At 53.8% G+C, this 57,671-nt stretch carries 46 protein-coding genes, 1 tRNA gene, 1 other RNA gene and 1 pseudogene (2 of these 49 running past the window's edge); 22 read left to right on the top strand and 27 right to left on the bottom strand.

From position 1 onward, the window contains the following. Positions 1–577 carry the 3' end of a 6-phosphofructokinase gene (locus ALIPUT_RS01545; RefSeq protein WP_040293329.1) on the top strand. It extends 680 nt beyond the left edge of the window, so only the last 577 of its 1,257 coding nucleotides appear in the window; the start codon falls outside the window, past its left edge; its stop codon occupies positions 575–577. 110 nt (positions 578–687) lie between these two features. Here ALIPUT_RS01545 and ALIPUT_RS01540 read toward each other — a convergent pair whose 3' ends face one another. Together ALIPUT_RS01540 and ALIPUT_RS01535 are read right to left on the bottom strand one after the other, a co-directional pair. Beyond that, on the bottom strand, positions 688–1,311 hold the full coding sequence (locus ALIPUT_RS01540; protein ID WP_004327846.1) for a hypothetical protein: 624 nt from the start codon (positions 1,309–1,311) through the stop codon (positions 688–690). A gap of 156 nt (positions 1,312–1,467) precedes the next feature. Next, on the bottom strand, positions 1,468–2,229 hold the full coding sequence (locus ALIPUT_RS01535; protein WP_004327845.1) for an amidohydrolase: 762 nt from the start codon (positions 2,227–2,229) through the stop codon (positions 1,468–1,470). Between the two features lie 579 nt (positions 2,230–2,808). Here ALIPUT_RS01535 and ALIPUT_RS01530 point away from each other — a divergent pair. After that, positions 2,809–3,654, top strand: coding sequence for a CvfB family protein (locus ALIPUT_RS01530; protein ID WP_004327843.1), 846 nt, complete (start codon positions 2,809–2,811; stop codon positions 3,652–3,654). Further along, the gene (locus ALIPUT_RS01525; protein ID WP_004327842.1) at positions 3,647–4,420 is read left to right on the top strand and encodes a class I SAM-dependent methyltransferase; all 774 of its coding nucleotides are present in this window, start codon (positions 3,647–3,649) and stop codon (positions 4,418–4,420) included. Before ALIPUT_RS01530 ends, ALIPUT_RS01525 begins: the two co-directional genes overlap by 8 nt. An 83-nt stretch (positions 4,421–4,503) precedes the next feature. On the opposite strand, the gene ALIPUT_RS01520 is transcribed toward ALIPUT_RS01525, so the two are convergent. From ALIPUT_RS01520 to ALIPUT_RS01490, 5 genes are all read right to left on the bottom strand, one after another. Further along, on the bottom strand, positions 4,504–6,318 hold the full coding sequence (locus ALIPUT_RS01520) for a DUF262 domain-containing protein (protein WP_004327841.1): 1,815 nt from the start codon (positions 6,316–6,318) through the stop codon (positions 4,504–4,506). A gap of 270 nt (positions 6,319–6,588) precedes the next feature. Further along, positions 6,589–6,810: a DUF2795 domain-containing protein gene (locus ALIPUT_RS01515; RefSeq protein WP_004327839.1), complete on the bottom strand. Its 222-nt coding sequence runs from the start codon at positions 6,808–6,810 to the stop codon at positions 6,589–6,591. 481 nt (positions 6,811–7,291) lie between these two features. Then, on the bottom strand, positions 7,292–7,843 hold the full coding sequence (locus tag ALIPUT_RS01505; RefSeq protein WP_004327837.1) for a cob(I)yrinic acid a,c-diamide adenosyltransferase: 552 nt from the start codon (positions 7,841–7,843) through the stop codon (positions 7,292–7,294). Continuing rightward, positions 7,840–8,499 (bottom strand): hypothetical protein, encoded by a 660-nt coding sequence (locus ALIPUT_RS11985; RefSeq protein ID WP_050751441.1) that lies wholly within the window; start codon positions 8,497–8,499, stop codon positions 7,840–7,842. Before ALIPUT_RS11985 ends, ALIPUT_RS01505 begins: the two co-directional genes overlap by 4 nt. Continuing rightward, complete coding sequence (locus ALIPUT_RS01490; RefSeq protein ID WP_004327835.1) at positions 8,496–9,785, bottom strand: BaiN/RdsA family NAD(P)/FAD-dependent oxidoreductase; 1,290 nt, start codon at positions 9,783–9,785, stop codon at positions 8,496–8,498. The genes ALIPUT_RS11985 and ALIPUT_RS01490 overlap by 4 nt, the downstream gene beginning before the upstream one ends. A 596-nt stretch (positions 9,786–10,381) precedes the next feature. On the opposite strand from ALIPUT_RS01490, the gene ALIPUT_RS01485 reads away from it, so the two are divergent. The 5 genes and pseudogenes from ALIPUT_RS01485 to ALIPUT_RS01465 all read left to right on the top strand — a co-directional run bounded on the left by ALIPUT_RS01485 (position 10,382) and on the right by ALIPUT_RS01465 (position 13,472). After that, positions 10,382–11,320, top strand: a complete 939-nt coding sequence (locus tag ALIPUT_RS01485; RefSeq protein WP_004327833.1) for a transcription antitermination protein NusB — start codon at positions 10,382–10,384, stop codon at positions 11,318–11,320. After that, complete coding sequence (locus ALIPUT_RS01480; protein ID WP_004327830.1) at positions 11,317–11,730, top strand: DUF1573 domain-containing protein; 414 nt, start codon at positions 11,317–11,319, stop codon at positions 11,728–11,730. The genes ALIPUT_RS01485 and ALIPUT_RS01480 overlap by 4 nt, the downstream gene beginning before the upstream one ends. Positions 11,731–12,229: 499 nt before the next feature. Next, positions 12,230–12,553, top strand: a complete 324-nt coding sequence (yajC, locus tag ALIPUT_RS01475; RefSeq protein WP_004327827.1) for a preprotein translocase subunit YajC — start codon at positions 12,230–12,232, stop codon at positions 12,551–12,553. Between the two features lie 268 nt (positions 12,554–12,821). Next, a pseudogene (locus ALIPUT_RS13115) lies at positions 12,822–13,055 on the top strand (TIGR03905 family TSCPD domain-containing protein); the annotation flags it as partial. A gap of 177 nt (positions 13,056–13,232) precedes the next feature. Beyond that, a complete protein-coding gene (locus ALIPUT_RS01465) occupies positions 13,233–13,472 on the top strand; it encodes a hypothetical protein (RefSeq protein ID WP_004327825.1) in 240 nt (79 codons plus the stop codon). 46 nt (positions 13,473–13,518) lie between these two features. Here ALIPUT_RS01465 and ALIPUT_RS01460 read toward each other — a convergent pair. Beyond that, positions 13,519–13,589, bottom strand: a tRNA-Gln gene (locus ALIPUT_RS01460). 202 nt (positions 13,590–13,791) lie between these two features. Here ALIPUT_RS01460 and nhaD point away from each other — a divergent pair. Further along, positions 13,792–15,123 carry a sodium:proton antiporter NhaD gene (gene nhaD / locus ALIPUT_RS01455; RefSeq protein WP_004327823.1) on the top strand — a complete coding sequence of 444 codons (1,332 nt, stop codon included), beginning with the start codon at positions 13,792–13,794 and terminating at the stop codon, positions 15,121–15,123. A gap of 170 nt (positions 15,124–15,293) precedes the next feature. On the opposite strand, the gene ALIPUT_RS01450 is transcribed toward nhaD, so the two are convergent. Continuing rightward, entirely contained in the window at positions 15,294–15,668 is a 375-nt protein-coding gene (locus tag ALIPUT_RS01450; RefSeq protein WP_004327821.1) for a thioesterase family protein, read from the bottom strand. A 294-nt stretch (positions 15,669–15,962) separates the two neighbouring features. Here ALIPUT_RS01450 and ALIPUT_RS13345 point away from each other — a divergent pair, with 294 nt between their 5' ends. The 6 genes from ALIPUT_RS13345 to ALIPUT_RS01415 all read left to right on the top strand — a co-directional run bounded on the left by ALIPUT_RS13345 (position 15,963) and on the right by ALIPUT_RS01415 (position 25,583). After that, a complete protein-coding gene (locus tag ALIPUT_RS13345; RefSeq protein ID WP_004327819.1) occupies positions 15,963–16,742 on the top strand; it encodes a DUF4294 domain-containing protein in 780 nt (259 codons plus the stop codon). Positions 16,743–17,032: 290 nt separating this feature from the next. Beyond that, a complete protein-coding gene (locus ALIPUT_RS01440; protein WP_004327818.1) occupies positions 17,033–18,901 on the top strand; it encodes a BACON domain-containing protein in 1,869 nt (622 codons plus the stop codon). Between the two features lie 300 nt (positions 18,902–19,201). Continuing rightward, complete coding sequence (gene ffh, locus ALIPUT_RS01435) at positions 19,202–20,533, top strand: signal recognition particle protein (protein WP_004327815.1); 1,332 nt, start codon at positions 19,202–19,204, stop codon at positions 20,531–20,533. Positions 20,534–21,238: 705 nt separating this feature from the next. After that, positions 21,239–22,120: a GTPase Era gene (gene era / locus ALIPUT_RS01425; RefSeq protein WP_004327813.1), complete on the top strand. Its 882-nt coding sequence runs from the start codon at positions 21,239–21,241 to the stop codon at positions 22,118–22,120. Between the two features lie 27 nt (positions 22,121–22,147). Then, a complete protein-coding gene (locus tag ALIPUT_RS01420) occupies positions 22,148–24,157 on the top strand; it encodes a tetratricopeptide repeat protein (RefSeq protein WP_040293061.1) in 2,010 nt (669 codons plus the stop codon). A 25-nt stretch (positions 24,158–24,182) separates the two neighbouring features. Next, complete coding sequence (locus tag ALIPUT_RS01415; RefSeq protein ID WP_004327811.1) at positions 24,183–25,583, top strand: MFS transporter; 1,401 nt, start codon at positions 24,183–24,185, stop codon at positions 25,581–25,583. 172 nt (positions 25,584–25,755) lie between these two features. Here ALIPUT_RS01415 and ALIPUT_RS01410 read toward each other — a convergent pair whose 3' ends face one another. The 4 genes from ALIPUT_RS01410 to ALIPUT_RS01395 all read right to left on the bottom strand — a co-directional run bounded on the left by ALIPUT_RS01410 (position 25,756) and on the right by ALIPUT_RS01395 (position 30,561). After that, entirely contained in the window at positions 25,756–26,892 is a 1,137-nt protein-coding gene (locus ALIPUT_RS01410) for a glycosyltransferase (protein ID WP_004327810.1), read from the bottom strand. Positions 26,893–27,085: 193 nt separating this feature from the next. Further along, a complete protein-coding gene (locus ALIPUT_RS01405) occupies positions 27,086–29,071 on the bottom strand; it encodes a protein-disulfide reductase DsbD family protein (RefSeq protein WP_004327809.1) in 1,986 nt (661 codons plus the stop codon). Between the two features lie 106 nt (positions 29,072–29,177). Continuing rightward, a complete protein-coding gene (locus ALIPUT_RS01400) occupies positions 29,178–29,702 on the bottom strand; it encodes a bacterioferritin (RefSeq protein ID WP_004327808.1) in 525 nt (174 codons plus the stop codon). Positions 29,703–29,835: 133 nt separating this feature from the next. Next, the gene (locus tag ALIPUT_RS01395; RefSeq protein WP_004327807.1) at positions 29,836–30,561 is read right to left on the bottom strand and encodes an acyl-[acyl-carrier-protein] thioesterase; all 726 of its coding nucleotides are present in this window, start codon (positions 30,559–30,561) and stop codon (positions 29,836–29,838) included. 644 nt (positions 30,562–31,205) lie between these two features. Between ALIPUT_RS01395 and ALIPUT_RS01385 the strand changes: the two genes are divergently transcribed. Genes ALIPUT_RS01385 through ALIPUT_RS01375 form a run of 3 tightly spaced genes read left to right on the top strand, consistent with a single transcriptional unit; the run spans position 31,206 to position 35,082 of the window. Then, a complete protein-coding gene (locus ALIPUT_RS01385) occupies positions 31,206–31,925 on the top strand; it encodes a DUF2975 domain-containing protein (RefSeq protein ID WP_004327804.1) in 720 nt (239 codons plus the stop codon). 53 nt (positions 31,926–31,978) lie between these two features. Then, a complete protein-coding gene (locus ALIPUT_RS01380; protein ID WP_022460848.1) occupies positions 31,979–32,197 on the top strand; it encodes a helix-turn-helix domain-containing protein in 219 nt (72 codons plus the stop codon). A gap of 47 nt (positions 32,198–32,244) precedes the next feature. After that, positions 32,245–35,082: a M16 family metallopeptidase gene (locus ALIPUT_RS01375; RefSeq protein ID WP_004327802.1), complete on the top strand. Its 2,838-nt coding sequence runs from the start codon at positions 32,245–32,247 to the stop codon at positions 35,080–35,082. Positions 35,083–35,702: 620 nt separating this feature from the next. On the opposite strand, the gene ALIPUT_RS01365 is transcribed toward ALIPUT_RS01375, so the two are convergent. The 10 genes from ALIPUT_RS01365 to mltG form a co-directional block, all read right to left on the bottom strand. Then, positions 35,703–36,698 carry a DUF5689 domain-containing protein gene (locus ALIPUT_RS01365; protein WP_004327800.1) on the bottom strand — a complete coding sequence of 332 codons (996 nt, stop codon included), beginning with the start codon at positions 36,696–36,698 and terminating at the stop codon, positions 35,703–35,705. A gap of 29 nt (positions 36,699–36,727) precedes the next feature. Beyond that, complete coding sequence (locus ALIPUT_RS01360) at positions 36,728–39,502, bottom strand: TonB-dependent receptor (protein ID WP_004327799.1); 2,775 nt, start codon at positions 39,500–39,502, stop codon at positions 36,728–36,730. Positions 39,503–39,522: 20 nt separating this feature from the next. Next, on the bottom strand, positions 39,523–40,560 hold the full coding sequence (locus ALIPUT_RS01355) for an endonuclease/exonuclease/phosphatase family protein (protein WP_004327798.1): 1,038 nt from the start codon (positions 40,558–40,560) through the stop codon (positions 39,523–39,525). A gap of 8 nt (positions 40,561–40,568) precedes the next feature. Then, the gene (locus tag ALIPUT_RS01350; RefSeq protein WP_227088531.1) at positions 40,569–41,777 is read right to left on the bottom strand and encodes a DNA/RNA non-specific endonuclease; all 1,209 of its coding nucleotides are present in this window, start codon (positions 41,775–41,777) and stop codon (positions 40,569–40,571) included. Positions 41,778–41,869: 92 nt separating this feature from the next. Then, positions 41,870–44,950, bottom strand: a complete 3,081-nt coding sequence (locus ALIPUT_RS11980) for a DUF5689 domain-containing protein (RefSeq protein ID WP_004327796.1) — start codon at positions 44,948–44,950, stop codon at positions 41,870–41,872. 292 nt (positions 44,951–45,242) lie between these two features. Continuing rightward, on the bottom strand, positions 45,243–45,707 hold the full coding sequence (locus tag ALIPUT_RS01335; RefSeq protein WP_004327795.1) for a DUF4293 domain-containing protein: 465 nt from the start codon (positions 45,705–45,707) through the stop codon (positions 45,243–45,245). Positions 45,708–45,772: 65 nt separating this feature from the next. Continuing rightward, positions 45,773–46,741: a glycosyltransferase family 2 protein gene (locus ALIPUT_RS01330; RefSeq protein WP_004327794.1), complete on the bottom strand. Its 969-nt coding sequence runs from the start codon at positions 46,739–46,741 to the stop codon at positions 45,773–45,775. 7 nt (positions 46,742–46,748) lie between these two features. Continuing rightward, a complete protein-coding gene (locus tag ALIPUT_RS01325; RefSeq protein ID WP_004327793.1) occupies positions 46,749–47,315 on the bottom strand; it encodes a DUF4199 domain-containing protein in 567 nt (188 codons plus the stop codon). A 24-nt stretch (positions 47,316–47,339) separates the two neighbouring features. Continuing rightward, positions 47,340–47,942: an L-threonylcarbamoyladenylate synthase gene (locus ALIPUT_RS01320; protein ID WP_004327792.1), complete on the bottom strand. Its 603-nt coding sequence runs from the start codon at positions 47,940–47,942 to the stop codon at positions 47,340–47,342. A gap of 22 nt (positions 47,943–47,964) precedes the next feature. Continuing rightward, positions 47,965–48,990, bottom strand: a complete 1,026-nt coding sequence (mltG, locus tag ALIPUT_RS01315) for an endolytic transglycosylase MltG (RefSeq protein WP_004327791.1) — start codon at positions 48,988–48,990, stop codon at positions 47,965–47,967. A 139-nt stretch (positions 48,991–49,129) separates the two neighbouring features. Between mltG and ffs the strand changes: the two genes are divergently transcribed. Further along, positions 49,130–49,228, top strand: an RNA gene (ffs, locus tag ALIPUT_RS12280) — signal recognition particle sRNA small type. 232 nt (positions 49,229–49,460) lie between these two features. On the opposite strand, the gene aroC is transcribed toward ffs, so the two are convergent. The 3 genes from aroC to ALIPUT_RS01300 all read right to left on the bottom strand — a co-directional run bounded on the left by aroC (position 49,461) and on the right by ALIPUT_RS01300 (position 53,654). Beyond that, entirely contained in the window at positions 49,461–50,474 is a 1,014-nt protein-coding gene (gene aroC, locus ALIPUT_RS01310) for a chorismate synthase (protein WP_004327790.1), read from the bottom strand. Positions 50,475–50,587: 113 nt separating this feature from the next. Beyond that, positions 50,588–52,564 (bottom strand): 3-phosphoshikimate 1-carboxyvinyltransferase, encoded by a 1,977-nt coding sequence (aroA, locus tag ALIPUT_RS01305; protein ID WP_004327789.1) that lies wholly within the window; start codon positions 52,562–52,564, stop codon positions 50,588–50,590. A 52-nt stretch (positions 52,565–52,616) separates the two neighbouring features. Next, on the bottom strand, positions 52,617–53,654 hold the full coding sequence (locus ALIPUT_RS01300) for a 3-dehydroquinate synthase (RefSeq protein WP_187117656.1): 1,038 nt from the start codon (positions 53,652–53,654) through the stop codon (positions 52,617–52,619). A gap of 293 nt (positions 53,655–53,947) precedes the next feature. On the opposite strand from ALIPUT_RS01300, the gene ALIPUT_RS01295 reads away from it, so the two are divergent. The 3 genes from ALIPUT_RS01295 to ALIPUT_RS01285 all read left to right on the top strand — a co-directional run bounded on the left by ALIPUT_RS01295 (position 53,948) and on the right by ALIPUT_RS01285 (position 57,323). Then, positions 53,948–55,216, top strand: a complete 1,269-nt coding sequence (locus tag ALIPUT_RS01295) for a pyridoxal phosphate-dependent aminotransferase (protein ID WP_004327786.1) — start codon at positions 53,948–53,950, stop codon at positions 55,214–55,216. Between the two features lie 62 nt (positions 55,217–55,278). Continuing rightward, positions 55,279–56,343, top strand: a complete 1,065-nt coding sequence (locus ALIPUT_RS01290; protein WP_004327785.1) for a bifunctional 3-deoxy-7-phosphoheptulonate synthase/chorismate mutase type II — start codon at positions 55,279–55,281, stop codon at positions 56,341–56,343. 206 nt (positions 56,344–56,549) lie between these two features. Further along, positions 56,550–57,323 carry a prephenate dehydrogenase/arogenate dehydrogenase family protein gene (locus tag ALIPUT_RS01285; protein WP_004327784.1) on the top strand — a complete coding sequence of 258 codons (774 nt, stop codon included), beginning with the start codon at positions 56,550–56,552 and terminating at the stop codon, positions 57,321–57,323. 63 nt (positions 57,324–57,386) lie between these two features. On the opposite strand, the gene ALIPUT_RS01280 is transcribed toward ALIPUT_RS01285, so the two are convergent. Continuing rightward, a protein-coding gene (locus ALIPUT_RS01280; RefSeq protein WP_004327783.1) for a TonB-dependent receptor crosses the window boundary here: on the bottom strand, positions 57,387–57,671 show its 3' end. Its footprint extends 1,470 nt past the window's final position; 285 of the gene's 1,755 nt are visible here — the last part of the coding sequence; its start codon lies beyond the right edge, outside the window — the gene reads right to left on this strand; it ends in the stop codon at positions 57,387–57,389.

Raw genomic sequence — 57,671 nt, 5'->3', positions numbered from 1 at the left:
CGTCAAGCGCCGGATCGTCGGCATGGACTACGGCGCGGCGGTCATCTCCGAAGGCGTGTTCCACGAATTGAGCGAGGCAGAACTCTCCTCGTGCGGCATTCACTTCACCTACGACGCGCACGGCCATCCCGAACTGGGCAAAGTGTCGAAAGCCTGTTTCTTCAGCATGCTGCTCGACCAACGGCTCGCGGAACTGAAACTCAACGTACAGACCCGCCCCGTGGAGTTGGGTTACGAAATCCGGGGGCAGACGCCGGTGGCATACGACCTGACGTACTGCTCGGAGCTGGGTATCGGCGTTTACAAGCTCTTCAGCGAAGGCAAGACGGGCTGCATGGTCTATGTGGACGGCTGCGGCAACGTCGAACCCCTCTACCTGAAAGACCTGCAAGACCCCGCGACGGGCAAGATCCTGCCCCGCATGGTGGACATCTCGTCCGACCGCTTCAAAGCCGTAGTAGATAATATCCTGATGGCTATTACCCCGCCCGACTACGAAGCGGCACGCCAATACCTGTCCAACCCCGAGGAGTACGACTTCTGCAAGATCCTCGGCTGGGACGAAACGGATCTTTAGCTCCCTTTTGTAACGGCGGAAAAACGGAAATCATACACTTCGGCGCCCGGAATATCAATATTCCGGGCGCCAGTCTTTCAGGTCCTGCGGACCGCCGCAAGACATCTTTATCATTCCTCATCCCGGTCTGCCCAGCGTTCAAGCGTCTGACGCACGGCCTCCTTATAGTCCTTGTCGGTAATCCGGTAAGTCCAGCGCACGGCGTTCGGGCGGTCGGGGAACTCTTCGAGCACCCATGCCGACTGATCGCGCGGTGTGCCGCGTTGCGATTCGGTCATAGGGTCGAAGAAAGAGTATTGAGCGCACGTATCTACATCTGGGGTAATGGCATGGTAATTATCTTCCGTTATTGGGGGCACATTGAAATATAACTGAACAAAACCCAACGCATCCAGATTTTTCACCAACACATCGTTATCGTCTATCCACAACATTTTCTCCATCATCTGTCCCCATGTCCCCTGTTCTCCCGGGGCGATTCTAATCATATCACCGCTCGCACTCATTTTAGTTGAAATGAAGAAAATCGCATTCTCCTGACTGGCGTTCTGCATTCGAAAATAAGTGTAATAACAGTCTGGATATTCTTCGCCGATATTCTCTTCCATCGTTGTGTTCTTATCCACGAACTCCGGTTTTTCGGGCTTCGGTGTGGGCTGTTCTTCCGACGGAGCTTCCGGTGAGGTGTTTTCCGCTTTGTCGGAACAGCCCAGCGAAGCCAAGAACAGGAGCAAGGCTCCTAACGATAAATAGACACGTACTTTCTAGGTTAATTATTAAGGGATAAAATTCGTCCTGCAAAAAATATTGAGATCGAACGCCCCCTGAAACGAATTTAACAAAAGCGCTGAAACAACCGATTGTTCTGCCGATCATCGAGGAACATCCGATCACTTCAGATCGAAATCGTCGGCATCGCGCCAAGCGGGAAATTTCTCGCGGAAACGACGCAGCTCGTCCATATCGAGCCGTGCGGTCAAAAGCGTCTCCCCTTCCCCCGCTTCGGCAAGGGTTTCTCCCTTACAGCCGATCACGGCCGAATCGCCCGAATAATGCAGCCGGGGGTCGTCCCCCGTACGGTTCACCCCCAATACGTAAGCCTGGTTCTCGATCGCCCGGGCCCGGAGCAACGTCCGCCACACGTCACGGCGGCCCGCAGGCCACGAAGCAACGTAAATAATAGCGTCGTAATCGTTCCGGCAGCGGCTCCATACGGGAAAGCGCAGGTCGTAGCAAACCTGAAGCAGGAAACGAATGCCGCCGTATTCGACGACGCCCCGCTCCCGTCCCGGACAAAAATTAGCTCCTTCGCCGCCGATGGAGAAGAGATGCCGCTTGTCGCTCTGCACCCGCTCGCCCGAAGGTTTTATGAAAAGCAGGCGGTTGTAATAGCGCCCCTCCTCTTCGACGATCAGACTGCCAGCGACGGCCTTGCCCGTCGTCCGGACCCAGCGGGTCATCTCCTGCACGATTTCACCCGACATCGGTTGCGCGACCCGACCGGGATCGGTCACGAATCCCGTAGCGAACATCTCGGGCAAAATCACCAGATCGGCATCCGCTTCGGCAACCATTCTCCCGGCCGTCCGCAGATTGGCCGCCGTATCTTCCCACACCATGTCGAATTGACACAAAGCCACTTTCAGTTCCATATCGCCATTCGTTTTTTTACTAAAATAAAATTTCCCGCTACTCGCTTCTTTTCGTTCGATTATCCTAAATATTTGTCAAGAAGAAGAGCAACAGCTATTGCAAATGTAACACAAGCTGCTGTTAAATTTCTAAATGTTCCACCGTATGTATTAGAATGATCGTTCCACTCTCCGTGTTCTTTGTAATATTTATAATCCACATTATAGAATGTTATAAGATTAACTATACAAATAATAAACAAGAGTAATATCATAGTTTGTTTAATTATTGAATAATCTGTAATATATTCAAGGAGGGGAGCAGGCTTGAAATATTAATTGTTGTGAAGCAGTCATTATGATTAACGAAATAACCACAACCCCAATATATACTTGAAAACATCACACCATATACAGCTCCCCATTTATATTTCAAATATACAAAAAGTCTGGTACAAATGAAAATTCAATTCCGAACCACATCGCATCTCACGACAAGACGAAATATTCCGGAACCGACCCCTCCGCCCCCAGGAACTTCGCTCAAAAATTGCTTTCGGCAAAAATAAAACGTACTTTTGTCAAGATAAAACACCCATTATGCTCAAAGCAGGACGCACACAAACCCTCACCGTAAACCGCATCTCGGACTACGGACTCTATCTGATCGACGACGAACAGAACGAAGTATTGCTGCCCAACCGTTATGTTTCTCTGGCCAACAAGGTCGGCGATACGCTCGAAGTATTCGTCTATCACGATTCGGAAGACCGATTGGTCGCCACGACCGAAACGCCGAAGCTGCGCGAAGGAGAAGCGGGATTCCTGCGCGTAGTGGACAAGAACCTGCACGGCGCATTCCTCGACTGGGGACTCGCGGGCAAAGACCTGTTCCTGCCCAACCGCAACCAGCAGGGAGGCGTGTTGGCCGGACGGAACTGCCTGGTTTACCTGTATGTAGATTCGGTAACGGGGCGCTGCGTGGCGACCATGAAATTCAAAAGCTACGTCAATAACGACGTTATCACGGTAAAGCCCCGCGAAGAGGTTTCGCTGCTCGTGGCTTCGGAATCCCCGATCGGCTATCGGGTGATCGTGAACAACCGTCACTGGGGCATGATCTACCGCAACCAGCTCTTCCGCCGCATCGACGTAGGCGACCGTCTGAAGGGATACGTGACACGCATCACGGAAGACAACCGCATCGACGTCAGCCTGCAACAGCAGGGAGTCGCCGAAGTGCGCCATTCGGCGGAAACGCTGCTTTCGATGATCCGCGAAAACGGCGGTTCGCTTCCCCTGAACGACGACAGCGACCCGGCGGAAATCGCTACACGGACGCAGATGAGCAAGAAAGTGTTCAAACGCTCGCTGGGCATGCTCCTCAAGCGGGGCGCAGTGGAAATCACGCAGAACGGTGTAAAACTGACCGGGCACAATGGCTAAAATACTCACGGCGGAGCGCGTATCGCGCGACATATCGGACAACTACGTATTCCAGCGTTCGCAATTGGCCTATCACGAGGCGGCGCGGCGAATCAGCGGCGACGTACTCGAAATAGGTACGGGCACGGGTTACGGCGTCGAAATAGTCGCCCCCCACGCCTCCAGCTTTCTCACGCTCGACAAAATCGAACCTGCGGGCGAACGGCCTCCGTTTCCGCACGTGGAGATGCGGCAAGCCGTAGTTCCCCCTCTCGACCTGCCGTCGGGCAGTTTCGATTTCGTCATTTCGTTCCAGGTGATCGAACACATCAAACACGACATGGAACTGGTACGGGAAGTGCACCGCGTGCTGCGTCCGGGCGGCAAGTTCATCCTGACCACCCCCAATATCCGTATGTCGCTGACACGCAACCCCTGGCACGTCAGGGAATACAATCCCGACCAACTCCGCAACCTGCTCGGCAGCGCCTTTGCGTCGGTGGAAGCCCTCGGTGTTTTCGGCAACGAACGAATCATGGAATACTACGAAAAAAACCGCCGGGGCGTTCGGCGCATCACCCGTTTCGACGTGCTCGACCTGCAACACCGGCTGCCCCGGTGGATGCTGCAACTCCCCTACGACCTGCTCAACCGCCTCAACCGCCGACGCCTGCTCCGGGACAACGACTCCCTGACCCGTTCGATCACCATGGAAGACTACCGCATCGGACCGGTAGCGGACGACTGCTTCGACCTGTTCTATATCGCGGAAAAGCAACACAAATAAATGATTCCGGCCGGATCGACATCCGCCGGCAATCCGGAAAAAACCATTATAAGCAGCAGCCGGAATCCTCATCCATTTTAAGTTCATTTTACCCGATCCAATCTTAAATCGTTAATTCTCCACGTATCGAACACCAACTCCAATAATATTTTTTGCCTCGCCTCAACAGACGACTTGTTCCAACCGGTAAAATTGTATTGGAAATCATTTTTGAATCGATTCAAGGCTGTATTTACTCCGATATAAAATTTACTATCGAGTAATTTCGTCAGACAAACAGACGATTTGCCATACTCCGACTGCTTGTCATAAAACCATTGATCTGTCGATAAATCATTATAATTATTCACGGCCTGATTAATCATGCTTTCGATCAACGTGACATTACCCAATCGATACACATAGGAGTAATACTCCTCCTCGGACAAAAACTCCAGTGGAATACTTCCATTTTTCGGTGATTGAGGTAAAATATGTTCTATTTGCAAATCATTATAAAATTGATGTCCACAGACCGGGCTGTGCAATTTTTCCAACACCGTATTTTCTATCTTCCCCAATACATAGCGCAACCGATACAAGGGATTATAAACCCCATGACTCAAAGTTATGAATTCGGCTTTAAATACCCCTACCTTATCCAGCAAATAAGGTAACATCGTTTTCTCTATCACGCAGGCAATTTCATCTATCGTCGTAAGATTACGTAATTTCTCCGCCCATTGGACAAACAAGGATTCATTCGTCTTGGCTTGGATCCTGAGGGTCGAGCTGAAAAAGAAAAAACTCTCTATTTGTTTGGCCAAATATTCGATTGCCGGCACATCCGCATTGCTTCCCAAAGACAATAACAGGATCAAATGCTGTCTGGATTTGTATTTATTAATAAAGCCTATATTTGTCACGTGAGGATACAAGCACCCATCCCGCTGTAATTCAGTGGCATTTACAAGTTCTGAATACCGTTTGGACATACAGCGTATCTCCTTTGCAAAGTCTACCGGATGCTTTTCATATTGCGTAGCCTGTTTCCCTTCAGAAGATATAATCCATTTATAAATATCATCTTCTCGCAAGATACCATTATAATATCGGGCACTCAGAAAATATCGCAAAAATCGTAGGGGTTTTTGATCTTCAGAACATTCCTGAAGATTTTGAATAATCTCCCTCCATATATCTTTTATCTTGGCAAAATCCGACTCTTTGGTATTACTAAACAGCAAATTTTTGACCAAATCCATAGCATTCAATCCCGCCCCTCGCTGATTGATCGTCTCGAAAATTTTCAATGCACTACTCAAATCTTGAGATTCGATTACAACGAGTTCTATCTTTGTCAAGCAATATTTCGCAAAATCTATCAACTCATCAATCCCGGCATATAATTGAAAGTGTCGAAGTATTTTCGTATAGGCATCCTGCATTCGCTCTATAGATGGGGATCGCACTCCATTGTAAGGTTGCTCCTGTATCAAGGCTGTCAAATAATCATGACTCTCTTCATACTGCAATTCTAAGCGTACACGGGTCTCTCCCGATTCAATATCAAAGTTATAAAGTAGATTTTCTATAATCTGTAAATAATTTTTCTGAGCGCTGTTCAATGTCTCCTTTTTTAATAAATCTCGGAAAACACACAAAGACAACATAATAGTTGTCAAACGCTGTTGTCCGTCCACGACATCGAAACATCTATCATTATTGACAATGATGATAGATCCTAAAAAATAATTACGCTGCTCTTTTGCATCGGGACTATATTCATTTTCAATATCGATCAAAAACTGCTCGACCTCGTCATCGGGTTTCCAAACATATTCTCGTTGATAATCAGGCACTAAAAAGAAATAATCCTTCAATTTAGATATAGACTGAACTTTAGCATCGATTTTCATATCTTATGATATAGTTTTTGTAAATTACGTTATACAATTAGATATTATCATCAAACGAATTTTTCAAAAAACGTCTGGGTGCGAATATTCTACAAATGTAGGTCCCATAATTTTCTACTTCGCTTCGTGAAAAGCAATACAAACAATACAAATTTAAATAAAAAATTGGAAAACAATCGTCAATTTGAATCCGGTACGATCTAATTCCATACAAAAAAGCAGCCCTCTCGGACTGCTTCAGGTTAGTATAACAACCCGATTTGCGAACAATTAATATTCTTCCTCGTTGAAGAGAAAATCATCCTTCGAAGGATAATCCGGCCAAATATCCTCGATCGATTCGTAAATATCTCCCTCGTCTTCGATCTCCTGCAAATTCTCGAGCACTTCCAACGGCAGGCCCGAGCGAACGGCATAGTCGATCAATTCATCTTTGGTTGCCGGCCAGGGAGCATCCTCCAGTTTCGATGCCAACTCAAGTGTCCAATACATAACTGCAATAATTTAAATCATTAACTCACAAGACAATAAGTCCAGGCTGACATACAGCTTCCTTATTATTAGGTTGCGAATATATAAAATCCTGCGAGAAATACAAATCAAAAGAATAAAAATTTCTTCTGCCATTTTTTTTGAACAAACATAGCGATAGGAAACGATCCGCACATTCCGGCCTCGACCGAAAGAGCGGTTTCGCAAAGACCGACAATGTTCGGCGGATCCGCAACCGCACACGATTATTTCCGAATCGCATCGAAAGCGGCCATGTATCGACAGCCCCTGTCCGCATCACGAATTCAGGAATTCGACTGCCGTTATCCGCACACCGCCACTGCCTCCGCCGGATCGTTTCCGACGCGTCTTTCTCAACGGCATTTCAAACGCATCGGCCGAGTCGGGTCCTTACGGCACACGAAAAAAAAAACTCCTCGGCAGATCGTACGAAATTCCGAAAAAAACCGATAAAATCCCGTCACGGAATCCACAGGGTTTCCTCCACGCTGAAATATTCGGTCAGCGTGCGGCCCAGCAGATAGAAATAGTCCGACAGCCGGTTGAGGTACATCAGTACCTCCGGTGCGACGCCATACTTCGCATCGGCCCGAAGCGCCGCCCGTTCTGCTCGACGGCAAACCGTGCGGCAGACATGACACAGCGAAACGACACGATGTCCGCCCGGAATAGTGAACTTGGTAATCGGCTTCACGGAAGCCTGCATACGGTCGATCGCCTCTTCGAGAAACTTCACAGCCTCGGCGTCGATTCCTTTCACCTTGTCCGCTCCGCCTTCGCCCACAGCCAGCGTAGCAGCAACAGTCATCAACTGGGAGGCAATGCGTGCGAGCTCCCAAACACGGGGCTCCAACCCCACATCTCCCCGCAAATGGTCCGTAAGCAGGGCAACGAAAGCGGTCAATTCGTCCACCGAGCCGTAGGCCTCCACCCGTTCGTCGGTCTTGAACACCCGTTCCCCCCCGACCAGCGAAGTGGTTCCCTGGTCGCCTGTTTTCGTATATATCTTCATAACTTGAAATGTTGTTTCGGCAAATGATTGTTGAATACCAGCAAATAGCCCCGGTTATCGACCGTCGTCGAACGATGCTCCCGAACGATCCGACGACACGCTTCGCCGCGTGCGCTACCGTGATAGGGATTCATCACACAGAGCGTCGCTCCTGTCCGGGCAGCCCGAGCCGCAGCAGCAGGCAAATCCTCCGCCGGAAAATTCCGGGTCAGGATCACCATGTCGTACGGACCCGCACAATTCAGGCCAAAAGTCGAATTTTTCGCCTCGTTTTCCCTCCCCGGCGTAACCTGCAAACAACCTCTGCCCTCGTCGATCACAAACGTCGAATTGCCTTTTTCAAACTCTGCATCCGGCAAAGTCCGAACAGGTTCGGCTTTGCCTTCACATATCGCAAACGTCCGGTAGCCGCAATAGAGAAAGGCGTTCTGCAACTGCACCGCCCGCCGGTGAAAGATTCCGACCCGACGCAGGGCATCGTAAAGGCAGTGCTCTCCGTCGCGCAGTCTATGAAACATAAACGCTTCGCGCACAAGTCCGTAAACGAATGGCGAGTGCACGCCGTGCCCCCGGAAATGACGGGCCCGGGAGAGCCGGTCGGTCAGCCGGGAAATACCGCGAAGGCGGCGGCGTAGATTGCGTCCGGTCCGTTTCACTGTTTGAGCATACCGGCCAGACGACCGGTCGAAAAAGCGATCTGTAAATTATACCCGCCGGTGTTGGCATCCAGATCGAGCACCTCGCCGGCGAAATAGAGTCCTTTGACCTTGAGCGATTCCATCGTATAGCGGTTCACATCCTCGCAGCTCACGCCGCCCGCAGTAACGACGGCATATTCGAAAGGCGCATAGTCCGAAATCGGAAAAACCATCCCCTTGAGGAGCTTAACCAACCGTTCGATCTGCTCGGGCGTAATCTTGCGGATATAATTTTTAGAATGGGCGCCGACCTCTTCAGAAAGAGGAATGACCAGCGCCTTCGGAACGAGCTTGCGGAGCAGTTCGGAGAAGAACTCCTCGGGCCCCATCTCCGCCATCTCACGGGCGATGCGCTCGCGCAACATCTCCTCGGTCAGCCCCGGTTTCAGATCGACCATCAGTCCGACACCCTTGCCGTCGATCAGGGCGTCCACCGCGTCCCGGCTCATGCGGAGCGCCACAGCGCCTTCGATGCCGCGCTCGGAGAAACCCAGCTCGCCGAACTCTTCGCGCACGGCTTCACCGTCGATGCAGAGCGTCGCACGGACATTCCGGAGCAACAGTCCGTTCATATTTTTGATCCAGAGACAGGACGACACCAGCGGCGTAAGCGACGGCCGCACCGGTTCGACCGCATGCCCCGTATCGGCCGCAAAGACGTAGCCGTCGCCGGTCGAACCCGTAGCGGGATAGGAAACGCCGCCCGTGGCGACGATAACGCGCGGACACTCCTCCTTGCGCTCGAATCCCCGCTTATTGCGGTACCGCACGCCGAAAACCCGACCGTTGAGCGTCATTATTTCGGTCACACGGGTATCATAAACGATCTTCACGCCGTTGTCCACGCAATATTCCAGCAGTGCGTTGGCAATATCCCACGCCTTGCCGCTTCGAGGAAACACCCGCTCGCCGCGTTCGACATCGAGCTTCACGCCCAGCCGCTCGAAGAATCTGATCGTAGCCCTGTTGTTGAACTCGGCGAAAGCGGTCGAAAAAAACTCGGCATTGGTACGCACCTGTCCGGCGAACTCCTCAGGCGGCCGGGCATTGGTCACGTTGCAGCGGCCTTTACCCGTAATGCGCACCTTGCGGCCCGATTTCTCCATCTTTTCCAGCAGCAGAACCCTGTGTCCGTTCCGTGCGGCAGTCCCCGCAGCCATCATACCCGCAGCGCCCGCACCGACGACGATCACATCGTAAGGCAGGCGAACGGCAGCCCCTTCTTTCTGACTTATCTCTTCCATAGGGTACAAAGATAGTGAAAGCCGGGAGAAAACGGGAACTTGTTCGCAGTTTTCTCTCGGCGCATCCCATCTAAAGCTATGTCAAAGACAGGGAAAGGCGAGAGCAATCGTGCGGGATTGCACGCAAAGATTGCCGAATCGCATCCTATCTTATGCAACGCTACGAATAAGCCGGGTACAAAAGCAAATTTATCTGCCTTTTGCCCAAGCGAATAAGGACAAAAATTAAGAATGAGCCGAGAGTAAAAGAGTAAAGACGAATTTATTCGCACTTTGCCGGGGAAAAAGGGGCACGGCAGGACAAGGGCAACAAACAACCCCGGAATCCATTCTGCGGCAGGAAAAACCGACACGACAACGAATCGGCGCGGCAACTCCTGCCCAAAAAGTCGGCATAAGATTATTTATGTCCGAGGAGCGCAAAAAGGTTGCGGCAAGCGCTTTTTTTCCTACCTTTGTCCGGTAATTTTCGTATCGGGGCGAATCGCGCCCGGCAAAACGCGACTTCGTTTTACAAGCAGCCCGCACGCCTCCCGGCACGAAGCAAACCGGACAAACGGCAGGTAATCCCGTTTGCCGCAAAGTTCTGAAAATATATGTTAAGTAGAAGACAGCTTAGAATCAAGGCGATAAAGGCCCTATATGCGCATCTCAAATCCGACTCGGACAATATGATCGCGTCGGAAAAGAACATGATGAATTCGATCGACAAGACCTATGACCTTTATTTCCAGATGATGACCCTTCCGGTCGAACTGGCGCATTATGCCCAGCAACGTCAGGAGCTGGCCAAACAGAAAAAGTTGCCGACCTACGAAGACCTCCACCCCAACACCCGCTTCATCGACAACGCCGTGATCCGTATGATCGCCGACAGCGACACGGTGAATGACCGAATGGCAGCCCGTAAACTCGGCTGGAGCAAATATCCCGAACTCATCCGCACACTTTACAACCAACTCGCGGCGACGGACTATTTCCAGGCTTACATGAGCGCTTCGGAAAGTTCGTTCAAAGCCGACGCAGCGCTTCTGGCCACCTTCTTCGAAAAGGAGTTGCAGGATTGTCCCATGCTGGACGACGTACTGGAAGAGCAGTCGATCCTCTGGAGCGACGACCTGGGATTCGTTCTGACGCTCGTGATCCGCACGATCTCCAACATGCGCCAGTCCCACGCGGACGTGAAGATGCTGCCCGAATTCAAAAGCGACGAGGACGCCGAATTCGTCAAAACGCTGTTCGAAAAGACGCTCATCAACTACAACGAGCGGCTGGAATACATCGAAAAATTTACGCGCAACTGGGACGTGGAGCGTATCGTCTTCATGGATAACCTGATTATGGCCACGGCGATCACCGAGCTGGTTTCCTTTCCTTCGATTCCGGTGAAAGTAACCCTCGACGAATACATCGACATCGCCAAGTTCTACTCTACGCCCGGCAGCAGCACCTTTATCAACGGCGTATTGGATAAGATCGTGGAAGCGCTGACCGAAGAGGGAAAACTCAAAAAAACCGGACGGGGACTGATATGATGCGGCACATTTTCTGCATATTGCTGGTAGCCCTCGTCATCGGCTGTCAGTCCCGCCGGACGAGCAGTGTCCAGAGTGGGCCGACACTCGAAATATCGGATGAAACGCTCACCGAAGGTACTTCGGACACGATCCGTTTCGGACGGCTCCACTCCGGCGAAACAGGCATCAAACGGTTTCGGCTGCAAAATACTTCGTCCCGGACATGGGTAGTGACCCGCTACGAGGTTTCGTGCGAATGTGTCACCCCGGAATTCGACCGACGGCCCCTGAAGCCGGGCGAGGAAATCCCGTTCAGCGTCCGGTTCGACTCGCGGGGCGAGCACGGCTGGCAGATGAAACTGTTGAAACTCTATGCGTCGGGATCGGAGGAGCCGTTACGGATTTACATCGAAGCCGTTGTCGATTAAGAAATTGTTAATTCGCAGGAAAGGAGCGCCGAACGGCTGCGACTCCTGCAAATTTTAACTATATTTACCGGAAAATCCGACGGAGGCAACCGAAATACGGATCCCCCGATATATTCGAAGGAATCCCCGGTACGTGCGAGTTTCGATCGGGAAGAACCGGTTCGGGCAGAACCTGCCGCCAGCGTTCGAATAATTTGGTGCGACACCCGGCTTTGACTATCTTTGCAGAAGATAGGATACGCCTCGGAAAACTGCGAGCAAGCTCCCGTTTTCTTCTCGGCTTTCACTATCTTTGCAGGAACAGGAGGCAGTTCGGCAATCTTTGCAAAAGACAGGCTACCGGTCCGAAAAGATGAGAGCAACCGATGATCGAAACAGCCGAGGATCAGATGGAAGCGTCCTGTCCGGAAGAAAAAACGAGAATTAAGTTCGGCACGTCGCCTGTCCCGGCTCGTCCCGATCCAAAGAAAAGACTAAACATTAATATTAATAGAAAACTATGATTAACTTACTTCAAGCGACAGCACCTGCACCGCAGGCTGGCGGCGGCTATTCGCTCTTCATCATGCTCGGCCTGATGATTCTGGTTCTGTATTTCTTCATGTGGCGCCCCGAATCGAAGCGACGCAAGCAGATGGCTCAATTCCGGGCCGGCCTTAAGAAAGGCGACAAGATCATCACGGCCGGCGGTATTTACGGCGTAGTGAAAGAGATCAAGGAGACGACCCTCCTGATCGAAGTGGACGGCAACGTCACGCTCCGCATCGACAAAAACATGGTCGTCGCCGACACGAGCGACCTGCAGCAGCAACAGCAGAAATAAAAAAGTACTGAGACAAGAGAACTCCCCTTCCCGTGATCGGGAAGGGGAGTTTTACATACGATTATCCGGTCGTCGCCCGAAATAAATAGCAAAACCAAACCGGCCGGCCAGAATCAAAAAACCGAAAATAAGAGGCTCAAGAGAAGAGGGACGGATTCGAATACGCAAAAGCCATGGATTCCCGGTACGCACGGAAACACACACGCCGACACATCGGACGCTGAAAATATCCATTTATTCGTATATTTGCGTACGAAATTCTTTCGAAATGGCAAAGAAATTCACTTATAAGACACAAGGTACCTGTTCGAAATCCATCGAAATCGAATTGGAGGGAGATATCGTCAAAAGCGTCCGCTTCGAAGGCGGATGTCACGGGAATACCCAGGGAATAGGTCTGCTGACGCGCGGGATGCAGGCTGCCGACGTGATCGCACGTCTCGAAGGCATCGACTGCAAAGGCCGGGGAACATCCTGTCCCGACCAGCTGGCAAAGGCGTTGGCGTCAGGCCCTCGGACAATAACGGCTACGACGAAACCCGAGAACGGTCCGGTTCTCCAAAATCCGGGGAAACAAAGGAAAAACAAAAGCAGCTATACCGTCAGTCGCACCGCTCCCGGAAATGGCGCTGCCGATGTCTGTCGGTCGCCCGGCCCGATTGTGGTAACGGGCGATTAAATGAAAAGGAAAGTGCTGCCCACCCCGGCAGAGGCAAAAGCAGAAACCTTTTCGGAAAAATACGATGATCCGACGGCACGCCCAACAACGTCTTTCGAAAGCGGCAACCCGATGAGAAAAGGATGCGCCAACAAAAACAAAGATGATTATATACTTTATTATCAAGCGTTTGAAACATCGGATCCGACGCGCCTATTCGCCGCTTGTGCCATGCACGAAAACAAAAAGGCCGGATTTTGAAATCCGGCCTTTCCCGTCGCAGCGACTTCGGCTACGAACGACAGTGTTGAACTACCTGGACTCGAACCAGGAACGACAGAACCAAAATCTGCTGTGTTACCATTACACCATAGTTCAATCCGATGCTCGAAAGCAGGTGCAAAGGTACGGCAAAGAATCGAAATTTCAAAAAAAATCCTCCGCGAATGGTAAGCCTGCGAAAAATTTCCACGAAAAAAGTGAAAAATAAAGGCCCGAATCACCGGACTCACCCACTACGGCACAGGGATTGCGGCGCTCCGACTCCATCGATAAAATCGATAATTCAATGCAGTAAGATATGATTATAACCATGATTCTGATTTTTGTGTTCGGGTACCTCTGCATCGCGCTCGAACACAAACTACGCATCGACAAGGCCGCGATCGCCCTGCTGATGTGCGGTGCGTTATGGACGGTATTGAGTCTGCTGGGCAACGACGCCCAGATCGGCACGCAACTGATCGAGCAACTCGGCGATACGAGCGAAATACTCTTCTTCCTGATCGGCGCCATGACCATCGTCGAACTGATCGACCGGCACGGAGGATTCCACGTCATCACCGACCACATCAAAACCCGCAACAAACGCAAACTGCTCTGGTTGCTATCGATCATCACCTTCTTTATGTCCGCCGTGCTGGACAACATGACCACGACGATCATTATGATCATGCTGCTGCGGCGTATGATCAGCGGACAGAAAGAACGATGGATCTTCGCCAGCGTTATCGTCATCGCGGCCAACAGCGGCGGTGCCTTTTCGCCCATCGGCGACGTAACGACCATCATGCTCTGGATGCGGGGCAACGTCACCTCGGGCCTGCTCGTGGCCAAACTGTTCCTCCCGGCCCTGGTATCGGTAATCATTCCCACGGCCATCGCCTGCCGTTATATTCCCGACGAAAACGCGCATCCCGAAAAATTAGACACGGCGCCCAAGCTGCCGCCGTTCGTCGGCCCGCGCTTCAGCCACTTCGTTCTCGTTCTCGGTGTCGGCGGGCTGCTGTTCGTGCCCATATTCAAGGCTGTAACGGGACTGCCGCCCTACCTGGGCATGCTGATATCGTTGGGTGTGCTGTGGGTCTTCACGGAGCTCGTCTATGACCACAAACAGAACATGGAGGAATCTATCAAAAACCGGGTGTCGAAAGTACTCAAACATATCGATATGCCCACGATCCTCTTCTTCCTGGGTATTCTGATGTCGGTCGCAGCATTGCAGAGCGCCGGTTTGCTGACCGACTTCGCCGACTTCCTGGACAAAAACGTACACGAAGTCTATACGATCGCCGGAATCACCGGTCTGCTGTCGGCCGTAATCGACAACGTGCCGCTGGTGGCTGCCTGTATGGGTATGTACCCCGTCGTCGATACGGCAGCCCTGGCCTCGAGCCTCGACCCGGTTTATATGCAGGCGTTCGTACAGGACGGTATCTTCTGGCACCTGCTGACTTTCTGCGCCGGCGTGGGCGGCAGCCTGCTGATTATCGGATCGGCCGCAGGAGTAGTGGCGATGGGACTGGAAAAGATCGAATTCGGCTGGTACCTGCGTAAAATCACGCTGCTGGCATTGGCCGGGTATTTCGCGGGCATGCTGGTTATTTTCCTCGAACATTTGCTGCTGGGCTAAAGAGCATAACAACAAAAAAAGGGCTGTCTAACAAGTTTCAGACAGCCCTTTTTTATTTGTACTGCTTATTCGAGAGCTTTTCCGAATACGCGATTCTAAAAGGATTAAAAAACTTGTTGGACAGCCTTTTTTACTTTTTCCTTCCGTTGCTTCCGGGACAAGATTCAGCATCAGCGAACTTTGGACATGAACTTCTCACGATCAACGACATAGCGGACGTGAACCCCCTCGCCGATCATCCCTTCGGCATCGCGGGCCCCGACATTGAAGGTGAGCTTACGCCCTTCGACTTCGGTCAGCACGGCGGATGCGACGATTTCGGCACCGACGCCCGAAGGCTTGATATGGGTCACGTTCATCTCGGCACCGACGGTCGTCGAACCTTCCGGCAAATGGTCAGCCACAGCCTTCATCGCCGCATTTTCCATCAGGGCCACCATAGCCGGCGTAGCGAATACCTGCAAGTCGCCCGATCCCATCGTTGCAGCCACGTTGCCGCCATCGACCGTTACCTTACTTTGTGCAGAAAGTCCTTTTTCCATCATAATACAACCGTTTTTTATTGCGTTAATAATTCAGAATCATTATCTTTGAACATAGCTTTAGATAGGAGGCGCCTCGGAAAACCGGGAACAAGTCCCGTTTTCGCTCGGCTTTCACTATCTTTGGCAGAAGATAGGATTCGGTTCGGCAATTTTCGAGAACAAGTTCTCACAATTGCCCTCACATTTCACTATCTTTGAATTGCGAAGAGGATTCGAAATCCGTCCGCTTCGGACAGAAGCGCCCTCTCCGCCCTTGTGTTTCATCCTGACAAAGGTACGAAAATTCCGGTTCCGATGAAAAAGTGGTTTTTCCTATCCCTGGTATTGCTGCTCTCCCTGCCCGGGCAGGCTTCGGCCCGACACGGACAGCCGGGCCGATGGCACACCTCTTTCGAAATCGGACCCGACGGCGACACGATCTCGGTCGTCCCCATAAAACCCGTCTTCGTATTCAGCAAAAAAGCTGACCTGCGCCGTTACCGCAAACTGGTCGAAGCGGTGAAGAAAGTCTATCCCGTAGCCCAAGCCGCCAAAGCACAAATGGTTCAAATGGAGGCGGAACTGCTCCGGCTCGAAACGAAAAAGGAACAGAAACAATACATCAAAGGCATCGCCGCAGCGATCAAAAAGGAGTACACGCCCGTGCTGAAACACATGACCCGTACCCAGGGCCGCGTGCTTCTGAAGCTGATTGACCGGAAACGAAATACACGGCTTACGAAATCCTCCGGGAGTTCCGGGGCGGCTTCGTCGCGGGATTCTGGCAAAGCGTATCGCGTATCTTCGGACAGAATCTCAAGTCGGAATACGACCGAGAAGGGGACGACAAGGTACTCGAACAGATCGTTCTCTATTACGAAGCGGGGCTGCTGTAAACCGCATCCGCCCGCCGTTCACAGACAATCGCCCCTGTTTTCCGTCCGTCTGCAACCTCCGCAGCCACCGACGGCACGATCGAATGCCATCCACCCTCCCATTCGACAGACGAAAATACCCATACGGGCACGATCTCCGGACCACTCCGTCAAAATACAAATATATTTGTATTTGTATTTCTGTTCGGCATTTTCATAATCTTTGGCTTCGCCTCAAACGCTTCGATCCGACAAAGTGCAGATAAACTTGCTTCCGCACCCGGCTTTTTTCTAATCTTTAACGTCGTTCAAGCATTCCGCCTCAGCAAAATACAAATAAAATTTGCTTTTGCACGCAGTTTATTCGTATCTTTGACTTCGTCTTAGATACTCCGCCTCGGCAAAATGCAAATAAAATTTGCTTTTGCGCTCGGCTTATTCGTATCTTTGCAACGATCGGACAAAACTGCCCGACTTACTTAACCAATTATCGTTCAAATTCTTTATCGTATGAAAAAACTGTTCATTTTCTCGGCTCTCATCACCCTGGCGCTGGGGGGGGGGAGTTGCAGCGACAGCGAAACAGATGAGTTTCAGAACATTCTGATTCCTCAGGATAACTTATCGGCCTCGATTTCGGCCGATGCGTTGTCCCATACCATCGGTTTCGAAACGACCCAGAGCTGGACGGCATCCGTGCGTGAAACCTCGCGTGCCGAAAGCTGGATCTCCATCAACCCCACTTCGGGCGACGCCGGCAAGCACACGATTACCGTCACGCTCACTGAAAACGAAACGACCGAATCCCGCCAGGCGGTCGTCATCATCTCCTGCGGCGGAGAATCCGCGAATATCTCCATCACCCAGCGGGGCGTGGGACAAGACGAACCGGAAGATCCGGACAACCCGAATAACCCCGACAATCCTCAAAAGCCCGAACATCCCGACGTAGCACCCGAAGACCGGCTGACCTGGGTAGAAACGACCTACACCGAGGTTTACAGCGACGGTTCCAGCACCGACAAGAGCTACATGCTCTTCGAATACGATGCCGAAGGTCTTCTGACCGGTTACGACCAATACGATTACGATTCGGAACAGACCGACAAAATCAATGCCTCCTATGAAGGGACGCTCAAACGAAGCGAAGGGAAAATCACAGACGAAGAGAAATGGTTCGAAATCGGCGGCAGCAGCTACGAAGGAATGCCCCTTCCCAACTCGGGCGAATACACCAAGGAATACCGCCTGAATGCAAGCGGTCTGGTAAGCGGCTACACCGACCCGGACGGCGCCAGCCAGACTTTCACCTACAACGCCGACGGCACGCTGGCTCGCTTGGAATACCGCAACCCTTCCTATCCCGATGAGAACTCGACCTCGACGCTTACCTGGCAGGACGGAAACATCGTTTCCATTTCGACCATCGACGGACGGGATAACGAAACAACGACGTTCTCCTACACCGAACACCTCAACCCCTGGAACGGCATCGACATAGGCGCCTTCATGATCGGCGATGCAGAGGAGTCCGCCATGCTGCTCGGCATCAGCGGTACGACCGTTAAGAACCTGCCCGCCAGCTGTCAAGACGGCAACAGCACTACGACCTACACCTACACGTTCGACGCCGAAGGCCGCGTCAGCACGATCGTGATCGAAGAGAACTGGCAGGACGGCGGCGGCAGCGGCAGCGAGCGCACGGAATATACGCTCCACTACGGTCCCCAAACCGTTTCGAAACCCGATTACATCCCCTACCTGGCCAAACAGGAAGTCGTGGACGAAGGTACGCTTCCCTATATTTTCTGGGAAGATAATCCGGACGAAAAACAATATGGTGTAAACGCCTACACCTCCTACGCCAAGATCCGCAGCACGATGTCCGACGGCAGAACTAGCGAAAAAACCGAATACCGGCAGATCAACATCAACCCATCGACTCAGGAGGGTCCGGTGTTGGGCTACCTATACATCACGCAGGACGAAGCGGACAACTTCCGGCTCGTTTCGACCTCTTTCAACGAGATTCCGCTGGGTGAAAACGAGATAAACCCCCACCGTTTCGTCTATACGCTGGAATATAACTGCTTCACGGTCAATCTGGAATTCGACGTGTTCTATCCTTCCTGCACAGTCTTCGATCCTGCGACCGGTGAACAGAAAACCCACTGGATGCCGATGCTTCCGCTCGACAAGAACTGTTTCACGGTATCCGAACCGGAACTGCGGTATATGGGTGAAAATACGGACGAAAACGGCCCTACGAGCGAATACGAATTTACACAAAAATATCTCTTCCGGGTCAATCCGGATGTAGAGCCTGCGGAATACGATTACCAACAACTGAACCGGTTCATCTACGTCGCACACTATTAAACCGAAAACACGGGCACAGCCCCATCAGACAACCCCTCCGAAAACTCGGAGGGGTTGTCTTTGTCGCCGACACCGAGGAAAATCAGCACCTCCGTTGCGATTCTGCGAATAGTTTTATATATTTGCAAGCGAAAAATCCGGAGCGGACCTGCAACGGCCGAACAGGGAGAACGATTTGCCCGACACCGCTTTAGCTTTGTCCGGACTGAAAAAACCGACTGCAACGACGGCTCCGCAAAACGAAAAATGCTCCAGCGTCGGGCGGCACCGTTTCCCGGCATACGATAACGAACCGAAACTATGTTTGAAAACTTAACCGATAAACTCGAACGGTCCTTCAAGCTGATCAAGGGCGAAGGCCGCATCACCGAAATCAACGTCGCCGAAACCCTCAAGGAGATCCGCCGGGCGCTGATCGACGCCGACGTCAATTACAAGGTAGCCAAATCCTTCACCGACGAGGTGAAGCAGAAGGCCCTGGGACAAGACGTGCTCAAGTCCGTCAAGCCGGGACAGATGATTACCAAGATCGTCCGCGACGAGTTGGCACAACTCATGGGCGGCACGGCGACCGACATCAAGCTGGAGGGCACGCCTGCGGTCATCCTGATCGCCGGTCTGCAAGGCTCCGGTAAGACTACCTTCTCGGGCAAGCTGGCGGCGATGCTCAAGAGCAAGAAGGGGCGCCAGGTGCTGCTCGTGGCGGGCGACGTCTATCGTCCTGCGGCCATCGACCAGCTCAAGGTGCTGGGCGGACAGATCGGAGTCGAAGTCTATACCGAAGAGGGGAATAAAAATCCGGTGCAGATCGCCGAAAATGCCATCAAATACGCCCGTCAGCACGGTTTCAACGTCGTGATCGTCGATACGGCGGGCCGTCTGGCCGTCGATGAGGCGATGATGCAGGAGATCACGGCGATCAAACAGGCCGTGAAACCGGGCGAAACGCTCTTCGTGGTCGATTCGATGACGGGTCAGGATGCCGTGAATACGGCCCGCGAGTTCAACCAGCGGCTGGATTTCGACGGCGTAGTGCTTACCAAACTCGACGGCGATACGCGCGGCGGTGCGGCGATCTCGATTCGTGCGGTGGTGAACAAACCGCTGAAGTTCATCTCCAGCGGCGAGAAGATGGATGCCATCCAGGTATTCCATCCGGAACGTATGGCCGACCGTATTCTGGGCATGGGCGACGTGGTATCGCTCGTGGAACGCGCCCAGGAGCAGTACGACGAAGAGGAGGCCCGCCGCCTGAAGAAGAAGATCGTCAAGAACCAGTTCAACTTCAACGATTTCATGGGGCAGATCGCGCAGATCAAGAAGATGGGCAACCTCAAGGACCTGGCCTCGATGATCCCCGGTATGGGCAAGGCTCTCAAGAATGTCGAGATCTCGGACGACGTATTCAAGCAGACCGAAGCGATCATCAACTCGATGACTCCCCTCGAACGCGAGAAACCCGAAATCATCGACGCCAAGCGCCGCGAAAGGCTCGCCAAAGGCAGCGGTACGACGATGGCCGAGGTGAACAAACTGATGAAGCAGTTCGAAGACACGCACAAGATGATGAAGGCCGTCGCCGGAGGCAATATGAAAATGCCCAAATTACCCGGACGCGGCTTCCGCAGATAAGCGGGATGAATACTTCGCCAACTACTTTATACCCCTTCGGTTCGGGTTCCGAACCGAAGGGGTTTTCCTTATGACATCTATCATATAATCGACCCGCTTCCGGGCAAATCCGGCATCCTCTGCAACCACGCACCGGCAGCGAAAAGGCGATTCACACATGCTCTCCGAAATCGGTGTCAGCTCATAATTGGGCAAGCAGAATGCAGGACAAATCCGGAAAGGCTTCGCCCGTAAACACGAAGAACGGATTCGTCCGGAACACCTTGCAGACGAGTACAAGAAAAATATACAGAAATAGGAAAAAACCGGAGAGGAAAACACAACGCGAAGGACCGAAGAAAACGCGTTTTTTCCGACCCGATCTTCCAATCCGTCCGATAACGGGCTTTTCCCGGAAAAACAGCGGCGTCGAAAAGAGCCGCAACCTCCCTCGGCCCCCCCCCTTATCCGAAAAACGCCACCGACCGACTCCTTCTGAACATAGAAAGATGACGCTTCATTTGGCAGGGGGTATTTTTTTCGCTATCTTTGTAAAAGATAGGAGGCGGTTCGGCAATCTTAGCGTGCAAATCCGTGCGATTGCTCTCGGCTTTCACTATTTTTGGAGCAGGCAGCATGGCGGCCCGGCATGAAAAACAAGTTCGTTCGTTTTATGCGGTCCTCGCTTTCACTGCCTTTTCGTGAGAATCAGACAACAGACATCCTATGCACAAGGCCGGTTTCGTCAATATCATCGGAAATCCCAACGTCGGCAAATCGACGTTGATGAACGCACTCGTAGGCGAACGCCTCTCGATCATCACCTCCAAAGCCCAGACCACGCGCCACCGCATTCTGGGAGTGGTCAGCGGCGAAGATTTCCAGATCGTCTTCTCGGATACGCCGGGCATTCTGAAACCCAGCTACAAACTCCAGGAGTCGATGATGAAATTCGTCACCGGCGCCGTGAACGATGCGGACGTAATCCTCTACGTCACCGACACGGTGGAACAAAGCGACCGTTCGAACGACATCCTCGAAAAGATCCGCCAAAGCGATATTCCCACCCTCGCGGTAATCAACAAGATCGACCTCACGACGCCCGAAAAGCTCGAAGAGCTCGTCGATAAATGGCAGGCGCTGCTGCCGGCCGCCACGATCGTCCCGGTATCGGCACGCGAGAATTTCAACATCAAGGGACTTTTCGACCTGATTCTGGAACGGCTGCCCGAGGGAGAAGCCTTCTACTCCAAAGATACGCTCACGGACAAAACGCTGCGATTCTTCGCCTCGGAAATAATCCGCGAAAAGATCCTGCGCAACTACGACAAGGAGATCCCCTACTGTTGCGAAATAGCGATCGAAGCCTACAGGGAGGAACCGACGATCGACCGCATTTCGGCGGTCATCTATGTCGCACGCGACTCCCAGAAGGGCATCCTGATCGGACACAAGGGCGAGAAACTCAAAAAAGTCGGACAACAGGCCCGCGAGGACATAGAACAATTCCTCGGCAAGAAGGTTTTCCTGGAGCTGTACGTCAAAGTAAACGAGAACTGGCGCGATAACGAACGGCAACTCAAGCGCTTCGGATACGAACAAGAATAATCACAACCAAATCGGGGTGTCGTGGCATTGCGCAAATTTATCCTGAAAATCATCCTGTTGGGGACGCTGCTGGGCAACGCTGCCGCTGCCGACGCCCAATACAACAAAGACTACTTCTACTGGGCCAGCCGCCGTTGCCTGATGAACCGCGAATATCAGGAGGCGATTCGTGTGCTCAACATCCTGTTGCGGGCCGATCCGGACGCCGCAGAGGGCTATTTCCTGCGGGGTGTAGCCAAATTCAACCTCGACGACCTGCTGGGTGCCGATACCGACTTTTCGGCTGCCATCGTCAAAAACCCCGTGTTCACGACCGCCTACATCTACCGGGCGCTGACCCGTACGCGCATGGGCAACTACGACGACGCGCTGCAGGATTTCCGCGAGGCGATCGACCTGAGGCCCGACCTGCCGGACGCCTATTACAGCCGGGGCTATACGCGCCTGCAGAACAAGCAATACGAGGAGGCGATCGAGGATTTCGACAAATTCATCTTCCAGGAAAACAAGGTAGCCGACGCCTACATCGGCCGCGGCACAGCCTACCTCTACCTGAAGGACACCGTACGGGCCCTGGAAAATTTCGACCAGGCGATCCGCACCAACCGCGAAAATCCCAACGGCTATTACCAACGCGGAACCTTGTTGCTGCAAAAAGAGGAGTATGCCCGAGCCGAAGCCGATTTCGACATGTCGATCCGCTGCGACTCGGCTTTCCTGCCGCCCTATTTCAACCGGGCGGTGGTCTATTCCAACACCAACCGTCCGATGCAGGCCCTCGCGGATTTCGACCGGGTGCTACAACTGGACTCGACCAACTCGTTCACCTATTTCAACCGGGCGATTCTCCGCACCCAGATCGGCGATTACAACCGCGCACTCGACGACTTCGACCGCGTGGCGCTCTACTCCCCCGGCAATGTCCAGGTCTATTACCTGCGTGCCATGCTCAAAACCCGCTTGGGCGATCTCGAAGGCGCCGAGCGCGACTACACCCGGGCCATCGAACTCTACCCCGACTTCGCCAACGCCTACCTGAACCGCAGCGCCCTGCGTTATGCGTTGCATAACCCCAAGGCTGCGAAACGGGACGAAGAGATCGCCCAGCGCAAGATCGCCGAATACAAATCCCACCTGAAGGACAGCACCTACTCGATCTATGCCGATACGACGCAACGGATGGACAAACTGCTGGCTTTCGACAACCAATTCACCAACAACTACTTCGACCGCATTTCGGAACAACCGAGCCTGGGCCGCAGCAACATGCGTCTGCTACCCCTGTTCCGCTTCACCCTGATGCAGCCCGACACCACCCGGATCGAGGCGTCGAACCGCTATACCCTGCAACGGGTCAAAGACTTCGAGAAAAAACTGGACAATCCCTACCTCGTCCTCTCCAACCGGCCTACGAACATCGATGCGGACTCTTTGGCGATGCTCGACAGCCGCTATACCGAAATCCTGAGCCAGAATCCGCGCGACTGGCTCCTGCAAGTACAATATGCCATTTCGCAATCGCTGATCCGACAATTCACCAATTCGGTCGGCACCTATTCGTCGGCTATCGCAGACAATGCCGCCAATCCGTTCCTCTACTTCAACCGGGCCGTGACACGGGCCGAAATGATCGACTTCATTTCGGGCCTGGACAATCCCTATCAGCGAATTTCGATCGACTCCGACCCGGCGAACAAACTCACCAACCCCCATACACGCACCTACAATTACGACGAAGCCATCGCCGATCTGGACAAGACGCTCCGCCTCTTCCCGAACTTCGCCGAAGCCTACTACAACCGGGGAACGCTGCTGGCTCTTTCAGGCAAACTCCCCGAGGCCTTCGAAGATTTTTCGAGAGCCATCGAACTGAATCCCCTCTTCGCCGAAGCGTTCTACAACCGGGGCATGACCCAAATCTATATGAAAGACACGCGCAAGGGCTGCCTCGACCTCTCGAAAGCCGGAGAGCTGGGCATTACCTCGGCCTACGAAATCCTCAAACGTTACACGGGGGAGCATACAGAAGCTTTTTAACTAACAATAACCAATTCAATAAACTATGACACAAGCTATTCAAAAGAAACTGAACGACTCGGCGTGGGCTCGGTGGACCGCGCTGATTCTGGTGGCGCTCACCATGTTCTTCGGCTACATGTTCGTCGATGTCCTCTCGCCGTTGCAGAACATGCTCGAAAGCACCCGAGGCTGGAGCCCCACGATTTTCGGACTGTACGGCGGTTCGGAATTCATTCTGAACGTCTGCGGTTTCCTGCTCGTCGCAGGTATCATCCTCGACAAGATGGGCGTACGGTTTACGGGTATTCTTTCGGCCTCGCTGATGGTACTCGGTGCCGGTATCAAATTCTACGGGCTGAGCAACTACTTCTATGAAGGCGGATTCGGTTACGAGTTCCTCAATTCGTTCCTCACGGACATTCCGGCCAGCGCGAAGCTCGCCTGCCTGGGCTTCATGATCTTCGGCTGCGGTACGGAGATGGCCGGTGTGACAGTATCCCGTGCAATCGTCAAGTGGTTCACGGGGAAAGAACTGGCTCTGGCGATGGGCCTGGAAATGGCTATTGCCCGACTGGGCGTATTCGCCGTATTCAGCCTGTCGCCCTGGGTGGCTAACTGGGGCGGCGATCCGAGCGTAGCACGTCCGGTAGCCGTTGTCGGCCTGTTGCTCTGCATCGGCCTGCTGACCTACATCGCTTTCTCGGTCATGGACTTCAAACTCGACAGACAAACCGAGGCAGACACCCCGATAGGAGAAACCGAAGAGCCCTTCAAGGTCGCCGATCTGAAGAACCTTTTCAGCAGCAAAACCTTCCTGATCGTTTCGGCACTCTGCGTGCTCTACTATTCGGCGATTTTCCCGTTCCAGCGTTTCGCAACGGGTATGCTCGAAAGTAATCTGGGCATCACCAACCAGCAGGCTTCGGACATCTTCCGCTGGTTCCCGATGGGTGCAATGATTCTGACTCCGCTCCTCGGCTGGTTCCTCGACCACAAGGGCAAAGGCGCGACGATGCTGATGATCGGTGCGATCCTGATGTTCATCTGCCACATGACTTTCGCACTGGTTCCCCTCACCCCCGCTATCGCGTTCTCGGCGATCATCCTGCTCGGCCTCTCTTTCTCGCTGGTTCCCGCCGCCCTGTGGCCTTCGGTACCCAAGTTGGTCGATAACCGCTATATGGGTTCTGCCTATGCAACGATTTTCTGGATCCAGAACCTCGGACTGATGGCCTTCCCGATGATCATCGGCTGGGTTCTCAACAAGGTCAATCCCGGCGTGGGAGAAGCGATCAAAGCCGGTGAACACGTAAGCTACAACTACACGGTTCCGATGCTGATTTTCGCCAGCCTCGGCGTATTGGCTTTCCTGCTGGCTTTCTGGCTCAAGCTCGAAGACCGTAAAAAGCACTACGGCCTGGAACTGCCCAACATCAAGAAATAACGATAATCCGTATCCCCGGTCTGCCGGAAAAATGATGAGTAAACCCCCGCTGCAAATTGCAGCGGGGGTTTTGTAATAAAGAGTCTATCGGCTAAAGCGACGAGGATCGTACGAGATTCCGCTTTTCGAGATACAAGAGTTCCTATTTAATCGGATCGACCCTCTACGCTTCCTATTTAACCAATCGGTAAAGTTCCGTAATGCGATCGCACATCGCATCCCACGAAAAGCGCTTCTTCTCCTCTTCCATGTTCGCACGGAATCCCGCGAGCACATCGTCCCGCCAGATACGGTCGATGGCCCGGGCGACTTCTGCGGCATCGGGACGGCAGACGAAGCCGACACGACCGTCCGGCACGATCTCCGGAAGACCGCCCACGTCGGTCACCACCATCGGCAGGTCGAATTGATAAGCGATCTGGGTCACGCCGCTCTGCGTGGCCGAACGATACGGCTGCACCAAAAAATCTGCGACGGAAAAATAGTAACGCACCAATTCGTCCGGAATAAAATAGTCGTGCAAAATCACATCGTCCTCCAGTCCGTTGTCGGCGATTTGCTTCAAATACTTCTCTTTCGGAGCATAGAACTCACCGGCCACGATCAGGCGCCGGTCTTCGGCAGGATGCTCCCGCTTGTAGATCTTCCAGGCATCGAGCAACAGGTCCAATCCCTTGTAGTCCCGAATCAAACCGAAAAAGAGCGCATAGCGTTTCGAAGGATCCAGTTCGAGGCGGATGCAGGCCTCCGTACGATCAATGACGATACCGAAATTTTCGAAAAGCGGATGCGGAGAGAAAAGCGCCGGAACCTGCGTATATCGGCGCAATTCGCGGTGCACCTGCTCGGACATATAGATAAAGCCGTCCACCGCCCTCAGGAAATAGCGGTTGAACGGCTTGTCAGTCATATGGCGTTCATGCGGTTCGACGTTGTCGATCTGACAAAGGATACGCGTCGTACCGTTCTTTTTGGCAAAACGGGCAATCGTACCGAAACAGGGCGCCATAAAGGGGGTCCAGTATTTCATCAGCACGAAATCCGGCTTCTCGCGGGCGATCCACCGCCCCACGGCGATCCAGTTGAACGGATTCATCGTATTCACGCACCGCACGATGTACAGATCGGGCGGCGGAGGTGTCTGCACCGTCTGATTCCTGCCGGGAAAGAAAATACGGGGATACTGGAGCGTGAAAGTCTTGATCTTCACCTCGTCGCCCCGATGTTGGAAAACCCGGGCCATGCTCTGCATAATTACGGCCAAGCCCCCACGATACGGATGGGCGGGCCCCACGATCGAAATTTTCATACCCCGAACTTTTATTTATAACTGAAATCGAATCCCCGAACGGATTCAAACCTTCGGTACGGCCCTCCTGTTTTCGAATAAACAGCGCACGGCAACTTCAGGAAAAATACAAATACCCTACCGAATCCTGCAACAAGGAGATAACGATAACCGGTTCGGGAGGAACTGCCCGAACCGGTTATCGTTATCCATCCTATTTCGTTTTATTATACGCCTCCACACCGCTCTTCAGGAAGTCGATGTATGCCTCCACGTCGAGATTGTAAGCCCGCTTGGGAACCAATTCCTGCCCATCACGGCCGAGGATCAGGTAGTTGGGCTGTCCGTTCACCCCGAAACGGGTCTGGGCGATGTAGGAGTTGATGCGGCCGATGTCCTTGAGAACCTTGCCTCCCGCAGTGGTCACCCATTCGTTCTCGGGCACTTTGGTCTTGTCGTCGGTATAGAGGGCTACCAGCACGTAATCGTCGCGCAGGATCTGCTGCACGCGCGGATCGCTCCAGACGCGGGCTTCCATTTCGCGGCAATTCACACAACTGATTCCCGTAATGTCCACAAACAAGGGTTTATCGGCCTCCCTGGCAGCGGCTTCGGCCTGGGCCAGATCGAAATACCCCGGCAGATCGTAAGGCCAGTGCAGGATATCCGCATATTTGATCTTTTCAGTCGTCTGTGCCGTTGCTGACGGTGCGGCAACGACACCCTGCGTATTGATCACGAAGTCCTGCGTATGCATCGGGGGCAAATAGCCAGAAAGAGCTTTCAGCGGCGCACCGAACATACCCGGAAACATATAGACCGCGAACGAAAGCGAAGCGATGGCCAGCGTCAGCCGCGTCACCGAAACGTGCTTGAGTTCGTCGTCGTGAGCGAAGCGGATCTTACCCAGCAAATAGAAACCCAGCAATGTGAACACGACGATCCAGATCGCCAAATAGACCTCACGGTCGAGCAACCCCCAGTGGTAGGTCTGGTCGGCCATACTCAGGAACTTGAAACCGAGGGCGACCTCGATAAAACCGAGAACGACCTTCACGGAACCGAGCCAACCGCCGCTCTTGGGCAGGTCTTTCAGCAAGGAGGGGAAGAAAGCGAAAATCGTAAAAGGCAGAGCAAAAGCCAGCGAGAAAGCGAACATCGTCACGATGGGCACCCAGAATTCGCCGGCAGTCGAACGAATCAGGACGTTGCCGACGATCGGCCCGGTGCAGGAGAACGACACCAACACCAGCGTCAGAGCCATGAAGAAGATACCGATCAAACCGCCTTTGTCCGCGTGCCGGTCGCTCTTATTGACCATCCAGCTCGGAAGCGTGATCTCGAAGGCCCCGAAGAACGATGCGGCGAAAATCATGAACACGATGAAGAAGATCAGGTTGGGAAGCCAGTGCGTAGCCAGCCAGTTGAAGATGTCGGCCGTCACGGCATCGCCGCCCACCAGACGCGTAATCAGAATGATCGCCGCAATGGGAAGCGTATAGAGCGCTACGATGAAGAAACCGTACATCGAAGCCTTGAAACGTCCCGCAGCAGGCGATCCGCTGCCTTTCATAAAGAACGATACAGTCATCGGGACCATCGGGAATACACAAGGAGTGAGCAGCGCCGCGAAGCCCCAAAGAACCGCTTCGATAATCAACCCCCACAGGGTTTTGGACTCTCCGGCTCCGTCGCCGGAAACAGGTTGATCCGCAGCGTCCCCGGCCGCAACGGATGCCCAGGCCGCCTCGGGATCGCCGATCGTGATCTCGAATCCCCAATCCTCGGGCGAATTGCAATTTTCCTCCTCGCAGGAACGCCAGTTGATATTGCCTTTCAATACGGCGCCTTCACCCGTCAGGGTGACTTTCTGACCGAGGATGATTTCATCGAAATAAGTACCCATTTCGACCTCGAAAATATCGTCGTATTCGCGTTTGGAAGCGTTGATCTCATAAGGATCGCCGTCGAGCGTCAGGCCCGTTGCAGGCTCGAACTCCACCAGGGTCGAAGAAACGTCCGAATGCAGGTCGTACGTATGCCATCCCGGCAGGATCTTACCCGTAAATACGACTTCGTAATTCGAATCGCCGAGGTCCTTCACAGTGCTGTCCCAGGTAATGGTCGGGGACTGCGCGTGAGCCGACAACAAACTCGTCAAGAAAGCCGCCAGCAGCACGATACGGATATAAAATTTCATATCTCTATTATTTTAATAAGTTAATAGTTTTTTTCGCGTGTAAAGATATGAAATTTTATTCAAAAACCACGTATGGGACGCATTATCTCGCGTCCGCGAGGAAAAACTACTCGGAAACCTTACCTTCGGCTTCGGCCTTGCTGCGTGCAAAAGATTGCAAGGCGAGGTACTCCTTGTCGCCGTAATCGAGCAGGTTCTGCAACTCGTTGCGGAAATAGTCCAAGTGCTCCTCCTCTTCGACGGCCAGATCCTGGAACATCTTGTGCGTTACCGAATCGTCGGCTTCGGCCGCAATGCGAGCGGCATCGTTATAGCTATCGATCGTACTCTGTTCCAGTTGCATAGCGAAACGGAACATCTCCTTGGGATCGGTGATCTGGCGCGTCGGAAACGACGGGTTCATATTCACGTCCCCCTGCAAGAAGAGGATACGGTCGGACAACTCCTCGCTGTGACGCATCTCGGCAATCGAAATCATCCGCATCTTTTTGGACAGATACTCGTAACCGGCATCTTCGAAATGGACATGGAAATACATGTACTGGAGCGAGGTGGCAATTTCTTTTCCCAAAGCATCGTTCAACAGATCGATACTTTTCTGGTACTTGTTCGCAACTTTGATCTTTTCCATAATAATAAAGGTTTTGTCCCTATATCAGCAAAACCCGTTCCAGAAAGGAACAAAGCCGATCGTAAAATCGGACCGAAACGAAGTCGATTCGGGTCGGCTCCCTGCCTTGCCCGCCACCACGAAATACAGCACCTCAACGCCACTCGAGCGCCGCCCGGACAGCGGCTTCCTCTCCGTTCGAAACCTCGAACAGCGACAAGCCGTCCCGTTGTTCGTACCCGACCGTAAGGGTTTGCCCGTAACGGCATTCGTGCATGAAATGAATGTCAAGACGCACCGGCCGGATCGCGGTCAACTGTTCGATGGGCAGCATATCGAACATCATGTTGATATAACGCATCGTATTGACGTGACGGTTGAAGTCGATGTCGCTGTAAACCACCCGGTGCTCCATCACATGCTGCGGTGTGATCCCCATCACCTTGCGGGGTTTCTCCGTCGGCGAAGGGGCATCGACGAGCGTATCGGTACAAGGCCCGATAACCGTGTTCAGGTCGATCGCTTTACGGACCGCCAAGTCGATGATGCACCACTGCGTCACGGCCCGCCCGAACTCCCGGCCAGCGGCATCGTGCAGCGTGAAATTACGGGTCGAGAGCATCCGGTTGTACTCGTTCACCCACGTTACGATTTCATAAGAAGTGTATTGTTCGGGGCGGTCGTCGATCTCGATCGCCATGCGCGAAAGGACCCACGAGCGGTTTTCCTTATTCAACTTATCGATCCCGAACCCTTTGCGCTGGGCATCGACACCCGCCGTATTGAGGACCTCGTTCGCCAAAGCCGGAACGGTCATCCGAAGTGTGAAATCGACCTGCTGAGGGTCTGCATAATAAGTGTAACCTGTTTTCTCTGCCATATTTCAGTGCGTTTTTCAATTTCAAATGCAACGAAACGACAATCCGCCGGTTATCCGCCGGGCCGGGAGAAAGCCGTAGATACCGAATGGTTTCATTCCTACAAAAACGCCCCGGCCCGGCTTCCTGCGGACAGTAGCGGCGTATGCCGGAAACAGAGCGAAGCCTTCCGGCCGCGCCGACTGCATTTCGTGCAAAGATACGAATAAGCCGGGTGCAAAAGCAAATTTTATTTGCGTTTTGCCGGCATGGAGTGTCTAAGAAGAAGTCAAAGATAATAACAAGAAGAGCGGAGAACCAAACTCAACTTTTGTTTTCGGCTCCCCCGCGTAACGAAGCTCGTAGAGGGGCTTTCTCGTTTCGATCGTCCGTACTTGCAGGGGCCTCGCCTCCAAGACGGGGATGATCCCTGCCGGTCCGACCTTCGGTAGGTTTCAGCCGGGTTGCCCGTCCGATCTCCGGTTCGGGAAAAGTCCGGAAAATTCCGCTCCGTATTCAGACGAGAAACATCATTCGTTATATTTTATTGCGTTTTTATCGAAAAACGATAAAAATTATTTGTTTTGCAGAAGTTCTTTACTATCTTTGCCTCACCGGAGGTTAAAAACAGGTCGAACACCTCCATTACGTATTCAGCAAACCGAAAATGGACAAAAAACAGAAAAAATCTCTGCGGCGCCATCTGCTGGTCATTTACATCTTTTATTTCCTGGCTCTGGCCGCAGGATTCATCCACAGCTTCGTGCCCCACGTGTCGTCGAGTCTGGCGACAGGTTGGCAGGCTGCGTCCGAAGACATTCGGATGCAGGAAAAACACGGTATCGCGCAACACACCTACTTTTTGGCGGCCCGGTTGCAAAACGCCCAGAGCGACGAAACTCTTTTCCCGATAGAAACCGGACACGCATCGATCTCCACCGAAGCCGAATATACGGGGGTTAATATCTACGTCAAAACGGACGAAAACAGTGACCCGACAGTAGTCCGGACACTGAACAGAATCAATTACATACTGCTGCTGTCCATCCCGGCCCTGCTGGCCAAGCTCTCTATCCTGATCCTGGTAGCGCTGATTATCAATATCCTGCGCAAATCGGTACGGGACGAACAACCCCTGCCGGGGCGTATCATCATCTACACGCGTGCCGTAGGGTTCCTGCTGATTCTGGCCGAAGTCTGCACCGGAGTCGGCTCTTATATTTACCAGAGTACGACCCGGACGTTTCTCGAAGATTCGCCCCTGCAAGTCGCCGCCTCGTTCCCGCTCAACTACTGGAACATCGTCATGGCGATTCTGGTACTCTTCTCGGCCGAGGTCTTCTCGATCGGATCCCGGTTGAGCGAAGAGCAAAAACTCACGATCTAAAGAAAAAATAAATGTCGATATACAATATACACACGGGGGGGGGGACGCAAGACATGGCGATAATCATCAACATAGATGTCATGATGGCGAAACGAAAGATGTCACTCGGCGAGCTCGCCGAGCGGGTCGATATCACCCCGGCCAACCTTTCCATTCTCAAGAACGGCAAGGCCAAGGCGATCCGCTTTTCAACGCTGGAAGCCATTTGCCGCGAACTGAACTGCCAGCCGGGCGACATCATCGAATACCGACCGGAAGAAACAACCGAATGACAACGCAATACAAATAATTTCACCCAAAATCAATTAACAATCATTTTATGAAAAGGTTCATTCTTTTACTTGTCACGCTGTTCGCAATGACGAATGTCATGGCGCAACTACAGCCTGACATGCCGATTCCCGCCGATAAGGAGGTGCGCGTCGGACGACTCGAAAACGGCATGACGTACTACATCCGTCACAACGAAAAACCCAAGGGACAGGCATCTTTCTACATTTTCCACCACGTAGGAGCTGTCCAGGAGGAAGATTCCCAACAGGGCCTCGCCCACTTCCTCGAACACATGGCCTTCAACGGCACCAAGAACCTGCCGGGCAAAAAGATGATAGAATATCTGGAGCGTAACGGCGTCAAATTCGGTGCGGACCTGAATGCCTACACCTCTTACGATGAAACATGCTACAACCTGGACAATGTGCCCACAGCAAACCCTGCGACGATCGACACCGCACTGCTGATCCTGCACGACTGGTCGCAGTTCATCAGTCTGGAGCCTCAGGAGATCAACAACGAACGCGGCGTAATCATGGAGGAGCTGCGCACCCGCGACGGAGCTGGATGGCGCGCCATGGTACGACGCAACGCCGCCGTCAACAGAGGCTCGAAATACGAGCACCGCAACGTAATCGGCTATCTGGACGGTCTGAAGAGTTTCGACCATAAAGCCTTGTACGACTTCTACAAAACGTGGTATCGCCCGGAATACCAGGCGATCGTCATAGTCGGCGATATCGACGTCGATCGGATCGAAAACAAGATCAAAACCCTGATGGCGGATATTCCGGTTTCCCCTGCAGATGCCCCGCAGAAAGAGGCTTACCTAGTTCCTGAAAACGAAGAACCCATCGTCAGCATCTTTTCCGATCCCGAAATGACGGCTTCGGTCATGCAGCTCTTCATCAAACGACCCGCTCTCCCCAAGCAATACAACAACCTGATAATTAGCCAAATGTACGATGTACTCAACTCCTACACAAGTGCCATGGCGAACGACCGTATGAATGAAATCGCCATGCAGCCCGATGCTCCGTTCCTGAGTGCCGGGATGGATTCAGGCAACATACTGGGAGTGAATCCGACCCAAGATCTCACGATGGTCGCCGTACAAACTCGAGACGGAGAGTTGCTCTGCGGTTACAAAGCTATCCTCGAAGAGATGGAAAAGATGAAGCGTTACGGCTTTACACAGAGCGAATTCGATCGTACGAAAGCTGAATTCCTGCGTCAGGCCGAGGCTACCTATGCCAATCGGAACGACCTTACGAACGGACAATATGTTCAAACCTACCTGGCGAATTACAAGAAAAATACCGCTATGGCAGATGCCGAAACGCAGTACAACCTCGACAAACAATACCTCGAAGCATTGACCCTCGACGATGTGAATGCTTGGGTAAAACAACTTCTGACACCTGAAAACCAGGTTATCACCGTCGAAGTACCGAAGAAAGAGGGACTGACCGAGCCGACCGAAGCCGAACTTCTGGCCATCCGCAGCGAGGTCATGGCATCCGACGTCGAGGCTTACCAGGACAATACCGTCAGCGAGCCTCTGATCCCCGCAGATATCAAGCTGAAAGGCTCGCCCGTGAAAAAGACCGCATACAACGAGGATCTCGGAACGACCGAATGGATTCTCAAGAACGGTGTGAAGATCATCGTCAAACCGACCCAACTCAAGGCGGACGAAGTCCTGCTGCAGGTACAGGCTGACGGCGGGATGTCGCAGCTTGCCGATACTGAGGTGAAGGAGGGTGAATTCCTTCCGGTCATCGCGGCCCAGTCGGGGGTGGGCAAATTCTCTGCAATCGAACTGAACAAGCAGCTCGCAGGCAAGAAAGCCGGAATCAACCTGTACGTCAATAACTACAGCAACGGTATGAGCGGTTACTGCTCGCCCAAAGACATCGAAACGATGCTCCAACTGCTCTACCAGAACTTCACAAGTCCCCGCTTCTCGGAGGAGGATTTCAACACGACGATGGACAGCTACAAGGCATACGTCCAGAACCTGACCTCGAATCCCGACTACATCATGCAGATAGAAACGATCAAAACGCTTTACAGCGACAATCCGCGTCAGCAGCCGCTGACGATCGAGGCCCTGGAAAGCATCTCGTTCGAAAATCTGCCGAAAACCTTCAAAACGCTCTACCCGGGTGCGAACAGCTTTACGTTCACCTTCGTAGGCAACGTGGATTTGGAAACGTTGAAGCCGTTGGTCGAGAAATATATCGGTTCGATTCCCACCTCGAAACACGTGCTTAAGTTCACGGACGACAAACTCCGCACAGCCAAAGGCAAGGTCGTGAACGACTTCCGCACCCCGATGCTGCAGCCGAAAGTTTCGGAGTTCCTGCTCTTCTCGAGCGATGCGGACTACACGCTGCGCAACAAGCAAACCATGTTGCTGCTCAACATGGCTCTAAACAACCGTTACCTGAAATCCATCCGCGAGGAGAAAGGCGGCACGTACGGAGTACAGGTAAGCTATACTCTCTCGTATCGTCCCGAAAAACAGGCCCTCCTGCAAATACAGTTCGACACCAACGAGGAGATGGCCGACGAACTCGTGCCGATCGTTTTCGATGAAATCGAGAAAATCGCGACTGAAGGACCGGAAGCCAAAGACATCAACGACTCCCGCGAATACTTGGTCAAGCAATTCAAGAATACGCTCGAAAATAACGGCACCTGGTTCGGGTTGATCGACGACTACAACCGTCACAAGCAGAATCTGCTCGCCGACTACGAAAAGACCCTGAACAGCATCACTTACGACGAGATCCGCGACCTGGCGAAGAAGCTCCTCGACAGCGGCAACGTAATACAGGTCACCATGCGTCCCGAAGCTCAACCCGAAACAGATGAATAATCATCAATAACAGGTTTTATTCACTACTACCCCCGAACTCTCACCGGTTCGGGGGTTTTCTTTGGTTTCGGACTCCTGTTCACGGATGTTTCCTTTTCCGCTCCTATCTGCAATGCAGGAAGATCGTCCACGCACAGGAATCGTATCCGTTTCCGGAAAACAGACGCGGAACCAAACTCCACGAACGACGTTATGTCATACCCCGCCATGCTTTCCGATTCCGCACTTCGCATCGAATTCTCCGTTTCGGCGACGCTCTTCCGTTTGCGGACAGCTCTCTGCCGATCACGTTGCCCCTTCCCGGCAGTCGGAATCGCATTATGCGGACAGCAGGTCCCCCGGTGCGACAGCCTGCCAACTTGCAGCAAAAGAACGATCCGAACAATGTCTTGCTTTTTTCGGACATACGGCAACCGGCTCCCCGGCAGGCAGGAAAAACAGTAACGGGACAAGATCATGCGCTCCGACTTCCGCGCACTGCTCTTCCCTGAAATTTACGCCTCATAAGACCGGAGGCAGCTCCTTCGCGGACAATACGAGCGGAATCGCAACCGCATAAAGAATAAAAAACGGGCCTCATCAAAAAGATGAGGCCCGGCGATTTCAACTGCAAACTGCGGCTATTTCGAAGTCACGACCACGTCGGACGCCTTGTTCAGCAACAACTGATAGGCCGCCGTCGCATCGCTGCCCTGCGAAAACTTGGTATAGATCGCGGTAATGTTCACCACGGAACCGTCCGCAGGTATTTTCTCGTCACGGAAACGGCAATAACCGCTCGAACGTACGACATAATTGCCTGCGAGGGTGTTGATGTCGCCATAGGTGAACCAGGCAGAGCCATAATAGAACGTACTCTCGTGCGTAAGCTCATCGACCCGCTTCGTCGCCCAGGTAGCCCAATCGTTGATATCGGTCCAACCCGGAGAATTCACATCGTAGGAGGTACTGTTGGCGAAGTAGTTGGGGAATGTATTTTTATACCCCCAGCCGGCCTTGCCGAACTTGCTTTCCAACCCTTCGAAACGGATCAAACGCCCCAGCGACTCATCCGTCAGCGTCGAATAGGAAGCGGGAGTAACCACCAAAGTATCGGCCGCCGTCAAGCCGATCAATTCGCCGAGCTTGACATGCTCTTCCAAGGTATTGCGATCCTCCATGTTACCGTTCGCATAATCGGAATTGGTCGATGCGACACCCACGCTGAGCATCGTGCGGTAATTTCCCAGCACCAGACCCTGCAAACGGATATAAACCAGGCGACCGGGAGCATAGGTAATGTAATATCCCGAAGTCACTTTGATTTCAATGGCCGACTGGCAGCTTTCATCGTACAGGTACATCGACTTATAGACGTTACCGGCCTGGTCGCTGGAAATGACTTTGCCCCGAATCACCAGGTCGTCGGTAATGGTCAGCGACTGGCCGATACCGCTGGTCCCGGGATAAGCCTCCTCGAAAATATCCTTCAGCTCCTTGATCGAAATGATTTTACTGTCGCTGAAGTCCGCATCCGTCCATACCTTCGCAGGAGCCGGCGTATCGAAATCGTTATAACAGCCGACGAAGAACAAACTTGCTGTCACCGCCAGAAATATGGTTGCTATTCTATTCATATTCTTCACAATATTAATTCGTTAAGCCGTTAGAAACGGAAATAGACATTCAGGTAGTAAGTCGTGCCGAACAGGTAGAAATACTTGGGAGCGAACTTCTGGTAGGAAGTGATCTCCTTGCCGGTCTTAATGCCCTGCACACGCATCTGCTCATAACCGCCGGTCTTGATATTTTGGTTGTTCAGGATGTTATTCACCTGCAAACTGAAGCCGAGCGTATAACGACGCTGAATGTAGAAATTCTTACCGATGCTCGCACTCAAGGTGTAGGCCGAATCGAACTTCTCCTGACTGCGCAGCTCCCGGATCTGTTCGTCCGTCATCGTAGGCAACAACACCTCGTCCGTACGGTAAAGCGGGTTCATCGACAGATACATATTGTTGTAATAGTTCAGATCGATCGATGCGTAGATGTTATGAGGACCGCGGTACGACAAACCGATATTCATAGCCGTCTGCGGAGTGCTCTCCACGCGCATATCCTTCCAATAGACCGTACCGGAGTTCAGCGGCTCGGCGCTGTTGTCGGCAATCTGCACGTAATTGGGATTCGACGTGTAAGTGTACTGACCCCAACTGATCGCACCGTTCAAAGACAAACCGTTGTAGATCGGAATCGAAGCGGCGACTTCCAGACCGAAATACTGCTCGTCGATACCGCTCAAGGCGAAATTGGTATAGGTCTTCAGCACGTCATCGTAGAAGGAGATCACCTTCGAACGGTCGTTCACCTTCGTATAATAACCGGAAACACGGAGTTTATAATCGCCGTAACGCAGGTTGTACGAAGCGTCGATGCCGTAAACCTTCTCCGTCGTAAGCCCCGGAGTTACCGAATTACGCGTACGGGGCGAAACGAAGGCCGACTGGAACGCAGGAGCATTCTGCATCGCCACGGCGTTGAGTTCGAAAGTATGGTTGGCATTGATGACATAGTCGAAATTACCTTTGGCCTTATATACGAAATATTCGAGTTTCTCCGATTTGCCCTTCGAATTATCCGGGAAGAGACCCTTGCGCCAAAGACCTTCGCGCCACATCGAAAGTCCGCCGAGCTCGGCGCCCAACTTCATGCCGAAACCGCCGAAACGGGTGGCATAAGTAGCCCATACACCGCCGGAACGCAGATGCGCCTTGTAGTTGTAGCTGAACTTGTCGCCCTCTCTGACGGCTCTTGCATGACCGTACTGGTTATAATAATCCATATCGTTCTGCGCCATGATCGGATCGCCGAAGTCGCGCTGTGCGAATTTATCGACGTCCACGTAATAGTCGCCGCCGAGCAGATCCTTCACCTCGTCGTAGTACCACGTGCGGTTGATGCGGACGTTGGCTCCGGCCGTCAGACGGGAGTTATCCTTATAGATTCGGCTGATCTGCGCGGCGAGGTTCCAGTCCAACTGGTCGGTATGGCGCTCCTCGATGATATAGTTCGAACGGGCGCCGGGACCGTATATCGCTTCATCCTCGGCATTGCGGAAATTCATGTTGGTCTGGTACATTTCGTCCCAGTCGAAGTGGCGGATATTACCCACGTTGCGCATCCACTGATCCGCCAGACTGGCCGCAGCCATCGAAGCGGCCTCCAGGTCGGTAGCGTTCAGCAACTTGTAGCTCGGCATATAGCGGTAATAATCGGGACGGGGGTCTGCACCGTCGTACCACGTCAGCGCCGAATAACCGTTCTTACCGAAACGGAACGAAGTGGCCAGGTTGAACTGGGTATGCTCATTGGGATCGAACGTATAGTTGATCATAGCGATCGGCTCGTGGCTGTTACGCACGCGCGCATTACGCATCTTGCCGTCCTGGTAGCCCCAGTTGGGGTTGTAATAGTTGTTGCCGACCAGATCGTAAGCCTCCTGCGTGGAAGCCTGCTGCGCACCGCGCTCGGTGGGAGCACCCATAATCGTGAAGCCCAACCGGTGACGCGAATTGAAAATCTTCTCGGCCGAAGCGAAATATCCGTAGGAGTTGTAATAGACGCCGTCCACGTAGGAGTTGCCGCCCTGACGGGTAGATACCGACAACGCATAGGACCAGCCGTTGTCCAGCAGACCCGAGCCATAGGTCACCATGGCACGGAAGCGATACATCGAATTGGCGTTCACCAGACTCACGCGAAGGCCCTGGCGCACCTGCGAAGCACGGGCGTTGATGTTGGTCGTACCGCCGATGCTACCCACGCCGTAATCCGACATGACCGAACCGTTGGTGATCTCCTGGTTGCGCGTAGCGTCGTTCAGACCGCTCCACAACGACCAGGGCGTATAGCCCGTCATAGCGTCGTTGAAGCGAATACCGTTCAGGTAAACGTCCGAATACTGCGAATCGTAACCACGCACGTTGAAACGCATCTCGCTGAACCGGTAGGAAGCGATGTTGTTAAAAACGTCCTTCGAAGCCGAAAGGGACGAAGGCAGCGACTGCGCATCGTTGCCGCTCTCGGTGTCGAACTCTGCGAAGATCGAATCGTCCATTACGGTCGAAAGCACTTCGGGGACCAGAATCACCGTATTGATGTCGCGCACCATCTTGTCCACGCGCACCACGAGCGTCAAAGGCTCGAATTCGGGAGCCTCGAACTGCAACGTATATTCGCCGGGCTCGACATTCTCGATCACGAAACCACCTCGGCCGTCGGTCGTGGCAGTCATTTCACCGGGAGTGACCGAAACCTTCACCCCGTCCACCGCGACACGTCCCTCGCGGGAAACGACCTTACCCTTGATACCGCCGCTCTGAGCGAACGCAGTCAGCGACATCAGGGTAAATACAAAAATTAGTAAACTTTTTATTTTCATATCCTTTCAAGTTAAGGTATTTATTTACCGATGTAGATATAAACGGGGAAGTGGTCGCTGTAACCGCCCTGGAAATTGTTTCCGACGTACGTGCGCAAAGGATAGCCTTTGAACTGCCCCTCCCGCTGGATCATATAGTTACGCTTGAAGACATTCCCGTAGTACTTCGATCCCGGAGCCCGCACCAGACGCAACTCGCCGGGCTTCGCATTGACCAGGTTTTCCGACACTACGATATTGTCGAAGAGATTCCAGGCGTCGCCGTAAGCCAGCGTTCCCATACCGGCACGCAGCACGGCGTGGAACGGACTGAAGAAATCACCCGGCTGAAGCTCCTTCGTCTTGGGCTTGGCACCCAATCCTTCGAGCATGCTCTGATCGGTCGGATCGTCGTTGAAGTCGCCCATCGCCACGATCTTGGTCGCGGGATTGACCTTCAGGACAGAGTCGGCGATTCGGCGCATCTGCTCGCCGACGGCGATACGCTTGAACTCCGAAGCGTCCTTGCCGCCCAGACGCGAAGGCCAGTGAGCCACCATGAAGAAGAACGGTTCGCCGTCGATCGTACCCCACATGGTCGAAATATCGCGGGTCTTGAAATTCGGAAGCGAAGGAATCTGCGTGCGGATCGGTGCGCTGCCCTCCAGCTTGAAGACATCGGGACGGTACATAAAAGCGACGTCCACACCGCGAGCTTCGGGAGAGTCGTAGTGCGAAATCCGGTAATTGCCCGGAGCCATCTTCGGCGTAGCGATGATATCTTCGAGCACCGAGCGGTTCTCCACCTCCGATACGCCGATCACGATCGGATAATCCTTATCGATACCGGCAATGTCGAAAAGCACCTTTTCGGTATTACCCAACTTCTTCGCATACTTGACAGAATTCCATTTTTTAGGTCCTTCCGGCGTGAATTCGTCGTCATTGACCTCGGGATCGTTGATCGTATCGAAAAAGTTCTCCAAGTTGTAAAAGACCACCTTGTACGGTTTCTGCGCGAAACAGCAGGCTGCGAACAGTAAGGCCAGTAGTCCTGTAAAAATCAGTCGTTTTTTCATAAGTCAAATTAGTTTTGGATTCCCCATTGGCTCGGAGAGTTTTGTGCCTTTACGGATTCCGCAGCCGACTCGGGAATATTGGGAAAGAACGTAAAGCCGGTCTTCTTTTCAATCTCCGCCACGCTCATGCAAATGGACGCAGGCGGCTGAATATCGCCGTAGCTCTTCTGATCCACCCAAAATCCGATCGCCTTCAATTCATCGGCCGAACAATCCGCGATACGTTTACCGGTCGTACCGGTGCGCGTGCGAAGCAATACCTTGAAATAATTCGTCGGGACCGGACAAACTTTCCCGTCACGGTCGGTCGTCGTCGTATTGGTATTGGCATAATAGCAACCGGTCACCACATAAAGCGTGTCGTTGCATATCTGCGCACGCACCTTGGCTTCGAGATTGGCCCACATATCCTGGTTGAGCCGGTTGAGCTGCGGCGTCATATTGGTCGCATAAAACGTCTGGAGATTCAACTCCCGCGTAGCCGTACGGTCCGCCGAAGGGAGCTGATGTCCCCGGTCGTAACTGCCCCGATAGGAACCGGCCGCGAGGTTGGGCTGCCAGGAATAATCGACCTTCGGATCGTACTGAAAATCGTCGGTACGGTCTATCGACCCCCTATATACCGAATGCAGCGGATAAGCCACCCAATGCGCCACATGGAGCGTTTTGTCGTAGCAGAACGAATAGTTGCGCACGGTGCGGTTATTGAGCGAAGCGAAGTGGCTGACGTAAACGAAATTCTCATCGACTCGCTTTTCCGGCAATTCGGCCCAGGCCTTCGCATGACCTTCATCGTAGGGATCGTTGGTCGAAGAGGCCGAAAACTGCGTCAGCACGAGCACCTGCGGCTCACCGCCGAAAAATTCGAATTCGATGGTCGCCGAACGTTCCCCGCTCCCGGTATTCGCCGTGTAATAGACGTCCAGGATATTGCTGATGTTCGAACTCTGTACGGTGCCCTCCTTCACGAGGACCGTCGGATCGTTGAGCCTGAACGAGCACCAAGCACCTCCGTCCTTGATTTCGGCACGCCATCCGGCGCCGACAGGTCCCTCAATCTGTATGGCGGCCGAACCCTCCGCAGCTCCGACCGTCGAAGAGGTCCGCCATACGGCAGAACCCGAAAAATCGTCCGTATCGTCGCCGCAAGCTACGACAGAGAGCGCAATCATCGTCAGGAACAGCCATTTCCATCCCTTCTCACAATATCTGAACATCGACATCATCGGTAAACTATAAAAACTATCCGAGAAACCAAACTCTTGGAGGGGATAATCCCTCCAAGAGTTTGAATTTTCAAAATTAGAAACTAATTCTTTTTGAAGAAATAAATTCCGTGCTTACCCTGCGTAGCGCTCTGATAACCACGAATCATCGTCTTGAAAGAACTATCTACCGTCTGCAACGAACAACCGCCATTTGCTGCAACCAACCGGGACTCACCGTCTTTATCAACCATTGAGAATACCCATTCCGCAGGGTCGGCTCCCAATGACAATGAACGGCTCTTGGAACCGGAAGCCAAATACTGTCCGTTACACTTGATATAATATGTATTGGACTTACCATCAACTGCGACAAGTTCCATTTCAGCAGGAGAATTAGTCACATTAGCATCTATCTTGGTTAATTCCCCGTTTGCAAACGTCATTTGAAGCGTTTCGCAATCTGTTTTACCATTTCCGGTTATCATTTCACCGGTCCAAACTCCATAATAATCTTCTGCTGCAGGATTCGGTTCTGTAGTAGAACCGGACTGAGCCTCACCTTTGGCACGGAATCCGGCCATAAGGAATGTTCCAGCAGTAAGGTTCGACAGATTGTCGATCAGCGTATAAGTACCACTGCCTTCGCCGCCGGTACCGAGCAACGTAACCGGCACGGTCTTGGTACTGCCGGCAAGGGTAATTGTCAGCGTCTGATTAACGGGCGACGTACCGGTGTTGGCCTCGGCCGTGACCGTCACGGTCAAGCCATCGACCGTAGCGCTCAGGGGAGGGGTCAGTCCGCTTACACTAAGTTGGTTGTCACCCTGGTTGAGTACAGAAACCGTAAGAACTTGGTCTCCGCCAGTAGCCGGAATCGAAACGCTGGCCGGAGTTACCCCCGTAATCATCGGGGTCGAACTGTCGCTGAAAGCGGCCACGTCGTCCAGATTGCGCGGAACGAGCTGGGAATTATTCTTATATACGGCAGCCAGACCGGAGATATTGCCCGAACCAGCCTTAAAAGGTACGTCGAGGAACACGCTCGGGTTCTTTTCATCGCTCTGCTTGCAGAATACGGTGAAATTGGCTCCATCGGCAGTGAAAGTATGCGAAGAGAGTTGCGCTGCGCTCGCCCAAACACCGCCCTCGGCAACCGACGCATTGGCGATCGTCACGGCCATACCCTGATAATTCGCCAGATCTGCAGCGGCGATCGTCGCCGTAGGAATCGAAGTCACCGTACCGGTCTTCTCGACCTTGCACCAGGTCGCTTCCCTGTCGCCCGTCACTTCGTACATACCATTGTAATTCTCTACCTTGGCAAGCCCCTTATAGAGGGTTACACGCACCTTGTCGCCTTTGTTCAGACCAAGTGTCGAAGGTTCTACCTGACTGCCGTAGAGCGTGATGCCGTTACCGGCCTCCGTCGCATTCTCGGTAGCGAGGATCAGGTTGTTGAAGGTATAGTTGCCGCCGGCCACGTCGTTCATCACTACAGCGTCCAGATAACGATCTGCATTGGCATCCACCGGAGCCTTCGTATCAGTCATCTGCGCGATCAGCTCGGGAATGGTAATGGCCGTAGCCTCACCCGGATCGGGCGGAACCACACCGCCTTCGAGATCGACCTCCTGACCGCCGTTGCCCTCGACGAGTTGTACGTCATCGATTGCGAATGCCGACGCCAGATCAGCCGTGAAACGGATCGAAAGCTGGCTGACAGCCTCCTTGAGCGTGAAATCTACGGCAAACTGAATCCAGTAAGGATCGGTCGTATCGCTGCCGCCGATCTTCTCGTAAGTCAGGTTGCCCGACCAGTCGGTTCCGTTACCTACGGCGACGTGGAACGACTCGGGTTTGAAAATGTTGTCGTAAGTCGCACCGTTCTTCTTCGAATAAGCACCGCCGAAGATGATCCGGTAGTTGGTCTTGCCCGCAGGCATCGTAATAGTGTTGATGTCGAAAGTCGCAGGTGCAGAGCCGAAGAAAATCTTGTTCGAACCCGAAGCACCGTCGTAACCGCCGCTGAGCTTGCCGGAAGTACGCACCGATACGTTCGTAGAGGTATAGGTCACCGTCGAATTACCCGTACCGGAAGCATTCTGCCATGCGTCGGTCCGGTCCAGGAACGGCCATTTACCATCGACCTCCGCAGCAGGCGTCTTATCGAAATTGTTCTCGTAAATCGCATCGCCGCTCGGATCGGGAGGCACGACACCGCCGCCCGCCAAGTCGATCTCCTCGCCGCCGTTACCGGTCATCAGCGTGATATCGTCCAGACGGAACTTCGAAGATGCTTTCGCCTCGAACTTGATGTAAAGCGTCGAAGTCGCATTCTTGAGCGTAAAGTTCTTGGTTGCAAATACCCAGTAAGGATCGACCTGATCACCGTCGTTTACCTCGTAAGACAGCGGAGTATAGTCCGTTCCGTTCGCACTGAGATAAACCACGAAGTTGTCCTTGTTGAAATTATTGTCATTGTTATCACTGTCGTAATACTGTCCGCCGAAAGTCAGCTTCAGATTGGTCTGGTCGGAGGCAAGCGTTATGTCTTTAACCGTAAAGGTTGCCGGAGCCGAGCCGAAGAAGATCACGTTCGGACCCGAAGCACCGTCATAAGCACCCGCACTACTCTTACCGGAAGCGCGGATCGAAGTATTCACGCCCTCGTAGGAAACCTTCGAAGCCCCCTCGCCGGTGGTGTTCCAACCCGTATAGTCGGCAACCAACGGATACGGGTTCGCAACAGACTCGCTACCTGCGGTCTCGTTGAAGATGAGCGTCGGCGGCACCACTTCGCCCTGAAGCACATTGACATCCTTCTGAATCAATGCGCCGTAGGAGTTGTAAACCTCGAAAGTCACCTTGGCCGATTGACCGATGTTCGAAGCGGGTACCGTAACGGTCACGGCAGCGTCGCCCTCGCCTTCGGTAGCCGAAAGGCGCACCCAAGTCTGTTCGTCCTCGACGATAGCACGCCAGGGACGGTTCGTTTCAACGATAAAAGTACCGTTGTACTCATCTGCGGGCTGTCCCTCCGCATCGAACGTCAGGTTCTCCGGCGTGACGTTCAGATAGGGAGCGCCCATGTCGTCATTGTCGTCGGTACATCCCGCGAACACCGCCACGGCGAACACGGTCAATGCACTGAAGAGCAATTTCCAAATGCTACTCTTTTTCATAAACAATTAAATTTTAGAGTGATATAAAAATAGGTTAAAAATAACTTCATCGTCTTGCATATTTACTCAGGCCACTTATTCTTAAACTTTTTGTAAAAATACTATTTTTTCCTGTTTCGACAATAATTCGAACACTATTTTCGTATTACAATCCCGTTAAATCAAATATAACGACACACCGGATTTTTATTTCGTATCAAAAACCCCACCAAACCGTATTCTTTCCCGGCAAAATAAACACAAAAGGCGTGCAGTTTTGACCGCACGCCTTTTTTCCGAGAAATACGTCCGGTCAGCGAATCCGGTCGAGCGACCGCACCAGCTTTTCGTCCCGGAAGATCGCCCGCAAAGCCAGCAAGTCGAAAACCAGGCAGACCAACGGGAAAACGAGCGAAATTTTAAGGGTATGGGAGTAAAATTCACTGTCCGCGAAGTAACGGTTGCAAAGGTAGAAATAGATTCCCATCATCGCCCCGGCACCGATGAGGAGCACCAACTCGACGGCACATAACCGGATCTGCACCAGACGGCGCTTGAAAAGGAAAATCGTCACCAGCGGCACCAGACAGGCGGCAACCAGAACAACCCCCAGATACACCGTCGGCAGCAACGTGATGCCGGCGGCATCCTTCAGGCCGAAAGCGGTCAGCGTACAAGTGTCCGCCCCAACGGTGAAATCGACCAGCGGCAGCCACAAGGCCAATCCCGTCAGTACGACGACCAGCAACAGATACAGAGTCTGAATACGTTGAATCATATAACTTCTATTTTGTTTATGCGAACCTCTTCGAATCCTGCCGAAAATCGCAGGCTCTGCAAGGTTTATTGATTATCCAATGTTTTTTCGATCAGGTATTTATTACGGTCTGCGGCATTCCGGTCGATCAACTCACCCAGGAATCCCGCCAGGAATAACTGCACGCCGAGCACGACAGCCAGCAGTGAAAGATAGAAAAGCGGCTGGTCCGTTACGGCCCGCACAGGCAGATCGTGGCACTGTTTATACAACTTGGCACCGATCACCCACGCCGTCGTACAGCCGCCGAAAAGGAACATCAACGTTCCCAGGCTGCCGAAAAAGTACATCGGCGAACGGCCGAAACGCGAGAGAAACGAAACCGTAATGAGGTCCAGATACCCTTTCACCATCCGCTCCATACCGAATTTCGAATGACCGTACTTGCGGGCGCGATGCTCGACGACCTTCTCGCCGATCCGCTTGAATCCGGCCTGTTTGGCCAGAATCGGGATATAACGGTGCATCTCGCCATAGACTTCGATCGCCTTGACCACCCGGCGGCGGTAGGCCTTCAGTCCGCAATTGAAATCATGCAGCCGGATTCCCGAAACGGTGCGGGCCGTCCAGTTGAAAAACTTGCTCGGCCACCGCTTTCCGGCCGGGTCGTGGCGCTTCTTTTTCCAGCCCGACACCAGGTCGTACCCTTCGTCGAGGACCATACGCCGCAGAGCCGGAATCTCATCCGGCGAGTCCTGCAAGTCGGCGTCCATCGTGAAAACCACCTCGCCGCGCGCTTCAGCGAAACCGCAATACAAGGCGGCGGATTTGCCGTAGTTGCGAGCGAACTTGATCCCCCGCATCGCCGCAAACCGCTCGTGCAGATTTTCGATCACGCGCCACGAACCATCGCCGGAACCGTCGTCCACCAGGATTACCTCGTAAGACAAACCCTCGCCGCGAGCCACGCGATCGATCCATTCGACCAGCTCCGGCAAGGACTCCTCCTCGTTATAGAGAGGAACGACGACCGATATGTCGAGCGTAGCATCCATCGTTCTCTTACTCTTCGGATTGAGGACCGAAAGGCCGGGGTGCACGCGCCAGGATGCCGGCCAAAATAAGCCCCAGGACGAGGCCGACGATCAGGTTGCCCCAGATCGAAGCTCCTACGGTAGCCTGAATGGAAGGCTCCGACGCCTCCTGTATGGTTTTCAGCATTTCGGCGAATACGCCCTCCATCGACGCAGGGAACTTTCCCTCCTCAGCGAACCGGATCAATGCGGAAGTGTATCGGTCGATATACTCCGAATATCCGATGAAAACACTGCGGTAAAGGTATTCTACCACCCCCTTGATCATGGCCGACGCCAGGATCAGAGCCAGAATAAAACCCAAGCCGTGGCCGAAAGGAAATCCCTGCTCCTGACCGTACTGCTCGCGGCGACGCTTGGCGAAACGATAAAGCAACACGATATATACGACTGCGGCCAAGACCCATACCAGCCCCATCGTTGAAAACCACCCCGACAACATCAGGGACTGCTCGATAACGAAAGCTACGGACATGACCAGTCCGATGATCGCTCCGTACTTGCAGACCTCGTTCCAGAATTTGAACTTTGTCATTCTTCTTCTATTTTTAGCATACGTTTATTCCCGCAACACGCCTTTGCCTTCCCGCAAAATCTCCGGCTCGCCGCCCGTCAGATCTACGACGGTCGTCGGCACCGCATCGCCGACACCTCCGTCGATCACCAGTTCTACGTCCCGGCCGTACCGCTCGTGGATCAACTCCGGATCGGTCATATATTCGGTTTCCTCGTCATCCAGCACGGAAGAGGTCAGCAGCGGAGCTCCCAACCGCTCGACGATGGCCCGAGGAATCGAATTGTCCGGAATGCGGATCCCGATGGTGCGACGCCGTTCGAGCGCCTTGTGCGGCATACGCGACGATGCATCCAGCAGGAAGGTGAAGGGCCCCGGCAGATTTTGTTTCAGCAACCGGAACTGAGCGTTATCCACCCGGCAATAATCGGCAATCTGCCCGAGCGAATCGAACACGACGGAAAACGTCGTGAGATCCTTCCCCTTGATCCGGCGCAGCCGCTCGACGGCCTTCGCCGAACGGATCGAGCAGCCGAAGGCATAGACGCTGTCGGTCGGATAGATCACCACGCCGTCCCTTTCGAGCAGGTTCACCACCCGGTCGATCTCCTTCTCGGAAGGATTCTCGGTATAGATTTTAACCAACATAGGGAGGGCAAATATAGACAAATTATTTAATATTCCGACGATTCAACTCCGCACTATAAGCCCGGGCATTAGCCAGATGTTCGCCGTACGTGCGGGCGAAACTGTGATAACCGTCGAAAGTCGGGCGGGCACAGAAGAAGAGATAGTCGTGGTTCTCGAAGTTCAGCACCCCATCGATCGCAGCGACCGAAGGCATCGCGATCGACGACGGCGGCAGCCCCTTGTTCAGGTAGGTGTTATACGGCGAAGGGGTTCTCAAGTGCTTGTGCAGAATCCGGCGAAGCGAAAAATCCTGCAGCGCATATTTGACCGTCGGATCTGCCTGCAGGGGCATCCCTTTCCGCAGGCGGTTGATATAGACTCCCGCCACACGGGGCATTTCGTCGGCCTTGTTGGTCTCTTCGGTGACGATCGAAGCCAGCGTCATCACCTCGTCCCGGCTCAAACCGCTGCGTCGGCGGGCGGCATCCCGCTCCGGAGTCCAGAAACGGTCGTACTCCTTGCGCATGCGGCGCACGAAATCCTCGGGCGAAACCGTCCAATAAAATTCATAAGTATTGGGGATAAAGATCGAAAAGAGCTGCAGGCTGTCGGTCCCGACCTCCCGGGCGAGCTGCGGGTCGGTCAGCGCCCGCATCAGCTCCGCAGAATCGGCATCGAGCTGGCGGGCCAGCCGCGAAGCGAGAAAAGCGCGGGTACGGGCATAGTTGAGCGTAACGCGCACGGGCGTCTGCATCCCCAGTTTGAGCATCCGGGCGATTTCGACGACGTTCATTCCCGGTTCCAGTACGTAGTGCCCCGGTTTGAAGGAGCGCTCCAGCTCCAGACGGCCGGCATACCGGTCAAAAGCCCAGTGATGGTCCGTACGGGGACGCAGAGAGTCGAGCAGCCCCGGGTAGTCCGTGCGGGCGCTTATATAAAGGTCGCTCCGCTCCCGGACGGCATCTCCGAAAAACTGAAAGATGAAAACCAAAGCCACCGTTGCCCCGACTGCAACCGCAGCAATAAACACGACAAGCAATCTTTTTTTCGCCGTCATTCTCTTCATTCATTAACTCTCCCCGCACCGCCCTCCGAGACACATCCAGGCAGCCTTTTCGGCATCCGGCTCTCGAAAAACAGCGACAAAATCGCAGATAGTTCCTTTTTTCTTTGCAAAGATACAAAAAATTCGTATTTTTGTGCTGGGGTAAGTCTTATACGACCAGCTCCCACAGACTCCCCCAGGTGAGGAATCAAGCAAGGGTATGTGGTCGTAGCGGTGCGATATAAGTAGCTTACCCTTTTTTTGTGTACCCGCCCATTTCCGGCCGACTTCAAAAACCGTCGATACCAATTCAGGGAACAATCATAAGCAATACCGGGAAATACATATTTCCCGGTATTGCTGTATTCCTTTCGTTTCAGCATCGAATCGAGCAACGAAACCTCTGCGGGACAAATATTATAATACGAATAATATTCAGCGCTGCAAATATCCGACTTACTAAAAATCAATTGATTTTCGGCAAAAAACGATCAGTTGTTAGCCAGCGCGATCGCAGCGATCGCCTCCACCACGACCGGACAGCGCAGGGCGATGCAGGCGTCGTGCCGCCCTTTGACGACGAACTCTTCCATCCGTCCCGTCGCAAAATTGAACGTATATTGTTTCTTCGCGATGCTGGAAGTAGGTTTGACAGCGATGCGGAACACCACGGGATTGCCGTTCGAGATACCGCCGTTGATGCCGCCCGCTCCGTTGGTAGCGGTTTTTCCCTCTCCGTTCACAAAACAGTCGTTATGCTCCGAACCTTTCATACGGGCTGCGGCGAATCCGTCGCCGAACTCGATGCCCCGCACCGCCGGAATCGAAAATGCCAGGTGAGCCAATTGCGATTCGAGCGAATCGAAGAACGGCTCGCCCAATCCGACGGGCACCTTGTCGCAGGTACACTCAATGACCCCGCCTACGGAATCCAACTCCCGGAGCGTGCGGTCAATCAGCTCGTCCCAGAGCGTCGGGGCACCCTCGGCGCCCAATTCCTTCCCCGGCTCGCAATTCAGCCGCTCGCGGGGAATACCGCCCAGCTCGGTGATCCGGGCCCGGATTTCGATCGGGCCGATCATCTTCTTGGCCACGACTCCGGCCGCCACCAGCGTCAGCGTCAGCCGCCCCGAAAAATGGCCGCCGCCCCGCAGATCGTTGAAGGCACGGTATTTCCGTTCCGCCACGAAATCGGCATGGCCCGGACGGGGCGTCGCGCGAAAGTCCGAATAGTCGCCCGAACGGGTATTGCTGTTGCGAAATACGATCGTGAGCGGAGCACCCGTAGTGTGCCCGTCGCAGACGCCGCTTACGATCTCCGGCAAATCGCTCTCCTTACGGGGCGTGCTTCCCTTCGCACCGCTGCGGCGACGGTCGAGATCCGCGAGGAAATCCTCGCGCGAAAGCGGCATGCCCGCAGGCACGCCGTCGAGCACCACGCCGATCAGCGGACCGTGCGACTCCCCGAAAATCGAGAGTCTGAATTTTGTTCCGTATGAATTCATAGCCAATTAAGTTTCTTCGAGTTTACTTCAATCGTCCGGCCCCATCGTTTCCGCGCTTCGCCGCACGGAAAGCGTTCTTTCCGCCGGAACGGAAATACCATCTGCCCGCCCCGCTACTCCTGCCGGGCGAGCAGATCGAGGAACGAAGGAAACGACTTGTCGATGCACTTCACGTCGTCCAGCCGCACCGGCTCCGGCGTGAACAACCCGGCGACGATCAGGCTCATGGCAATCCGGTGGTCGTTGTGCGAGCGGACATCTCCTCCATGCAACGGCCCGCCCGTAACGAACATCTCGTCGCCCTGGATGTCGATCCGCGCCCCCAGCGTCCGGAACTCGGCATAGATCGTTTCGGCCCGGTTGCTCTCCTTCTGCGTCAGACGTCCGACACCCGCGATACGGCTCGTACCGTCGCAATGGGCAGCCAGCACCGCAAGGATCGGGAACAGATCGGGGCAATGCGTGGCATCGACCTCGAAAGCCTTCAGCCGCCGGCCGGTCGCAGTAACGGAGATGTTCTGCAAATCTCCCGGCATATCGCCCCTTACGGATACGTCCGCAGGCGCGACGCTCACATCGGCACCGCACGAACGCAGGATGTCGAGTATCTTTTCATCGGCCTGCAGCGAATCGAGCCGCATATTGCGCAGCGTAATCCCCTCGATCCGCCCCAGCGACGAAGCGACGGCTCCGGCCACCGCGAAATAGGCGGCCGAACTCCAATCAGCATCCAGGAAGAGGTCCGAAGGACGGTACTCCTGCCCGCCCGGTACCGAAAAGACGATTTTCGAAGGCGTCCCGGGCTTCCGTCCGCCGCACCCCCCGTCGTAAAACGCCTCCCTGTCGAGTCGGATACCGAACCGAGTCAGCGTCCGCAAAGTAAGCTCCAGGTAGGGAATGCTCGACGGCTCGGTTACCGTCAGCACGGTCGCATCCTGCAACAACGGCAAAGTCATCAGGAAACCCGATACGGTCTGCGAACTCTCCCGCCCCGAAAAGGCGATCTCACGACGGGTAATACCGCCCTCGATCCGAAACGGAAGATACCCCTCCTCACGAGCAGAACAATGCACGCCGGCTTCGCGCAGCGCGGCGACCGCCTCGTGCAGATTGCGCTTCAGAATACTGCCATGCCCGGAAATTTCCACCGGGGCACCGCCGTTCAAAGCGGAAATATGGGATGCCAGCGGAGTCAGTAGCCGCGTGAGCAGCCCCGATTCGCCGGTTTCGATCTTCGAGCAACGTCCCAAGCGCTCCGCTCCGACACCCTCGATATGCAGCGTCGTACCGTCCGACGCAATCCGGCAGCCCATACCCCGGATGACCTCGACGGCTCCGACTATATCGTTGCAAGGGGCGTAATTGGCGAGCCGGCTCTCTCCCGCAGCCAGCGCAGCAGCCAACACGGCCCGCTGAGCCACGCTCTTGGAACAAGGAACGGCAACCGTCGTCCGACGGAACTCGCGAAATCCCTCGAAAGGATAATTTTCGGCCGAAAGCAGCCGCTCCATCTCCTCGCGGGTATATTGCCCCGACGCCGTGGCGTTGGATGCTCCAGCTGAAACATACGTATAAGGCGCACCGAGCTTCAGGCAGAGCAGACGGGTGAATTTCCCGGCTTCGCCCATCGAAAAAGCGACCAACTGCGGACGCTCCGCAGCGGCGGCACCCTCGAAAAGCGCTCCGTCGGCTTGCAGGTCATACAAACGCATCGTACGGGCGGCATCCGAAATATTCCGGGCCGTCGTGACGATCTTCACCAGATCGGCCCCCTTCGTGCGACACAGCCGGGCGATCCCCTTCAGCTCGTCGAGGGAGGGAGTTCCCTCGAAATCGTGGAACGAAACGATCAGCCGGCACCCGTACTCGCGGGCGAGCGTACGAATATATTCCAGATGCTCGTCGGGCGCTTCGATCTCTATATCGACATAACGCGCCCCTCTGCGGATCGCCGCCTCGAGCTGCTCGCGGGCGAATGTCTCGGAAGAGTTCGCAATCCGGCAGGTGGCAATCAGGTTCGGCCGAATCTCCACGAGCCGCTCGACCTCTTCGACCGAAAGACGGCAAAGGTCCGCCCGGAGTTCGGCCATTTCACACGATTCGAGGATCGCCCGGCAATCCCCGAAACTCTTTTCCTGTACGCTAACGCAGATCACGGGCGACCTCCTCCAACTGTTTTAACGGAATCGCACGATCCACCACCTCCCCCACCGCACGGGGCAGGATGAAATGAATGGCATCGCCCTCCACCTTCTTATCTTTTTCCAACGCTTCCAGCAAAACACCGATAGCTATGGGCGACTGGGTGGGAAGCCCGACCTTCTTCAAATCCTCCGCCAGACCGACCGCCAGTCCCGCCGGGGCGAGTCCCAGCCGTTCGGATACCCCGGCAGCCAGCACCAGACCGATCGCCACGGCTTCGCCGTGCATGATCGGACAATTTTTCTCGATGGCGTGAGCGAAGGTATGCCCCAGATTCAGCAAGCGCCGCTCCCCCTTCTCGAAAGCATCCCGCTCCACTACGGCACACTTGTATAACGCCGTTTTGCGAATGATTTCGGTAAGCTCCTCCTGCCCGTACACACATTCGCCCCCGCAACAGGTTCCCGCTTTCCGCAAGTGGGCCTCCATCCGGGCGAAATAATCCACGGCCTTGCGATAGTATTCCGCATCGAACAGGATGAAAGTCTTCAGGACTTCGGCGATTCCGGCCCGGAACTCCCGGGGCGAAAGCGTCCGCAGCGCATCGGTACAGATATAGATCCATTCAGGCTGGGTGATCGTACCGACCATATTCTTATAGGCATGGAAATTCACGCCGTTCTTACCCCCGATCGAAGCGTCCACCTGCGCCAGCAGCGTCGTAGGTACGAAACCGAACCGAATACCCCGTTTGTAAACCGACGCCGCGAAACCGCAGAGGTCGGTCGTGATGCCGCCGCCCACGCCCACGAGAAACGAGCTCCGGTCGGCTCCCCGCTCCAGCAACTGTTCGATAATATATTCTACCGTAGCGAAGGTTTTAACCTTCTCGGAGGTCTGGATCGGAATGAGTTCATACCGTTCGAAAAGGCCGAAAAAGGGCTTCAGGTTGCTGTCGATAACGACGAAAACCCGTCGGCCCTGCGGAATCAGGGCATCCAAACCGCTGAAATCGGATGATATATGAAGATTACTCACGTTTATTCGAAATTGTTTGTCCCGACAAATTTAGGAATTTTATGCCCGAAATAAAAAAGCGAAAAAAATTTTGTCATTTTCCGAAAAATGCGATACATTTGTCCCGTTAAATACCCTGGACGGATATTCGACGACAAAAACGATATGCAACACGTTCAGTTTACATACTCCTATTATTACCTTTATTCGGGCCGAGTAAAGGCGGGAGTTTGCGTGTTGTAAAGTTCGATCGACAGAATTACGAATTTAGATCATAGCTCCTGCCTTGAGGCGGGAGCTTTTTTGTTTTCAGTATGAAAAAACAGCAACCTGCGGAGCTTGGCGGCTCCGAAGAAACGAAACCGGCGAAACCGACCGTCACCCCGGCCCGCCGGGTGGAAAACGTCGAAGAGTACTACTTCTCCGTGAAACTGAAAGAGGTGGCCCGGATGAACGAATCCGGCGCACGCGTCATCAACCTGGGGATCGGCAGCCCGGACCTGCCCCCGTCGGCCGAAACCGTGCAGGCGCTCTGCCAGGCGGCAGCGCGGCCCGACACGCACGGATACCAACCTTACGTAGGTATTCCGGAACTGCGTGCGGAGTTCGCCCGGTGGTATAAGAGATGGTACGGCGTGGACCTGGACCCTGCCAACGAAATCCTGCCCCTGATCGGCAGCAAGGAGGGTGTGATGCACATTTCGCTAGCCTTCCTGAACGAAGGCGACGGGGTACTCATACCCAATCCGGGCTATCCGACCTACGCCTCAGTGTCGAAGTTCGTCGGCGCCCGCATCCTGCCCTACGCCCTGAAAGAAGAGAACGACTGGCAGCCCGATTTCGAAGCACTGGAGAAAATGGACCTGTCCGGTGTGAAACTGATGTGGTGCAACTACCCCAACATGCCTACGGGAGCCAACGGTTCGCGGGAGCTGTTCGAAAAACTGGTCGCCTTCGGCCGCAGGCACAACATCGTGATCTGCCACGATAACCCGTACAGCTTCATCCTGAACGACCGCCCGTTAAGCATTTTGAGCGTACCGGGTGCCAAAGAGATCTGCATCGAACTCAACTCCATGAGTAAAACCTTCAACATGCCCGGCTGGCGTATCGGAATGGTGGCGACCAATTCCCGGTTCCTGGAGTGGATCCTGCGCGTGAAGAGCAACATGGACTCCGGAATGTTCCGCCCGATGCAACTGGCCGCCGTCGAAGCGCTGAAAGCCCCCGACAGCTGGTACCAACGGATGAACGAGGTATATCGCCGCCGACGCGCACTGGCTGCCCGGATTCTGGAAACCCTCGGCTGCGATGTCCGCGACGACCAGGTGGGAATGTTCCTCTGGGGACGGGTGAACGATACCCTCGCGGCGCAACTCACGGCTGCCGGGGAGTGCCCGAACGGTGTCGGGGAAGCCATCTGCAACCGGGTACTGCACCAGTCACGGGTCTTCGTCACTCCAGGTTCCATCTTCGGCTCGGAAGGGCGGAACTACATCCGCATCTCGCTCTGCTGCAACGAGGAGATGTTGCAGGAGGCACTCGACCGGATCACGACGACCCGAACAAAACAGAATCAGTAAACAGAATATAAACAGACCGGATTCGCCGGTTACAGCCGGCGATCGCAAAATCAACAACGACAATGAAAATGGAAATAGAACCACTCACTTTTCCGGGCGTGGATCCCAAACGTCCGATGATTATCGCAGGCCCTTGCAGCGCGGAGAGCCGTGAACAGGTACTCAAAACCGCCTCCGAACTGGCTGCCCGGGGCGTAAAGATCTTCCGGGCCGGTATCTGGAAACCCCGCACCAAGCCGGGCGGCTTCGAAGGCATCGGCGTCGAAGGCCTTCCCTGGATGAAGCAGGTCAAGCAGGAAACCGGCATGCTGGTAGCCACCGAGGTCGCCACTCCCGCTCATGTTTTCGAAGCCCTGAAAGCCGGCATCGACATCCTCTGGGTCGGTGCCCGCACCGTCACCAACCCCTTCGCCATGCAGGAGCTGGCCGACGCATTGAAAGGCGTGGATATCCCCATTCTGGTAAAAAACCCCGTCAATCCCGACCTGGAACTGTGGGTCGGCGCGATCGAACGGCTCTACAACGCCGGACTCCGACGGCTGGGCGTCATCCATCGGGGATTCAGCTCCTACGAGAAAAAAATCTACCGCAACGCTCCGCTCTGGCATATTCCGATCGAACTTCGCCGCAGATACCCCAACCTCACCATCTTCTGTGACCCGAGCCACATCGGCGGCAAACGCGAACTGGTAGCTCCCATCTCGCAGCAGGCGCTCGACCTGAACTTCGACGGACTTATCATCGAATCCCACTGCGATCCCGACAGTGCGCTGAGCGACGCGGCGCAGCAGGTGACGCCCGAAGTGCTGGACTACACGCTGCAACTGCTCGTGGTGCGCGACAATGCCCAAACCACAGAGAACATCAGCATCCTGCGCCGCCAGATCGACGAGGTCGATGAGCAACTGTTGAGCCTCCTCGCCAAGCGGATGCACATCTCGCAGGAGATCGGCACCTACAAGAAGGAGCACAACATGCCCATCCTGCAAAACAAGCGTTACGATGAAATCCTGGACAAACGCGGCAAAATGGGGCAATCGCTCGACCTCGACCCGGAATTCATTTCGGAAATCATGAAAGCGATCCACGAAGAGTCGGTAAAGGTCCAGATGGAAATAATGAAATAACGACGTTCCCGATAAGCGAAGACAGCACCGAATTTATTCGGATTATGCCGTGCGAAGAAAACGAAGAAGCGATTCAATGTTTTCGGCAAACGGGGACGGAAGTTGCCGACGACCTCTGCCGAGCGAAAAAACGAAGAATGAAATAGAACAATCCCCGGGCGCTCCCATACCGCCCGGATCATCAAAAAACATAAACAAACCGATATATGCGCATACTGATTTTGGGCGCGGGAAAGATGGGCTCCTTTTTCACCGACCTGTTGAGTTTCAACCACGACGTAGCCGTCCTCGAAAAAGACCCTCGGCGGATGCGATTCATCTACAACGCCCAGCGCTTCACCTCGCCCGAAGAGATCGCCGACTTCCGGCCCGAACTGCTTATCAACTGCGTAACGCTGAACGCCACGCTCCAGGCATTCGAGGAGGTATTTCCCTATCTGCCGAAAGAGTGTATCATCTCCGACATCGCCTCGGTAAAGACCGGGTTGCAGGAATTTTATGAGAAATCGGGATTCCGGTACGTTTCGACCCACCCGATGTTCGGCCCCACGTTCGCCAACCTGGGCAACCTGCAAACCGAAAACGCCATCATCATCAAGGAGTCGGACCACATGGGCAAAATCTTCTTCAAGGACCTCTACGGTTCGCTGAAGCTCAACGTCTGCGAATACACCTTCGAGGGGCACGATGAAGTTGTGGCCTACTCCCTCTCGGTGCCGTTCGCCTCGACGCTCGTATTCGCCTCCATCATGAAGCACCAGGATGCCCCCGGCACCACCTTCAAGAAACACATGGCCATCGCCCGCGGACTACTCTCCGAAGACGACTACCTGCTGACGGAAATCCTCTTCAACCCCAAGACGCCCGCACAGATCGACAACATCGTCGCCACGCTGACCCACCTGTCGAAGATCATCGACAAAAAGGACAGCGGGAAGATGAAGCGGTTTCTGGACGGAGTCCGGAAAAACCTGGAGTAAAAATCGTACTCCATAAAAAACGGCCGGTATGTTACCGGCCGTTTTTCATATCGGGTCGATCCGCTAAAAACTCAACTTCACACCTGCCGTAAATCCGGCGCTGTACTGCGGAAACGTACTCCAGTCGTAAATCCGGCGGTTGCAAAGATTGTGACCTTCGGCGAATACCGTTACCCGCTTGGACGCGTACCAATCGACATTCAACCCCAGATCTACCGTATAGGGAATGCGCATATTCCCCACGATCCCGTCGTTCGGGAACCACGGAATCACTCGCGAAATATAGCGGTTGGACTGCAGGTCGAAAACGAGGCCGACCGAGAACTTACGATGATGATAGCGGGCCCG

The sequence above is a fragment of the Alistipes putredinis DSM 17216 genome (assembly GCF_000154465.1).
GTDB lineage: Bacteria > Bacteroidota > Bacteroidia > Bacteroidales > Rikenellaceae > Alistipes > Alistipes putredinis.
This window is presented reverse-complemented; position numbering and strand designations above follow the sequence as displayed.

Excerpts from the sequence above, each read along its gene's own strand:
- ALIPUT_RS01330 (WP_004327794.1), bottom strand. The coding sequence starts at position 46,741 with ATGGATGCTACGCTCGACATATCGGTCGTCGTTCCTCTCTATAACGAG.
- ALIPUT_RS01320 (WP_004327792.1), bottom strand. The coding sequence starts at position 47,942 with ATGTTGGTTAAAATCTATACCGAGAATCCTTCCGAGAAGGAGATCGAC.
- ALIPUT_RS01480 (WP_004327830.1), top strand. The coding sequence starts at position 11,317 with ATGATGCGGCACATTTTCTGCATATTGCTGGTAGCCCTCGTCATCGGC.
- ALIPUT_RS01395 (WP_004327807.1), bottom strand. The coding sequence starts at position 30,561 with ATGGCAGAGAAAACAGGTTACACTTATTATGCAGACCCTCAGCAGGTC.
- ALIPUT_RS01335 (WP_004327795.1), bottom strand. The coding sequence starts at position 45,707 with ATGATTCAACGTATTCAGACTCTGTATCTGTTGCTGGTCGTCGTACTG.
- ffh (WP_004327815.1), top strand. The coding sequence starts at position 19,202 with ATGTTTGAAAACTTAACCGATAAACTCGAACGGTCCTTCAAGCTGATC.
- ALIPUT_RS01400 (WP_004327808.1), bottom strand. The coding sequence starts at position 29,702 with ATGGAAAAGATCAAAGTTGCGAACAAGTACCAGAAAAGTATCGATCTG.
- aroA (WP_004327789.1), bottom strand. The coding sequence starts at position 52,564 with ATGGCCGAACTCCGGGCGGACCTTTGCCGTCTTTCGGTCGAAGAGGTC.
- ALIPUT_RS01485 (WP_004327833.1), top strand. The coding sequence starts at position 10,382 with ATGTTAAGTAGAAGACAGCTTAGAATCAAGGCGATAAAGGCCCTATAT.
- ALIPUT_RS01515 (WP_004327839.1), bottom strand. The coding sequence starts at position 6,810 with ATGTATTGGACACTTGAGTTGGCATCGAAACTGGAGGATGCTCCCTGG.
- ALIPUT_RS01415 (WP_004327811.1), top strand. The coding sequence starts at position 24,183 with ATGACACAAGCTATTCAAAAGAAACTGAACGACTCGGCGTGGGCTCGG.
- ALIPUT_RS01295 (WP_004327786.1), top strand. The coding sequence starts at position 53,948 with ATGAAAAAACAGCAACCTGCGGAGCTTGGCGGCTCCGAAGAAACGAAA.
- ALIPUT_RS11980 (WP_004327796.1), bottom strand. The coding sequence starts at position 44,950 with ATGAAAAAGAGTAGCATTTGGAAATTGCTCTTCAGTGCATTGACCGTG.
- ALIPUT_RS01350 (WP_227088531.1), bottom strand. The coding sequence starts at position 41,777 with ATGTTCAGATATTGTGAGAAGGGATGGAAATGGCTGTTCCTGACGATG.
- ALIPUT_RS01530 (WP_004327843.1), top strand. The coding sequence starts at position 2,809 with ATGCTCAAAGCAGGACGCACACAAACCCTCACCGTAAACCGCATCTCG.
- ALIPUT_RS01525 (WP_004327842.1), top strand. The coding sequence starts at position 3,647 with ATGGCTAAAATACTCACGGCGGAGCGCGTATCGCGCGACATATCGGAC.
- mltG (WP_004327791.1), bottom strand. The coding sequence starts at position 48,990 with ATGAAGAGAATGACGGCGAAAAAAAGATTGCTTGTCGTGTTTATTGCT.
- ALIPUT_RS01355 (WP_004327798.1), bottom strand. The coding sequence starts at position 40,560 with ATGAAAAAACGACTGATTTTTACAGGACTACTGGCCTTACTGTTCGCA.
- ALIPUT_RS01380 (WP_022460848.1), top strand. The coding sequence starts at position 31,979 with ATGGCGATAATCATCAACATAGATGTCATGATGGCGAAACGAAAGATG.
- ALIPUT_RS01520 (WP_004327841.1), bottom strand. The coding sequence starts at position 6,318 with ATGAAAATCGATGCTAAAGTTCAGTCTATATCTAAATTGAAGGATTAT.
- ALIPUT_RS01410 (WP_004327810.1), bottom strand. The coding sequence starts at position 26,892 with ATGAAAATTTCGATCGTGGGGCCCGCCCATCCGTATCGTGGGGGCTTG.
- ALIPUT_RS01360 (WP_004327799.1), bottom strand. The coding sequence starts at position 39,502 with ATGAAAATAAAAAGTTTACTAATTTTTGTATTTACCCTGATGTCGCTG.
- era (WP_004327813.1), top strand. The coding sequence starts at position 21,239 with ATGCACAAGGCCGGTTTCGTCAATATCATCGGAAATCCCAACGTCGGC.
- ALIPUT_RS01450 (WP_004327821.1), bottom strand. The coding sequence starts at position 15,668 with ATGATGGAAAAAGGACTTTCTGCACAAAGTAAGGTAACGGTCGATGGC.
- ALIPUT_RS01375 (WP_004327802.1), top strand. The coding sequence starts at position 32,245 with ATGAAAAGGTTCATTCTTTTACTTGTCACGCTGTTCGCAATGACGAAT.
- ALIPUT_RS01440 (WP_004327818.1), top strand. The coding sequence starts at position 17,033 with ATGAAAAAACTGTTCATTTTCTCGGCTCTCATCACCCTGGCGCTGGGG.
- yajC (WP_004327827.1), top strand. The coding sequence starts at position 12,230 with ATGATTAACTTACTTCAAGCGACAGCACCTGCACCGCAGGCTGGCGGC.
- ALIPUT_RS01535 (WP_004327845.1), bottom strand. The coding sequence starts at position 2,229 with ATGGAACTGAAAGTGGCTTTGTGTCAATTCGACATGGTGTGGGAAGAT.
- ALIPUT_RS01505 (WP_004327837.1), bottom strand. The coding sequence starts at position 7,843 with ATGAAGATATATACGAAAACAGGCGACCAGGGAACCACTTCGCTGGTC.
- ALIPUT_RS13345 (WP_004327819.1), top strand. The coding sequence starts at position 15,963 with ATGAAAAAGTGGTTTTTCCTATCCCTGGTATTGCTGCTCTCCCTGCCC.
- ALIPUT_RS01405 (WP_004327809.1), bottom strand. The coding sequence starts at position 29,071 with ATGAAATTTTATATCCGTATCGTGCTGCTGGCGGCTTTCTTGACGAGT.
- aroC (WP_004327790.1), bottom strand. The coding sequence starts at position 50,474 with ATGAATTCATACGGAACAAAATTCAGACTCTCGATTTTCGGGGAGTCG.
- ALIPUT_RS01285 (WP_004327784.1), top strand. The coding sequence starts at position 56,550 with ATGCGCATACTGATTTTGGGCGCGGGAAAGATGGGCTCCTTTTTCACC.
- ALIPUT_RS01290 (WP_004327785.1), top strand. The coding sequence starts at position 55,279 with ATGAAAATGGAAATAGAACCACTCACTTTTCCGGGCGTGGATCCCAAA.
- nhaD (WP_004327823.1), top strand. The coding sequence starts at position 13,792 with ATGATTATAACCATGATTCTGATTTTTGTGTTCGGGTACCTCTGCATC.
- ALIPUT_RS01325 (WP_004327793.1), bottom strand. The coding sequence starts at position 47,315 with ATGACAAAGTTCAAATTCTGGAACGAGGTCTGCAAGTACGGAGCGATC.
- ALIPUT_RS01465 (WP_004327825.1), top strand. The coding sequence starts at position 13,233 with ATGAAAAGGAAAGTGCTGCCCACCCCGGCAGAGGCAAAAGCAGAAACC.
- ALIPUT_RS01385 (WP_004327804.1), top strand. The coding sequence starts at position 31,206 with ATGGACAAAAAACAGAAAAAATCTCTGCGGCGCCATCTGCTGGTCATT.
- ALIPUT_RS01365 (WP_004327800.1), bottom strand. The coding sequence starts at position 36,698 with ATGAATAGAATAGCAACCATATTTCTGGCGGTGACAGCAAGTTTGTTC.
- ALIPUT_RS01490 (WP_004327835.1), bottom strand. The coding sequence starts at position 9,785 with ATGGAAGAGATAAGTCAGAAAGAAGGGGCTGCCGTTCGCCTGCCTTAC.